The organism is Apibacter sp. wkB309, from assembly GCF_002964915.1.
Classification (GTDB): domain Bacteria; phylum Bacteroidota; class Bacteroidia; order Flavobacteriales; family Weeksellaceae; genus Apibacter.
The window spans coordinates 1-57,671 of the sequence record NZ_PSZL01000022.1 but is presented as its reverse complement, the minus strand read 5'-3'; the positions used below and the strand labels follow the sequence as shown (position 1 = coordinate 57,671).

Genomic DNA, 57,671 nt, shown 5'->3' with positions numbered 1-57,671 from the left:
ATCTAAAACTTATGATTATTCTTCCATAATTTTATTCTGCAATTCAACGGATTCTTTATGAATGGAAACTAAAAGATGTTCTAAAAAATCTTCTGATAATCCCATTCGTTCTCCATTGCGAATGGCTAGGTTTTTTAATACATTCCAACGATCGGGTTGAAAAATAGCCACATTATGTTCTTTTTTAAGATTTCCGATTTTTTTGGCTACATCCATTCTGGCAGCTAATAATCCTAACAATTGATTATCCAACTCATCTATTTCTCCTCTATATCGATTTAATTTAGCTGAAAAATCATCCGAATTATCATTCTTTTTACGCAAAGTAATATCTACCAAAATATCCTTCAAGGCTTCAGGCGTAATTTGTTGTTTGGCATCACTCCAAGCTTCATCCGGATTATTATGGACTTCAACCATTAATCCGTTATATTCTAAATTAAAAGCTTGTTGAGCAACTTCTGCAATTAAATCTCTTCTTCCTGTTATATGAGAAGGATCTCCTAAAATAGGAATATTAGGGAATCGGTCTTTAAGTTCTAAAGCTATCTGCCATTGAGGGTTATTTCTATATTTTGATTTATTGTGTGAAGAAAAACCTCTATGAATGACCCCTAAATTTTTAATTCCTTGAGCAGCCAATCTTTCCAATGCCCCGATCCATAAATCTAAATCAGGATTAACCGGATTTTTAACTAAAACGATTTTATCTGTATCTCGTAAAGATTCTGCTATTTCTTGTATGGTAAAAGGGTTTACAGTTGAACGAGCTCCGATCCAAAGGTAATCCACATCAAATTCCAAAGCTAATTTAGCATGAGAAGCATTCGCTACTTCCGTAGCTATAGGCATATTAAATTCATCTTTTACCCTTTTAAGCCAATTAAGACCTATAGCCCCTACCCCTTCAAAGCTTCCGGGTTTAGTACGAGGTTTCCAAATACCGGCACGAAACACCTGCATATAATTCCGATCCATTCGCTCAGCTATTTCCATAACTTGCTTTTCACTTTCTGCACTGCACGGCCCCGCAATTACTAAAGGCTTTTCGAATTGTTTAATCCAATTCTGGTCTAAATCTTGTAAACTCATAAATATGTTTTCTAAAAGTATGTAAATCTAAAATTTTTTTATTAAATGTCATAAAGTATTTTGCATTTTAAATGAATTTTTTATGTTTATATGGTAAGTTTTTTAATAAAAAACGGCAAAAGAGAATGAAATAAAATAATTTGCTTCTTCGTTTTTCTTCCTTACGAAACATTAGTTTTACATTATTCATGTTTGATAAGTTTACATGATTGCTAATAATTTTTCTAATTATAGTTTGCTTTTCAAAAAAATTAGAATTTGTAATTGTATTTTTGTTAACTATTTAAAAAATTATGAAAGAAATTTTAATTAGTATTTTTTTCAATATAGTTGTTTCAATCCTATTAAAACTATATAATAAGAAATCCAAAGGGGTTTCTTTAGTGATTACGTACAATTATTTATTTTCAGCAATTTTTTGCTATATACTTTTCAAACCCGATCTACCTTCTTTAAATTATTCATCGGCTCCGTGGCTCATTTATTTTCTAATGAGTATTTTAATGCCCGTAGTTTTTTTATTGATTGCTGAATCTATTAAATATACGGGAATTGCACGAACGGATATAGCGCAAAGAATGTCTTTACTATTAACAGTGAGTGCTTCTTTTTTATTTTTTAATGAGTCTATCAATTCTCTTAAAATCTTGGGTTTATTGATTGGATTTATCTCAATACTCTTTATATTTTACGCTAAAAAAGGAGATCAAACTTTTCCTTATAATAAATTGTATCTCCTTATTCTTATATTTTTCGGATTAGGGATTATTAACATCTTATATAAATTAATAGCGGTAAACCAAAATTTTTCGTTTACGACTTCCACCTTTTTTATATTCATTGGTTCTTTTATAGTTGGTTGTATTATTACTTTTGCACAAAAAATACGGTTTACTTTTAAAGAAATTTTATGGGGAATTGCTTTAGGTATTTTTAATTTCGGAAATGTATATTTTTATTTAAAAGCGCATCAAACTTTTAAAGATAATCCATCTCTTGTTTTTGCTTCGATGAATTTAGGAGTAATTGTATTGGGCAGCTTAGTTGGAATATTAGTTTTTAAGGAAAAAATGAATAAACTCAATTATTTGGGATTGGTACTTGCGCTTGCAGCCATTACAATAATTTCTTTATCCACTTAACTTAAAAATTTTTCAAAAACTCCCAGTCCAAATAAGGCAAAATCATATTTCACGGGATCATCGGCATCCAGCATTTTTAAATTTTCCATGAGAAGTGAAACCGATTTCCAATCATTTTGAGTTCTTGACAACAAGTTTAAAGATCTTGCTACATTTCCCGAATGTACATCCAGTGGACAAACCAATTGGGATGGAGAAATGGAATTCCATAATCCAAAATCAACTTTATTAGGATCGTATCGTACCATCCATCGAAGAAACATATTAATTCTCTTAGCTGATGAATTTTTGGCCGGACTGCTTATATGTTTTTGGGTTCGCTGTAAATGTTCTATTTCGAAAAATCGTTCTCTAAATCGTTCTATTACTAAGTATGTGTCTTCTTCTTTTTTTTCTGCAGAAAAAACTTTTTCAAGTCCTCCGTGATTCTTATAAATATTTTGAAGGGATTTGATAAAAAATACTAAATCGTGTGAATTAAAAGTTCTGTGTACGCTTCCTTCAATCTTTTTTAAATCTTGGAAATTATGATTTAAGATAAAATCATGGGGTGCATGGTCTAAAAAATGCATTATTTTTTCTGCATTTTTAATTATAGACTTTCTGTTTCCCCAGGCTATAATTGCTGTTAGAAAACCTGAAATTTCAATATCTTCTTTTTTACTAAATTGATGAGGAATTTGAATGGGATCTGTTTCAATAAAATTGAGTGTATTATATTGTTCTACCTTTTCATCTAAAAAGGGCTTCAATTTCAGAATTTTTTCCACGTTTATTATTTACCTTATAATGTAAATTAGCTAAAAGGAGCGATTTGAATTTCTAACCCATTTAGATCATTGGTAATTGGAATTTGACATCCTAAGCGACTATTTTCTTTAACATGAAATGCTTCTGAGAGCATAGCCTCTTCCTCATCTCCTTTTTCCGGTAAAGGAATATTGTTGCTCAAAATATAGATTTGGCATGATGCACACATCGCCATACCTCCACAAATTCCAATCGTTCCTTCAGGTACTAATTCATAAGCTCGTATTAATTCCATGATATTCATGGACATATCCGTCGGCGCTGAAACCGCATGTTTATTTCCTTCCCTATCGGTGATATTGATGGTTACTTCTGACATATAATTTGTTAAAATTATTGAATTGATTTAACAACCGGTTTTTCTGCTTCTTTTACTGTTCCGTCAAATCCTTGTACACCTCCAACGGTAGTATATTTTAAAACGTATTTTCTGTCGGGATATATTTTACTGTAAATACTTTGACACATCAAGGTGGCCTCATGAAAACCGCAAAGAATTAATTTTAATTTTCCAGGATATATATTGATATCTCCAATGGCATAAATTCCCTCAATATTGGTTTGGTAATCCAACGCATTATTTACCTTGATAGCATTTTTTTCAATTTCCAATCCCCAATCGGCAATAGGTCCTAATTTAGGAATAAGTCCAAATAAAGGAATAAAATAATCCACTTCTTTATCAAAGGTTTGCCCTTCCTTTTCAATAACTAAGGATTCTACCTTACCGTTCCCCTTGATTCCTACAATTTCGGCAGGAGTGATTAAATTTACTTTTCCTTGATTTTTTAATGATTGAACTTTCTCAACGGAATCCAAAGCGCCTCTAAATTCATTTCTACGATGTACTAATGTTACTTCTTTAGCGATATCTGCTAAAACAATGGTCCAATCCAACGCCGAATCTCCTCCTCCGGCAATTACTATTTTTTTATCCTTATATTTTTCCGGATCTTTTACAAAGTATTCAACTCCTTTTTCTTCATAATCAGCAATATTATCTATCAAAGGTTTTCTAGGTTCAAAACTCCCTAATCCGGCTGCAATCGCCACGGCTTTTGCATGATGTCGAGTACCTTTATCTGTAGTAACAATAAAAGTTCCGTCTGCTTGTTTATCAATGGTTTTAGCTGTTTCATTGAGAGTAAACCCGGGTTGAAATTGCTTGATTTGCTCACGTAAATTTTTAACTAATTCACCTGCCTGAATGGAAGGATATCCCGGAATATCAAAGATCGGTTTTTTAGGATAGAGTTCTGTTAATTGCCCTCCAATGTTTGGAAGCGCATCAATAATATGACATCTTAATTTTAATAATCCCGCTTCAAATACAGCAAAAAGTCCTGTAGGACCTGCTCCTATTATCAAAATATCTGTTTCAATCATAATTTTTTACTAAATATTTTTATATAATAACAATGTATATAAGGTTTATTTAAAATCTATTTCTTCTAAGTAAAATAAGTTATATTTTTTTTATCTTCTAAATGATAAAAACATTTTTAAATAATGCTGAAACTTACAGATAACTTATTTCCTAATAAATATTAAATTACTTTTAATTGGGGCTTATGTTCTATTTTATCTTCTAAAAACAATTTCCCTCTTAAAATACTTTTAATTAAATCCACAAATTTCTCTGCAAAAGTCGTTCTAATTTGATTGGTTGAATAAATTAATGATATTTCCCTGGAGGGTGAAGATGAAAAATATCTGATATTTTTCTTTTCTTCTTCCGATAAATTTTCAGATTCTAATAAAGGTAAAATGGTAAATCCGAACCCTTCATTAACTAAGTTAATCAGTGTAGTAAAACTTCCTCCTTCTAATTTTATATTAGAATTAATGGCTTCTCTATGCTTGCAAAGATCCAACACTACATCTCGGAAGCAATGGCCTTCTTCCAACATTAAAAGATAATTAAAGTCTAATTTATCAACATCTAAAACTGTTTCTTTATACATTTTCGCATCTTGCGAAGAAACGTAAGCTACTAATGGCTCTTTGTAAATTGGTTTTTCAATAATTTGATTGTCATGTAAAGGTGTACTTGCAATTCCAAAATCCAAATAGCCTTCTTTGATGCCTTTTAAAATGTCCTCAGTTTTCATTTCTTTAATAACCAAGTCGGATTCCGGGTATTTACTCCTGAAAGTTTTATAGAAAAGTGGCACTAAGGTGGGGGTTATTGTTGGTATAATACCAATGACAACCGTTCCGTTCATACTTTTTTTATCTTCTTCTACAATTTGTGATAATTTATTAGCTTCAGATAAAATTATTTTGGCCTGTTCTACAATTTTCTTTCCTATAGGAGTTATTTTTATAGGATTAGTTGTTCTGTCGAAAAGCTCAACTCGTAACGTTTTTTCAAGCTTTTGTATTTGCATACTCAAAGTAGGCTGACTTACGAAAGCTTTTTCTGCTGCTATCGTAAAATTTTTATATTCGGCAACAGTTAATACATATTGCAGTTGAATTAAGGTTATCATTTAAGATAATGTTTAATTATTCTTTGCAATTTAACAAGATTATTCGAAATATTCACAAATTAATGCAGGTATTGTAACCTTTTACAAGTAATTTTCGTATATATAATAAGTAAGTATAATTTGTAGGTGAGTAAACAGTTCATCTACTTTTGTTTAAGATAAAAAGAGTTACTATTAAATGAGACAATTAAAGATTACTAAGCAGGTAACGAACAGAGAAACAGCCTCTCTTGACAAGTATTTACAAGAAATTGGAAAAGTGGATCTAATTACTGCTGATGAAGAAGTTGATTTGGCACAGCGTATTAAAGCGGGTGACAGGGTGGCTTTGGAAAAATTAACTAAAGCAAACCTGAGGTTTGTTGTTTCTGTGGCTAAGCAATACCAAAATCAAGGACTTAGTTTACCTGACTTAATTAATGAAGGAAATTTAGGATTAATTAAAGCGGCTAAACGCTTTGATGAAACCCGAGGTTTCAAATTCATTTCTTATGCTGTTTGGTGGATTCGTCAATCCATACTTCAAGCATTAGCAGAACAATCCAGAATTGTACGTCTGCCCTTAAACAAAATCGGTTCTATTAATAAGATTAATAAAGCATATGCCCATCTTGAACAAGAACATGAAAGGGCACCCTCTGCTGCCGAATTAAGTGAGGTATTGGATATGAGTGAAGACGATATTAAAGAATCCATGAAAAATTCAGGTCGCCATTTATCTATGGATGCGCCTTTAGTGGAAGGGGAAGATTCTAATTTATACGACGTTTTACGTTCGGGTGAATCTCCAAGTCCTGATAAAGAATTGATGTTGGAATCTCTTCAGATTGAAATTGAAAGATCTCTTTCTACCTTAACTCAAAGAGAAGCCGATTTAATCCGTTTATATTTCGGTTTAAGCGGTCAACATCCGATGACCTTAGAAGAAATTGGTGAAACTTTTGACCTTACTCGTGAAAGGGTTAGACAAATAAAAGAAAAAGCTATTCGCCGATTAAAACATACCAGTAGAAGTAAAATTTTAAAATCTTATTTAGGAAAATAATTTTTTATTTACCTGATACTAAAGTACAAAGGCTATTTATTGTATAAATAGCCTTTATTTTTTGTATTTAAAATTTGCAGTAATAAATTAAATAACTATATTTGCAAACGCAAAGCAGAAGCGGTCCCATAGCTCAGTTGGTTAGAGCATCTGACTCATAATCAGAGGGTCCTTGGTTCGAGCCCAAGTGGGACCACTTTAAAATTAAAATCCTTACAAAATTGTAAGGATTTTTTTGTTTTATTATTTATTCATATAATTAATACTTCAATTAATTCAATTTCCTAAATACAATTACTTAAATTAGAATTTCTATAGGAAATTATACTCTACTTAATAAAAATTCATGTCTATAATTTTGATCATATGTATAATTATAAATTTACTATACCCTATTTGATTTTAATAAGATTGATGCAAACATAAAAGGTATAGTTCTTTTGAAAGTAAAATATACGTACAAAAATAATTTTTCGATAATATTAGACGTTTGAATTTAATCATTGAATTATTAAGTTAAAGATGCCGCCTCAAGTTATTGAGGCGGTCTTAAATAATTGCCTCTATAGCCTTATTCGCACTATTTCTTAAATGTACATGCTTTAGCATACTGTCAAATATATTAAGAGCTTTATTTATAAGGTATTTATCTTTATTAATTTTTGAAACAAGTTTACTATATATACCAAGAATTAATTGAACCGGTTCTTTATCATAATATCCACACTCTTGAATATTAGGAATAGTTCTAAAATCCATATTTTCCAATAATTCCATGCATTCTTTAGGATAATATTTTGAACAATTTAACAGATATTTAAGAAAATATTTAGGATCTAATCTACACAGTTTAGATTTTGAGTATTCTTTAAGAAAATCAAAAAGAGAAACAAAATGACTACATTTAAATTTCCTTAAAAAAATACATGCATATTGACCAGCTAAATCTTTATCTTCTTCATTTATTAAATCATATAGTATTGATAATGCATTTTTATTAATCGTAGCATCTTCTTGATTAATTAAAAATTTTTCAGCAACATTTATAGCACACAATTTTGCATTTTTACCATATGTAATAAATTTTTTATATAATTTTTTATCATGATCTAATCCTAATAACCAGCTTGAAACCATTATATAACATTGTTTATAAAGTTCCGGAGTATTCAATAATATATCAAAATAATAATTCATATCATCGTGATATTTATTATTAAAATATTGAGCTATATTAAGAGATGATTTTAGTATTTCTATATTATCTGTTTGAGTAATTTCTACGAATATTTTAAAAGCTCTTTCTATATCCAAATAATTCAAGTAACCTAAATTATTTAAAATTAAAATTTTTAAAGTATCATTACACAAAGGATTTTGAATAAAATTCTCAACAGTTGAAAATATTAATTCTTCAAAATTTTTATTATTATAGCAAAACATTATTGTATGTAAAGCAGAGCTTCTAATTGAATTAATAATATCATACAAAGATTTTGTTGAATCAAATTCATTTTCGCTATTTGGGTAATTAAATATTGTATTTTTTAAAAAATTAATTATATCTAAATCTATATTTTTATTTCTTATAAAATATTTTGCCTGTTGACTTAATAAAAGAACATAAGAAGCATTTTTTAGATTTAGCGATATAAATTTTTTGTAAAGAATTTTAACTTTATCAGGATTAAAATTTCCTTCAATTAAACCTAAAATACCATAAATAATATAAAATGGAGATATTTTAGCATCATCAAATAATTCATTTATAAAAGTGTAAAATTTATCCGGACACTCTTTTACTTTATATGAAAAAGCTAATGAGTGTCGAATTATATTCTCTTTATGATTTTTTAAATATGGATAGTTTTCATCATATTTTATCATACTTTTTTTCCAATTTTTCATATCCATCTTATCACAAGCCAAATGATTCACTGGATCCTCAAATCTATCTAATACATTTCTTGAAGTATGTATAGCTATACTATGATTTACCTCTCCAAATTTTCTATTAAGTTCTTGATATACTCTATAAAGTGATGCATTTTTTCTAATTCTTTCAATAGGTAAAGATTTTATAAATAGATATTTTTTCTCTCCAAATTCTCTTAAAGAATATTTTTTTACACCATTATTATCCGTCCAAATGTAGTAGTCATATGTTGATCTTATACTTAATAGAGTTTCATCAATAAATTTTGTTTGATTGATATCTAAAAATTCATAAACATTACTAATTAATTTTCTTAGTAACAATTGTAAATTATCATCACAACCCGAAAAAACATTTTTCTTACTTAATATATCTAATAATTCAATTATAATATCTTTATGCTCTCCGGGACTTGTATTTAGCCCCTTTACTATTAATTTTATTATGAGTACATTATTTGAATACTTGTGATTATTATAAAACTCAGTAATAAACTTAGTATCACAACTTTCTATAAATTCATATAAAATTTTTTTAATATTGTTTTCTCCATAAGTTAAGTTATCTATAAATATTGAACTGCTATAAAGAGGAGAAGATATGCTTTCATTATTAAAGTATGGAATTTTATTTTTTTCTGATAGTTGTTGATATAGTTTAAAAAGATATTCAAAAGTATCTTTAGGAGAATCTTTAAAAAATTTTTCAAGGGTGTCATTTAATGAGTAATTAAACTCATAGTTGTTTACATTATCTTCATAAAAATCTAATATAGGCTGTTTTAATTTATTATAAACATATTTTTTATTTACAGGGAAAATTTTTTTAAGAATTTCATAATACCAAAAATTATTTCTTTTTCTTTCAGATTCTTTTTCATATGGGATGTATTTTTCAAAATAATATAGTAGTCTAATATCATCCCAATTATCTATTTGTATTATTAAATAATATATAAAGTCTTTTTTGTTTTCAAAATCCAATTTATCAAAATAATCCAGAATTAAAAGAGGACATTCATTCATATTATCTCTAAATAATAACCAATTATAATTTATCTTATTATCTAAATAATTAAATTCATTATTAGTAATTCCATTTTCCTGAATAAAAAAATACTTTCTAGGGATATCTTCCGAGATAAAAAATTGTATCCAAGATTCAGAAAATATTGAACTCACAAATACATTTTCATATTCTTTATTTTTTAATATTATATTTGAAACAAATTCCTTTTCTGATATGCTGGGGTTTCTCAACAGACCGATTTCACTTATAATCAAGGATTTTATATGAAATCTATAATCATTAGAATTAATTATGTTTTTAACTGTCTTAAGATAAATAGTTATATTATATTCTCTTAAATACTCCAAAACCATTTTTATAACAGATCTTACATATAAACTTTGCTCATTATGTATAATATAGCTTTCTAAATTTTCTTGATTTTCTACAAACTGTCTGGCAAAACAATATTCATAAAATGTTTGATGAAAGAATTGCAAATCCTTATTACTCTCATTTAACAAGCTGTGTGAACATAAATAATTAATTTCAGAAAAATACTCATCTTCGTAGATATTTCCCACAGATATCCTCTGTTCATTGTACATTTTCTGAGATAATAAATAAATAAATTTTTTCAGATTCATATTTCTATTTGAAGAGATATACTTTTTCCACAGTTGATCATATAAATCTTTTAATGTAGAAACAGAGTTTAAATCCTTTTTAATTCCACTTTCAAATATTCTACAATAGATATCTAAATGATTAGGAGTTCTTAATAACTCTAATACTTTTGCGGAAGAGCAACTTATATTAAATTTTGAAAGAGAATTTTTAACTTCTTCTATAGAAAATAGGTTAACTGATATTTTTTTGTAAACATCCGAATTATATATACTTAATTCAGCATCATATTCTAAATCATAAGATCTTGAAGATAGAATTACTCTAACGTTTTTATTATCTTCTAAAGAAGAAATTAACCTGATATAAGTTTCAATAAATTCTCTACTGGATGATAAGGTAAGAGACATTGCATCAATTTGGTCAATTATTACAACTAGTTTTTCTGCCTTATCCTTTGTAGTTTTTATAATTCTATCAAATGTCAGTTGATTATTAAATAATTGAGTTTCAAGATCAAAAATTGATTTGCAATAAAACTTATCAGCTTTTATACCTAATACCGTATAGTTTTCGTTTTCAAGTTTTTCATAAATATCTTTGAGAATTACTGATTTACCAAGCCCTTTTTCACCTTTTAGTATTAAAACATTCTTTTTATTAATATGCAAATCAGTATTTATCCAATCATATATTAATACTGTTTCTGATCTGTGTATGTGTGTGCTAGTTTTATTTTCAATATAATATTTTACTTGACGTAAAGCATAGGATGCATTTTTTAATACAGTTCTTATATTAATTTCCGGAACACTATTTTTTTTTACAACTTCTTTATGTATTTCTTCTAATTTAATGCTATCCTTTATCTCAAAAGCAGTAGTATAAAGATTATTTTTTTTTAGAAGATAGACCAATTCATTTCCATCTTTTAATTTAATAAATTCATTGGTTAAATTATATTCATTTTCAGTTCTCCTTTTCCAGGAACACCACCATTTGTTTTGTTGTAAATCAAATGTATTAATAATACATAAAGTCCAACTTTTTGTTTTAAATTCTTTAGAATTAATTACAGTTTTAAAAGATTCTCGTATTTGTGACTTTTGAGATTCTCCCACTCCGTTGATAAAAAATTTACATTGAATTACATCTATTGGTTCAATCCCGATCTCACCAATGAATATATCAATTCCTCCATCTCCTTTGTTCACTTTAACTTTTCTAACATTTCCAGATTGAGATTCACTTCTATAAAGGCTTTCACAAATTTCCTCAAATTTACTTCTGGAACCAGCTTCACCATATTTATTAATTAAAATTAGCCACGCATCATTCATTTCATTAATTTATAATTTTTATGAGTATACAAATGACTAAATATATAAAATTAATTAGTAAAAACTTATAATTCATATATCAATAAATCTTATATATAAAATTTCAATTCTCAATTTTTTAAAATATAAGTGAGTAAACAAATCCGTTTGAATAGAGGACAACTATAAATTTTAAATAATATTTCTTTATTGGGATATTGTTACAAACAGGGCAAACTTCCGTATAAATAATAATAATATTTTAATAAGTTAGATTGAATTTATAACTCATGTAAATTATCAAAAAAATAATAAATATACTTTTATTGTTATAAGTGTAAGATCCTATAGTGCCCTTCTTGACAGTTAAAAAGCCTGTCGTACCTATCATAATAAAACACTTAAAGATATTTTACAGGAAGCTTTTAAAGAATATACCGGCTCCAAAGTAGATTTTATTTACCAACCCAATAAAACGGAAATAATCTCTTATACCATCAGTTACAATGAAAACCTTTATAAATTTATTCAAAGGCTGGCTAAATGATATGGAGAATATTTATTCTGGAAAGAATCACAACTTGTTTTTGGTCGTGGCAATCATAAAACATCTAGTTTTTTACCATTTAATCTTGTTAAGAAGCTATTAAAACAGCTGGATAAGAAACAATGATTTTAGCTTGAGCGGAATTCCAACTTTATAAGATTCGGGCATTACAAAAAATATTTACCAACGGTAGCGGCTCCAGCGAGGGAATCAATCCTTTTAAAATATTCTCCGGCAAATCTAAAAAGGAAAATACTGCACTAACATCAAAATTTTGATGGATTCTTGTATCAAAATTAATAGTTGTATACGCCTAAGGAAACTTAGAATTTACCGATTGTGAAGATGAATGTTTTTTTATAGTTGCCGTTTTTCCTCTGTTTGAAATTGGATATACCCATCGGCATATCTCGGATTTAAATTAATTCTGTCTAAGGTCCATTCCTGATAATGGCATATGTGCTTTTAATTATGCTCTTCAACCATCGATCGGGTCTTCTGTTTGTTTACATCCCATACTCGCATTCCATTTTTTTCCCATTGAACCAAGTTATACATTTCAGTGTTGTCTGCTTCATTAACAAAAAATTCTGCCGAAAATTCATTATTGGAGTAAATGATTAATTCGTTTACATTATGAAATCTACTGTACTAGTTTTTCATTTAATAATTAGGTATAAATCGGCGTCTAAATAAATCGTCCGGGTGTATAACATTATTAGATTTATAGTAAGGTTAAATTTGAATCTTTCTTTATAAGAAAAAAGTTTCAAACAAATTTGTAGAAATAGTTAGCCAACATGCAACTATAATATTTAAGCCAAATTAAAATTTTTCCCTAATTCACTTCCTTTTTCTTTTCTGTTGTCGTTTAGATCAAATGTTTATTAAAAGTTATTTAAAATTTTCAATCTTACTCTTTATTTCACTTATAAAATCGGTTGCTAAAGTACTATTAAGTACATGTTCTTCAAAAGTCATGGTTAAATTCATAATAACTTTATAAAACTTTTCATTATTTTTTATGATCGGAATATTTTTTAACTTATCTAAACTTATACTCATTGTTGAGTTCAAAAATAGGGCTTCTGTAACTAAATCTTTATCTTTTAGCGAAGTGATCATAAAACTTCCCTGAATCCGGTGTCTTTTAGCTAAATTGTGATATGACAGATAAGAAATTAAACGTCTCAAATATTTAGGTTGATTTTCTATTAATCTGGTTTCTTTAAAAAAGATGGAAGTCTTATAATCAGAAAATTTACATTTATCTATTATTTCTTGAATTTCTTCAAGAGTTTTTTTATCTGAATTTTTAACCACACAAGGCATAACCTTATTTTCTCCATTAATCTTTCTGTCTAACATAAATTTTGCATTTATGGATTCGTATTCTACCACTTTCGGAAAAAATTTGGAGCGTTTGATGGCTATATTTAGTTCCGGAAAACATCTTAATACATCTGATATTATATATATCATATAAGCAGTATAAGAAATTTTTTTTCTTGTATTGTTATTTCTATGCTCAACGAGATTAGTACCATCTACGGGTACTGTGAGATGGATGGCATTTATTTTTTTGGTATATTGTAAAAAACTATATACTCCCTTAATTTGTCGTGAAATAGGCTTTATTGGGTTCATTTTTTTATTATTTAAATGTTAGAATCTTTTAGCGATAAACTCTTTACATTCTTTATTAATAAAAAATATTTATTTGAAAATATCTTTACTCCTTTTTCAACATACGCAACTATCTCTAATGGAAATAAAGAATTCCATTTTTCACCTATTTGTGGTATTGCTCCAAATATGACCACTTTGTATAGCAATCCTTGCAAAAATTCACCTAATTTTTGAGTTTTATTCATAAGTATTATTTTTTAATAGTTTAAATTTAGTTTTATTGAATTTCGAGTGGTTAGCAGATTCTCTTATTTATTATTTATTTTTTTCTCATATCATTGTGTATTTTTTTTATTTTAAGCCATATATGAATTAACTAACGAACCTGTTTTTTGCCGTAAAAACACATTCAATCTAATCCTAGTAATAACAGGAAAATTTTTCCGTAATTATTTTTTTAAAATAAAATAGTTTCATTCACTACTGCGTTCCCTATATTTAGGATTATCTATCTTTAAAAGAATAGCACCTATTTAATTTCTATTTTTTTATAATTCTTATTGAAATCACCTATATTCTATCTGATATGAGCAAATCAATACTACATAAATGTCTTACTTAATTTTTACATTTCAAGTCGGATATACTAAATTTATGGCTGATTATATATCCTTTATATTATCATGATATGTGATGTCTTCTATTTATAAATAATAATTGTTAACGCTTTTGATTAAATTTTTAATTGAATTAATCGAATTAACCTACCGGCTAACATGCCTTTCTTTTAGAATTTAAATAATTACTTTTTGATATTAATTTCATTAAATTATATTTTATGTTAGTATAAATCAAATATATGAAAATAAATATAGAATATTTTATTTATTTTTCATTTTTTTAATATATATAAGTTATTTATACATTTTAAAATATAAAAATAGTTTTATTTACATATACTTATTTATATATAATAAATAATATAATTTAATTTTTTATTTAACAAAATTGTTTTTTTTATAATTAATTTATAAAAAAACAATTATTATGTATAAAATATAATACTTCTCTATAAAATAAAAAAAATATATATCAATAATATATAAATAAATACATTAAATAAAATTATATAAATTTTAACTTGTATATTTTTTATTAATTTTAAAATAAAATTATAAAATTTATATGTATTATTGCGTAATAAATATTTTAATTTTAAAATGATTTATATGAATGTTCATAAATTAATCCCTATGGATTAAATGTGTATTTAGTCAGTAAACTTATTTTATCTAACATGATAAAATTGTATTATCTTATTTATAGTTATAGATTTTTTTAATAAAACCAATTTCTAAAATTAAGCATACATTATATACTGCCTAGTAAGGAGTAATTATTTATACCAACCGGATACGATTAAAATAATTACGATAAATATTATTGAATAAATATAATTTAATATATAAAAATGAAAATGAAAAATAAAATTATCTTAGCTTTTTTATGTTTATTACTTAATAGTATTAATTTATCTGCCCAATCGTTATCAAATTCTAAAAAAGATATCTACAAAACAGGATTCCGTGAAATAAATATAAATGATTATTTAAGACCGCTTCAAATTGCTTTGGTATATCCAACCTCGGCAAAACATCCCATTGCAAGAATTGGAGATAATGAATATATCATCGGTGAAAATGTAATTTATGATGCGAAAATATCCGATAAGAGCTTTCCTTTGGTTATTTTTTCTCATGGACTGAATGGGTCTTGGGATAATCATATTTGGTTAGCTGCAGCTTTAAGTAAAAGGGGATTTATTGTGGCAATGCCTAATCATCCCGGAACTACCTTGCAAGATATGGATCCGCAACTTGCTCGAGATATGTTAGCCCGTCCGGAAGATATTCGTCGTACAATCAGTTATTTATTGGAAACTAAACAATTTTCAGATCATATAGATGCTAATAATATCTCTATTATCGGGCATTCTTATGGAGGATGGACTGCAGTGGAAGCTATTGGCGGTAAATCTTCTGCTAAAGTTTTCAAAAAAGAATGCCGTAAATATCCCATCATGTTAGCTTGTGACGTTTTTAATGAGCAAATGAAAGGTTTGGATGAAAGATCAGATTTTCTAAAATTAGATAAAGACATGAAAGATCCCCGTATCAAAAGAGCAGTAATCTTAGATATAGGATTTGGCCGCATGTTTATTCCATCCAGCTTATCGGAAATAAAAATTCCGGTTTTAGTCTATTCCGCCGGACCATTTGTAGAAAGAATACCGGCAGAACTAGAAACCGGTTATTTAACTAAATATCTACCGGAAAAGACTTCCAAACACATAGTTTTAAATAATGCTACCCATTACAGCTTTATGGCTATCTGCAGAAAAAATGCAATAGAACTATTTAAAAAAGACAGACCGGATCAAGTTCCTACTTGTGAATTTGACACGAATGAGCGTGCAAATATTCATACTCAATTGATTAAGCAAATAAGCAGTTTCTTAGTAAATAATTAGAAGCTTTTAAAAATTTCATAAATGGCAAGGCTGTTAAAACTATTTAATAGCCTTGCCATTTTTTATATATACCATTTCAATAAGATTAGTAAAAAATTACCGATAATTATATATAAGTTACTTAATCTTTAAAAAACATGACTTAACTTTTATTGCTGTTATGATATCCACAAAACCCTTTTCCTTATTTCGTTTTTAATCTCTACTAAAAAAGTGTAAAATTTTATCCCTGAATTTTAAAATAATAATCTTATTTTTGCAGGCAATACAAAGACAACAACACAACACTAAAAAGTTTTATTATGTTTGAAAAGATTCTTATTGCAGAGAATTTCTCTAACGATAATTTTGCTGTTAAAAAGATAGTTGAAGAACTAAATATTCCTCATATTGACCAAGCAAATTATTGTGACGATGCCATTTCTAAAATTCGAAAGTCTTTTTCTAATAATTTACCTTATGGACTATTAATTACAGACTTAACATTTGCCCCTAATCAAGAACATGTCATTACATGCGGGGAAGAACTTATTAAAGTAGCCAAAGAGGAATTTCCCGATCTTAAAATTATTGTTTTTTCCATTGAAGACAGACAGCCTATTATTAATTCTTTTTTTGAAAAATATAATATAGATGCTTTTATAACGAAAAGCGCAGAAAGTGCAAAAGAATTAAAGAAAGCTATAGAAGATGTATATGAAAATAAAATATACCTGTACTCCAACAAATCTCAAAAAGGCGGATTATTTGAGTTCACAAACAACGACCTGGAATTAGTACGCCTATTATCGGTTGGTATGAATGTGCCTGAAATTTCAGTCAAATTCAAGACAGAAAAGGTATATCCCAACAGTGAAAGTTATTTAAATAAAAGATTGGTATCGATTCGACAACATGCCGGAGCTGCAACTACTTTACATTTACTTACTTTATTTTCAGATTGGAACTTAATATAAATCATACGGTGAAATTTATTAAAAAATATTTTACAATCTAATTGATTTATTTTCAATTATATATGAAAGTTTAATGCATATATTCATGAAATCCATCAATTAAACAGTAAATATCCGATCCCTATATCCTTTCGGTATATAAATGATTGTTGAAACAGTTAGCACCTCATAAATATGCCTTTATTTTATTAAGGATATATCATTGATATTATCTAAATATCAATCAAATTGCTATTTTATCGCTTCTTTTTAAGCATAATTCATAATAAATTTGCATTTATGAAGCGAAAAGATAATTTATCTTTATGGTTTGCAGGAGACATCAAAGCCGGATTTCCTTCGGCAGCAGATGATTTTCACTTGGAACGAATTAATTTGAACGACGAATTAATAAGAGATCCCGAAACCACTTTCTTGGCACGTGTAAATGGGGACTCTATGAAAGATATGAGGATTTATAACGGAGATCTTATTATCGTGGATAAAGCATTGGAACCTAAAAACGGCAATATTGCCGTATGTTATATAGACGGGGAATTTACATTAAAAAGATTAAAGGTAGTAAAGGAAAAAGGAATAGTAAAAGAAATTATTCTCCTGCCGGAAAACAAGGAATACGAACCGATCCGGGTTACTCCTGATCAAGATTTTATTATTTGGGGAATACTTACCCATACTATTATAAAATTTTCATAGCATGTACGCTTTATTAGATTGTAATAACTTTTATGCTTCTTGCGAAAGAGTGAGTAATCCCTCTTTAACAGGTAAACCTGTTTGTGTGCTTTCAAATAACGACGGCTGCGTAATTGCCCGTTCCAATGAGGCAAAGGCCCTCGGCATCCCTATGGGAGCTCCTGCATTTAAATATGAAAAGGTATTTGAAGAAAATCAAATATTCCTCTATTCCGCCAATTTTCCCCTGTATGGTGATTTAAGTAACCGTGTAATGAATATCATCGGGCGTTATTGCAAAGAAGTTGAAATATATTCTATCGATGAAGCATTTATGAACTTTAACGGCTATATGCAATTGAATTTGCGGGAACATTGTTTAGATTTAAGAAAATATATACTTAAAGGAGTAGGCATTCCTACCAGCATAGGAATTGCTCCTACTAAAACACTTGCCAAAGTAGCTAACAGGATAGCCAAAAAATACCCTGAGCAAACCCATAATGTATATGTTATTGATTCTCCCGAAAAAATTGAAAAAGCACTCAAATGGTTGCATATTGGAGATATATGGGGAATTGGAAGAAGATTAAACAAACGATTTCAGGCAAAAGGTATTCGTAAAGCCTATGAATTGGTTAATCTTCCGGAAACATTTATACGTCAAGAAATGGGAATAGTAGGAATCCGCATGATTAATGAATTAAAAGGAATTCCTCAGCTGGATATAGATTTGCCGACTCGTAAAAAGTCTATTGCCACTACCCGCACCTTCGATTACATGACCGACAAACTAGAAGATTTAAAAGAAAGAGTAGCTACCTTTGCCGTAAAATGTTCAGAAAAATTACGCGCACAACAAAGTTGTTGTAATTATGTGACTGTATTCCTGCATACAAATTCCTATAGAGGCGATTTAATTCAACATCACCCCGCTGTTACTTTAACGCTGTCTAATCCCCACAATTCAGCTATTGAGTTAAGTAAATGCGCTCAAAAGGCATTGGAAACCATATATAAAAAGGGGTATCAATACAAAAAAGCAGGAGTTATTGTTTCCGGTATAATCCCTGAATCGGAAAGACAAATTTCTTTGTTTGATGAGGATTATTACCTGAAACACCAACCTATTATGAAGATTATGGATAAGTTGAACCATAAATACCATGAAGATAAACTGAAATTGGGTTGTCAAGATATTAAAAGGACTTGGAAGATGAAGCAGACCCGACTTTCTAAACGTTTCTCTACCGATATGAGGGAACTTATACAAGTTAAGGTATAAGGAATATCCGGCTAAATATCATCCGATGATAATTTTATAAAAAACAGAGTGAATATGCGTGAGGATTTAAAAAAGATGGTTACCGATTTACCCACCGTTCCGGGAGTATATTATATTTATACCCATGAAGAACGATTGATTTATATCGGAAAAAGCAATAATATCAAAAAAAGATTAAGCCAACATTTTACCTGTACCGACCGCAAATCGGTAAAAATACAAAACTTTGCTTCCAAAGTCAGGTATGAACCTACAGGAAGCGAATTAATTGCGCTGCTTATGGAATCTGAGGAAATAAAACACCATAAACCTATTTATAACAGAGCGCAAAGGCACAGCATTTTTTATTATGGTTTATATCCCGAAATAACTCCAGAAGGGTATATATCTTTACAATTGAAAAAAATAGATAACCGATCACAGGAAATTAATTCTTACTTGAGCTTAAAGCAAGGAAAAGAAGATTTATTCCGCATTACGGAAACTTATAAACTTTGCCAAAAAATAAACGGATTGTATAAATCCAAGGCCCAATGTTTCCAATATACGCTACACGAGTGTTTAGGCGCCTGCGTTAATGAAGAACCCGTAGATGATTATAACAAGCGTGTGCATCAATATTTAGAAAAAAATTCTTTTCCACAAGAAACCGTATTATTAAAACTTCCGGGAAGAACAAAGGATGAAAAGGGATTAGTTTTAATTGAAAACGGAATTTATAAAGGATTCGGATTCTGCCCGAAAAGATCTCGAAAAGATCCTTTAACGTTTATTATGCCTAAATCGGATAACAAAGATGCGAGAAGAATTTTAAGAAGTTATTTGAAAAAACAATAAAACAGGTTTACTACAAACCTAAAAATTTTGTTTTCAATCAATTATTATTTTCACACCGATAATGTACCGTATTTTTTACCCCTGTTAAATACAGACAATTGTTTACGTTTAATAGATCGTTTTTAGCGTTATATTATTTTACCTAATAATCATTTTATTTTAAAAAAATTTTCAAGATATCTTTTATAAATTTTTACATGAAAAATTAATAAAAAAATAAAAATCATACTAGATAAAAAAGTAAACCATAAAGGCGAAAAAACTATCAACCAAGACCACTCTATAATATTTATAACTTTTAAAATAATAAAAGTAATTGTAAAAAATCCCGGCAAAGAAGAAAGAAAAATTAATAGTTTCATTTATCTAGAAGTTAGTTTTAATTTTTCAATTATATTGTGAAAAATTTATTTAGTGCACACAAAGATACAAATTTCTAAAAAAATATACGAATTATAATAAAAATACATTTATTTTATACAAAAAGATAAAATAAAATATAATATAATATTAAGAATTCTTGATAAGTCGAATTTGATCGTATTCCATATATAAAACACACTGAGCCATTTTATTAACTTCGTCTTGATCGTGAGAAACTACTAAGGTAGTAGAACCAAAAACAGCATGTGCCTTTAAAATTTCATTTTGAAGTTTTATTCTCATCGTTGAATCTACAGAAGACAAAGGTTCATCCAGAAGTAATAGATCCGCTTTTTTAGCCAAAGTTCTTGCAAGAGCAGTTCTTTGTTTTTGTCCTCCTGAAAGTTTATCAGGTTTCTGATTTCGTAAAGCATCTAATCCATAAGACTTAATTAGAGTATCTACCCATGCTTTATCTTTTACTTTATTTTGTGCAAAAGATATATTTTCTTCCACCGTCATATTAGGAAATAAAGCATAATCTTGAAACATGAAACCTATGTTTCTTTTTTGTGGACTTAAATTTATGTTATTTAAAGAATCGTAGAAAATGCGATCTCCTACTTGAATTATTCCCCTATCGGGTTTTGTTAAACCGGCAATCATTCTAAGAAGTGTAGTTTTTCCTATTCCCGAAGGCCCGGAAATACATATTAATTGATTTTCGGGAAGTTCAGTTTGGACAGATAGAATACGACTTCCTTCCGAGGTTAAAATTCTATATTCAATATCAATATATATCATTAAGAAAATTATATAGTTTTAATTTTAAAACCTTTATTAATGCTATAAATGAGAGTAAGCAATATAAATGAAATTAAAAATAAAATAAATGAATATTGATTTGCGGTTTTATAATCTAATGCTTGTACCTGATCGTATATGGCAATAGAAGCTATACGAGTTTCACCGGGGATATTTCCCCCAACCATTAACACAATACCAAATTCTCCTATACAATGCGCAAAAGTTAATGCTACACCTGTAATAAGAGAAGGCTTTATATTAGGTAATAAAACTTTGAAAAATGTAGTTGTTTTGGATTTTCCTAAAGTATAGGCAGCTTCTCTGTAACTTACAGGAAGAGACGAAAATCCATTTTGAAGAGATTGTATCATAAAGGGCAAACCTGCTATAATACTTGCTATAATTATGCCTTCAAAAGTAAAAGCTAATCTGGTATTAAAATGTTTCTCTAAAAAAGCGCCCGGCATGTTTTGGGGACTAAAGGCCACCAATAAATAATAACCCATTACCGTGGGAGGAAGAACTAAAGGCATACAGATCAAAGCTTCTACCAGGGGTTTTATTTTGAAATGCGTATATGCCAACAGGTAGGCAACCGGCAACCCTATAAACAATAAGAAAACGGTTGATAGAGTTGCCAACTTACCTGTAAGCCAAAGAGTGTTTATAAAATCTTCGCTCAATTAATTAATCTTTTTTTGCTAAACCGTATCCGTATTTTTTCCAAATATTGTCACATTTGGAACTGATAATATAATCCAAGAAACGAGAAGCTTCACCGTTCTTTTCCCACCCGTTTATAAGTACGGCAGCCTGTGCTATCGGTGGACATATATCTTCCGGTAATACATAATAGTGCCCCTTATTTTTCATTTCAGGTGCTAAGGCCAGCGATAAAGCAATAAACCCTATTTCTGCATTCCCTGAAAATGCATATTGAGCCGTCTGATTAATGTTTTCTCCCCATACAATACGTTTACTTATTTTATCGTATAAATCCTCCTTTTTAAGTGCATTAACAGAATTTAAACCATAGGGAGCATTGTCCGGGTTAGCAATAGCTATTTTTTTAACTTCCGGTAACAAAACGGCTGACAATCCTTGCGATAAATTCAATGTAGAACTCCACATGGCTACTCTTCCGTAACAATAGTTAACTGCCGATGCAGAAGTTAATCCTCGATCTTCTAATTTGCCGGGAAATTTAGTATCTGCAGACATAAAGAGATCAAAAGGGGCTCCATTAATAATTTGTTGGGTTAGAGTTCCTGAAGATCCATAAGTAATTTGGAGATCTGCGCCCGGATAATCTTTAAGATATTGTTCTTTAATTTCTTCCAGTACATATCTTAAATTAGCAGCAGCGGCAATAGTAGCTTTACGTTCTTTTGTACAAGATATTAAGCCGAATAAAAATAGTAATATCGGCAAAAAAACTAGCTTACGTTTCATGATTATATAAAATTTTTAGTGTTGTGCTCCTTCAATTATTTTGAAAATATGCAGTATCGAAGGAAAAACTGCATCCATAGATTCTTCTGCTCCTTTGGTAGAACCCGGCATAGTAATTACTAAGGTATTTCCGATTAATCCGGCTATGCTTCTCGATAACATGGCTAAAGGCGTTCTGTTTTGCCCATAGCTTCTTATCGCTTCTGCCACTCCCGGAATTTCTCTTTCCAGTAAAGGTTGAACCGCCTCAGGGGTAACATCCCTCTTTGATAATCCGGTACCGCCGGTTACCAAAATTAAATTTACGCCTTTACGGTGATATTCTTTAATTTTGGTTTGTATATCCTCTTTTTCGTCCGGAATAATTTCATAATCGGAAACATCTACTCCTATGGTTTGAAGTTTTTCCATAATTACTTTACCAGCACGGTCTTTTTTATCACCCTTAGAAATGCTGTCAGAACAAACCAATATGGATGCAGTTAATGGTAAATCAAATGAATTGCTTTTATCTGATTTTCCTCCTCTTTTTTCCAGTAATTTAATTTGTTGGATTTCGACATTCTTATCAATGGGTTTAAGCATATCATACATCGTTAGAGCAACTACCGATGCCGCATGCATAGCTTCCACTTCAACTCCTGTCTTATAAATGGTATGTATTTCAGCATAAATATAAATCTCTAACTCTTTCATTTCATAGGTTATGGAAGTATATTCTATGGGCAACGGATGACAATCCGGGATCATGTCACTTGTTTTCTTTGCCGCAAATAAACCGGCAACTTTTGCCATTTCAAAAATATTTCCTTTGGGAACTTTGTTATCCTTAATAGTTTGAATAGTTTGTTGAGATCCCACCTTAACCACAGCTTGAGCTATGGCTTTTCGTAAAGAATTACTTTTATGCGTTATATTTACCACTTTTTTATTTATTAAAATTATTTTTCTGCTTTGGTTGAAAAGAATACCGGTTTGAAAGTAATCATGATATAAGCCCATTGTGGAAACTTGGTATCAACTCCCAATTGATCTTTTAGTATTCTTGTTCCTTTGTTTTTCATATAAGTACTCCAACCTGCTTGTAAAGATAATGTTTGAGAAACTGTATAATCTGCCAATAAATCTATTTCAGATCCTATACCTTTGTTATTTCGGTTATCCATTTTTTCAGCAGTTGAAAAAGTATGGAATCCTCCGTCAAAAGTTAATTTTGAATTAGCTTTTACAGACATTCCACCGTATAAATCAAGTAACCCTTGCTTAGGTAAGGTTGCCCAATACTCCATAGATCCATTAAAAGAATGGTTAGCTCCATAAAGTTTATTAAAGGTGTGATCTTTAGATTTTGATAACGTGGATTTGGAACCTGAATAATAATCAACCCCTACGTTAGCTGAAATGAAATCGGAGAATCTGTACTTAGTTTTCAATGCTAATAAAGATGCATCTAATTTACTGTCAGACCTGTCATATCCAAACTGGTAATATCCGGTTGCATAAAATGAAAAAGGAATGCTGCGATCATCTAATCCAAAGTTAGCTCCTACTGTATTTCTAAAGATAGAAGTTTTTACTTCTTCAGGAACATTTCCTTTTTGGAAACCTTCATTTACCCATATGGCAGAAGCTGTAAATTTTCCAATTGGTTTATACAACCAAGTATAGAATAATGATTTATAACTTTTGTCATACACAGATTCATAAAGGACATCTGCTGCATTGTTCCAACCTCCTCCGACATGTGCTTTAAATTTAGAGGTTTCGTATTTTAATTTTAAAAGGTCATGTGCATTAGGGGTATTGCTCCAGTTACCGGATGAAAAAAGACGCTTGTCGTCATATTCTAATATTTGACGTCCTAAAACTCCTGAAAATTCAGGGGTAAAGAAATATTCTGCCCAAGCTTCGTATACTCCTAAATTATTTCCGGTTTTATTTATTCCATTTGATCCGTACGTTTCCGTATCTTGTAAAGTAATTTTTACTTTATAATCTTTTTCAGAATAAGTAGCACCCAATCGTACCCTTAAGTTATTCACATAAGCAGCATCTAAAGAATCTGCCAAAGGCTTACGAAAACCACTTCTTAATTCTCCTCTGGTTCTCAGTTCTCCGTCAATTTTAATTTTCTGTGCAGTTAAGAGACTTAAACTCCCTAAACTAAAAAACAACAAATACCAAATTTTTTTGTGTTTCATAAATTTAATTTTAGTTAATAATTAATTTTTCTCTATTTAAACAATCGTTTTTCCCAATTTTCAATAGTTCCATTTTCTAAACGATTGCTAAATATTTTTTTCCAACTTAGTGCTAATGATTTTATCTTTAATAATTTGTTTAAAATTTCCTTATCTAAACAATTTTCTTTTTTATATAGAATAGTTAATAAATAGGTTAAACTATACTCGGGGTATGGCCGATCTATTAGCTCAATAGTATCTCCTTCTTTCAAACTTCCTTCTTCCAATACACGATAATACCATCCTGTTTTTAAACTTTCTTGTACTCTAAGCGACATATCACTGCATTGAAAATGATAGTTTAATTTCCAACACGGTTGTCTGGCTTGACTGACTTCTAAAACACAGCTGCCGATTTTATAAACATCTCCGATCATAACCGTTTCTTCGGTCATTCCTAATGAGGAAATATTTTCGCCGAATGCTCCTGATTTTTCTAATAAAGGAAGTTCAGGCAAACACGTTTTCCAATATTCATAATTTTCAAAGGCATACTGATGTACCGCTTTTTCTTCTCCTCCATGGTTGATCTTATCACTCTGTTCATCATTAATTAATCCCAATTTGGATACCTTTTGTGAATCAGTAACTTTTTTTTTGTTAATGGCGCTTTGATATTCTGTGTTAGCCAAGCGTTGTATTTTACCCGCATGTAAAGAGCTAATTAAAGGTTTTTTCATGGTTTTATTGTTTGTTTTCTTTCCATTGGTAGCTGTTATCGCTAAATATTTCTTTTCCCCAAATGGGAAGTTCTTTTTTTATTCTTTCAACTAATTCGTCACAAGCCAGCATAGCAGGTTTTCTATGTTTAGATGATGTAAAAACAAAAAGACAAATTCCGCCTTTTTTTACTAAACCGAGGCTATGATATACATGCATGCACAACAAATCGTATTTAGAAAATATTTCTTCCCGTAATTGGGAAAGTTTTTCAACAGCCATTTCTTGATAGGCGGTAAATTCTATTCCTTCAACTTCCTTTCCTTCAACTATATCAGCTCTAACCTGTCCTAAAAAAATACTATGTCCTCCAATATCTTTTTTATGAGTATGGCTTTGAATACTTTCAGAAATAAATTCTGCGGGTATAGCTCCCTCTAAAAATGGATATATTTTTTTCATATAATTCTCTATTTAAAAAATCGTGTCAATTCCGTTTCGAATATGCCATATAGCTTTATTGGGAAACAATTCTTTGGCTATCTCGACAGCTCGGCTGCTGCGTATTCCCGTTTTACAAACAAATACAATTGTGTCATATTTTTCAAGAATAGGTATATTATCTTCAATCTCAGACAACGGAATTTGTATATGTTCGAAACCGGAAATTTTGGGTAGTTCATTTTCGTTTCTTACATCAACCAGTATCGATTTTTCATTGGAAAGTACTTCTTCCAACCGGGTAAGATTTTCAATTTCATTTTCGGATGAAAAAATTCCACAACTACATTCATAATCGACAGCTTTAAATTCATCTTCATTTTTTGGAGTTGAATTTTTTTCCGACTCGGCAAAATTAATAATTCGAGTACTATAATACAAGATGTTAAATATCATTAATTTATGTACTAAAGGTTCTCCGATACCTGTAATTAATTTTATAACTTCTTGGGCTTGTATGGTGCCAATTATACCCGTAAGGGTGCCTAAAACCCCTGTCTCATTGCAGGTTGGAACTTCTGAAGGTTTGGGTGGATCAGGAAATAAATCTCTGTAATTGGTTTTCATTTTATCTTTTTCCACATTGAAAACAGAAACTTGACCTTCATATTGATAAATGGCTCCATATACTAAGGGAATATTTTTTAAGGTACAGATATCATTAAGAAGGTACCGTACCTGAAAATTATCTGTACAATCTACAACGATTTCATAAGAATCTATAAGTTTACATACGTTTTCTGAAGTAACCTTTTTCGTGAAGGAGGTAATTTTAATAGTTGAGTTCATTTCTTCAAGCCTTTCTTTTGCTGCTTCCGATTTAAACTTTCCTATATCGCCTTCTTTGAATAAAATTTGTCTATGCAAATTGGTCAATTCAACAGTGTCATAATCAACAATTCCCAATTGTCCAACTCCGGCTGAAGCTAAATATTGAAGCACGGGGCAACCCAATCCTCCCGCTCCCACCACCAAAACACGAGACTTACAAAGTTTATTCTGGGCTTCCACACCAAATCCGGACAAAATTATTTGTCTGTTATATCTTTTAAAATCCATCGATTGATTAAATTAAATTTTTATCCTCCGGAATATGGCGGAAGTAAAGCTATTTCTGCACCTTCCGGTATCGGGTCTGATTCTTTTGCATTTTGGTTATTAACAATAATCAAATAATTTAAAGATTTTAATTCAGGAAAATAAATTTCCAATATTTCTTTAAGTTCTGAAACAGTATTAACCTTATCATTTAGTTGATATTTTTCATTCTGAAAAGTATCGGTTAATTTCCCGAAAATTTTAATATTCATATTGTTTTAAAATTTTTTCGATTTTCTTAAATTCTTCTTGAGTATTTATATTTGAAAAGATATCTTTTTCAATTATCTCAGTTAGGTCCATTACTTTAGATTCGGATTCTATAATAAATTCCGTCAATTTTAATTGGTTATCGGCTAGTTTATCTTCTATAAATTGTAGTGCATCATAAGTATATATTCCAAACAATGGTTGAATTCTTCCGTTATAACTTGCTATGGTGGCTAAATTAGTACTGAGGTTGTCAACTAGATAATTAATTGCTTCGGAAGTAATGAAAGGCATATCACAACTTACAACAAATACATCTTTTTTTGAGTGATCTAATGCTGCATGAATTCCTCCCAATGGACCTTTATTTTTAATCTTATCTGGAACCAATTCTAAACCGAATTGTTTATATTCTTCTTTATCCGTATTAATTTTAACCGAAGGAAAACATTGGGATAAAACTTCAATACTGTATTGTATTATAGGAATTCCGTTTAGTTTTTTTAAACCTTTATCTTCTCCCATACGAGTACTTTTTCCTCCTGCAAGGATATAAGCTTCCATTGTTATAAAGTTTTGGTTTTAAATAAATTAAACTGGCCGTTTATTTTTTTATATTCTTCCACAATTTTTTTTCCTTCTTTAGTCAAGAAAGCACCGCCTCCATTTTTACCTCCCAGATTTTTAAAAACCAGTGGTGTACTGGAATATTCGTTCATTTCTCTTACCATTCCCCATGCTTTTCTATAAGGTATGCCGATTTCTCTGGCCGCCGCGGCTATAGATCCGGTCTCCTCGATACTGTTCAATAGTTCGGCCCGTCCCCTGCCTATTTTTAAGCCGTGGGTAGTTTCTAACCAAATATATCCTTCTATTTTTAAATTCTCCATACTGTAACTTTTTCCCCTTGACGGATCATTCTTTCCTCTCCCGATATTTCCACTATACAATTCGCACTACTGAATGAGTTCATTTTATAGGATTCTTGAGAGGATGTTATGCTTACCTCTCCATTTTCTAAATGCCCTTTTAAAAAATTAGTGAGTTTATTTTTTTTGTTAAAGTCGTTTATCAACTTAGCATCTTCATAAGAATTGAAAATATGATTTTCCCCTTTCAATCCTTTTATAAAGGGACGAACATATTGATAAAAACACGTTAAAACGGATGCGGGATTACCGGGTAAGGCAAATACATAATGTTGTTCTTTTTTACCAAAATACAGTGGTTTACCCGGTTTTTGCTGAATTTTATAAAAAAGTTGATGTATCTCTGCTCTTTCTAAGCTTTCTTTTACATAATCATAATCTCCTACAGAAATACCTCCTGTAAGCAATAATACATCAACTTCCGCTATTCTTGTTTGGATTTCATGAAATGTTTTTTCTTTATCATCAGAAACTTTTACTATAAATTCAACTGAAATATCCATTTCTTTTAAAGCAGATTGCAGCGTAATAGAGTTACTCTCATATATTTGTCCTTTTTTCAAAGGGGTTCCAGCCGTCACTAATTCATTCCCTGTAACGATAATACCAATTTTTGGTGAGGAAAAAACGTGTACCTTTTCAATTCCAAAACCTGCTAACATACCTATTACGCCCGGCGTGATCAATGTGTTTTCGGCTGCCACTAATTCTCTCATTTTTGTCTGAGAACCTTGGGGGCGTATATTATCTCCTTCTTGAAATTCTCCTTTTTGAATTAGTAATTTATTATTTTCAACGACAGCTTTTTCTTGCATGACTACTATATCTGCACCGATCGGAATCATTGCTCCGGTAAATATTCGAGCTGCTTCTCCTCTCTTTAATATTGGCAAATCAGTTTGTCCCGCTTGTATGACGTATTTAACCGTTATTTCATTTTTATCCACCCAATCTTGATAGCAAAAAGCGTATCCGTCCATCGCTGAATTGGTAAAATTCGGTACGTCTATGGGTGCATATATCTGTTTAGCTGTATACGAATGCAAAGAATCGCTCAAATTCTTCTCACGAATGGGACATTTAGTACGTATTTCGTTGGAAATAAGGGTTCTCGCCTCAGATACTGTTATAAATTTATTCATGTTTCAATAGGTTTTTTTTAGCATATCGAAAAGAAAAGTTAACCGCCAATTTTAATCATACTCCTGTTTTTAAGATATTCGGGATTTAATTTTATAAAATTTTCAAATTGACCTCCCATCTTTTTATGTTTGTGTTTTAGAAAGGATTGTATGAGCGGTTCAATATCTTCTCCTTTTCGTAAGGTTCCTAAAATATCAAATTCATCTTTTCCAAAGAGACAATTTTTCATTTTTCCATCAGCGGTAATTCTCATTCTATTACATCCTTGACAAAAGGGTTGACTCATGGTTGTTATGAAGGCAAAAGTTCCTTCATATCCTTTAACTTTAAATTTTTTGGTTGTATCGTGGTTGTGATCCCGGATTTTCTCATAAATAAAATGAGAATCTATTTCATCCAACATTTCGTCCATAGTAATAACTTTATTTTTTTCCCATTGATTTCCATTAAAGGGCATAAATTCTATAAAACGAACCTGTATTGGAAAATTTTTAGTTAATGAGATGAAATCTTTTATTTCGTCATCATTAACATTTTTCATTAGTACCGTGTTGAGTTTAACCTGAAAACCTCGGTTTACGAAAAGTAAAATATTATTCCAAACTTGAGAGAATGCATTACGTTTTGTGAGGAATTTAAATTTTTCTTCTTGTAAACTGTCAATGCTGATATTTACTGTATGCAATCCTATCTCTTTTAATAAATCCGCATACTTATGTAAAAGCACCCCGTTGGTTGTTAAATTCAATTCTACCGGTAAAGTAGACAACCTTTTAACTATTTCTTCAAAATCACGTCTTACCAAAGGCTCTCCTCCGGTAAGACGTATTTTATTTATTTGATATTTAGTAAACGTTTTAGCTATGTTGAAAATTTCTTCCGGACTCATTAATTTTCCGTAAGGCAAACACTGCATTTTTTCATTGGGCATGCAATAAATGCAACGGAAATTACAACTGTCTGTAAGAGAAATTCTCAAATAATTATGAATTCGATTATAACTATCAACTAGTTTATTCATATTTATTATTCGGATCTTTTTTTAGATTTTTAGGTGGTTCCGGTAAATATCTTAGTAAAAAGACAGCCGAGAAGAAAAGAAAAACCGAACCTCCAAATGTTGCCCACGCAAACGCCTGGTTATCATCTAACGCATTGTTCAATGCTCCATACATCATCCATACCTGCAAGGTTAAAATTAATATTAATATAACAATAATTGCAGACATTAATGTATTAATTTTATTTGAATTTGCTGAATTTTGAACTTCTTTGAAATTATTCATATTCTTAGGCTTTATCTTTATCTGTTACGTATACTTTTCCATCTCTTATTACAACAGACAGTTGCGGTAAGGGTCTTGGCGGCGGACCTTGCAATACTTCTCCTGTTTCGGGATTAAAAAACCCTTTATGACAAGGACAAACGATTTTATTTTGATCGTGATCATATAATACCGCACAAGATAAATGAGTACATTTTTGTTCAAAACATCTCCATTTATCTTCACCTAAATGTATAAGTATATAAGGTACTTTATGGTTTTCATTAATTACAAAGGCTTTCATCTTCCCAATAGGAACTTCTGTTGAATTACAAACAAAATATTCTTCATCCAGCCTTTTTTTAGGAAATAATAAAGATTTAGCAGCTATTGCACCGTTTCCTATAGCTAATCCACCGGATAGTAGGCATAAAAACTTTGCAAATTCTCTTCTTGAAACATGTGTTGCTTCATCCTGCTTTATAGGAAAATCTGTTTTCCAAATGGGTTTCTCTTTATCTTTTTTTGACATTTTCTTCAATATTATTAGTGAACTTTTAACTCGGTACTTCCTTTAGGCATCATAATATTTACTTTGGTAACTACTTCTTGTTTACCAAAAATAAACTTATTTACCGGTGTACTGTTCGGACGTTTTGCTTCTATTTCTTCTAAAGTTCCATAGAATAGTGCTCCACTTGGACAAACCGTTGCGCACATAGGTTTTAGCCCTGCACTGGTACGGTCGTAACACATATTACATTTCATCATTAGTTCTGCTTCCTCCATTTTTTTAGGTACTCCAAATGGACAAGCCATTACGCAGTTAGAACATCCGATACAACGGGAAGTATTCGCTGAATGTACCACACCGAAAGTATCTTTGGTTATGGCATCAGCCGGACAAACATTAGCACAAACGGGATCATCGCAATGCATACAAACCTGTACAGTGGTTTGTATGGTATGTTTACGATCAACATAATGGATATTGATCATACTGTCCTGTCCGTTAGTTTCACATTCAGCACACGCCATTTCACATGCATGACATCCAATGCACCTTTGCATGTCCACGAAAAAGCCTACATTTTTATTATATTCTGTACTTACCATATTTTCTAATTTATCCAATTGAACTTTGGAATGCTTTGGATTCTTCTTCTTTTGATAATTTTTTACCTGTATTAATTAATTTACATGCACATACTTTAAATTCGGGCATTTTGGAAACAGCATCTAAAGTTGATATTGTTAATTGATTCACCGAATGTTTTCCTCCCCAGTGATACGGTATAAATACGGTATCTTCTCTGATGGTTTCTACAACATTGGCAGGAACTATCATTTCTCCTCTTCGAGTTACTACTCGAATTAAATCACTATCTTGTATACCGTATTTTTGTGCCAGATTAGGATGTATTTCTAATAAAGGTTCAGGATATTGGTCCACCAATTTACCGATCCTTCTGGTTTGTGTACCGCTTAGATATTGAGAAACAACCCGTCCTGTAGTTAAAATAATCGGATATTCTTCATCGGTCATTTCTGAAGATAAGCGATAAGGGGCCGGATTGAAATGTGCTTTTCCATCAGGTGTTTTAAATTTATAATCTTCCCAAAGCCTAGGAGTACCCGGATGTCCTATTTCGGGACAAGGCCAAAAAACTCCCATTTCTTTTTCAATTCGATCATAAGTTATTCCATAATAATCAGCTCTACTGTTTCTGGAAGCTATTCTCAATTCATTGAAAATTTCTTCGCTGTTTTTATACGGGAAATAAGATTCTACACCTAACCTTCTGGCTAATTCCAAAATAATACTGGTATCGGTTCTGGCATCTCCCGGAGGGGTTACACATTGACGCACACGAACTACCCTTCCTTCTGCTGTGGTAACCGTACCTTCTTCTTCTTCCTGCAGGGATCCTGCTAAAACTAAATCGGCATAACGTGCGGTTTCACTTAAAAAGAAGTCTATGGCTACATAGAATTCTAATTTTTCTAAGGCAGAACGTACATAATTATTATTAGGTAAAGAAACTAAAGGATTAAAGCAAATGGATATAAGTCCTTTGATTTCTCCTCTATGGATTGCCTCAATAATCTCCCAAGCACTGTACCCTTTGTGCGGTAAATCTTTTTCATCGATTCCCCATATTTCGGATACTACTTTTCTGTCTTCAGGATTTTCTATATCTCTGTTTCCGGGAAGTTGATCACATTTGTGTCCGTGCTCTCTACCTCCTTGTCCGTTTCCTTGACCTGTTATGGTACCATAACCACAATAAGGTTTTCCAATTCTTCCGGTTGCCAACACTAAATTAATGCATCCAACTACATTATCTACCCCTTTGGAATGTTGCTCGATTCCTCTGGCATGTAATAAGAAGCTGGTTTTAGCTTTACCCCATATTTCGGCTGCTTTGCGTATTTTATCTGCTGAAACACCGGTTACCTCTTCAGCCCATTCTACCGTATGATCTTGAATTGACTGTAAGGTTTCTTCTAAACCTGAGGTGTGTTTTTCTATAAATTCATGGTCTACCCAATCGTTGTCGAATAAGATTTTAAGTATAGCTCCGTATAAAGCAGAGTCTGTACCCGGACGTAAATCTAAATGTAAGTCTGCCGTTCTAGCAAATGGGGTGACTCTTGGATCGACTACCACTAACTTTGCACCGTTATCTCTGGCTTCCCAAAGTCGATAAGTTAAAGTAGGGAACGTTTCACTCACATTTGCTCCGGCTACCATGATAACTTCTGCATGTTTCAAATCTGCCCAACTGTTGGAAGATCGGTCCATTCCGAATGCTTTTTTATTTCCTGCACCGGCACTAACCATACAAAGTCTTCCGTTATAGTCCAAATTAGCTGTTTTTAAAGCTACACGAGCAAATTTACCGATCATGTAACTCTTTTCATTGGTTAGTGAAACTCCTGAAAGCATAGCAAAGGCATTATTTCCATATTGCCCTTGAATTCTATGAATTTCTGAAATTATCTTGTCAAATGAATCATCCCAAGAAATAGGTTTAAACCCTTCGTTTTCAACCCTTTGCATCGGGTGAAGTAATCGATCCGGATGATTATCTTGTAGATAACGCTGAACTCCTTTTGGACAAAGTCTTCCTTCATTAAAAGGAAACTCTTTCCAAGGTTCGAATCCGATTACTTTATTATCTTTTACTTTTAGCTGAATACCACATTGCATTCCGCAAAAACAACAATGTGTTTTTACAAGTTTATCCGGATCTGAAATTCCTTTGAAACCTTCTTTTGGTGTATAATTTTTATGAGGTCCAAATTGCTCTATAATTTTATCTCCATCTACAGGTAATTTAGCCATATAATTAATTTTATTTTATCTATATAATTATTATAGTTTCTATTTTTTTATCCGAAGAAACTACCGGATTCTTTTCTAGTTTTGAAGTGAGCGATTGCAAGGGCAGATCGTTTTCCTTCCGGGCTATAGTCTAAATGACTGCTACCGTCTTCTAAGGTAAAGTCAAATCCCAATTCTTTGGTAACAGTTTTAAGGTCATTAACGTGCATTTTGGTAGCAAATTCCTCTTTGGTGTGAGGACACACCGCCATACCTTGTCTTATGCCTTCTGTTTTATATATATTGGCACCTAGTTGCGCCGGACGTTGGAATATGTGGAAAAATTTTCCAAACGGCATCCATACTAAAAACAATATCACAGTAACCGCGTGAGAAACTGACATGAATTGATTGGTTTTTCCGTCCAAATAGGTATAGTCGAAAACAATTCCGATTCCTGTTAATGATATTGCTATCAACAAAAGTAGCGGTAACCAATCTCCGTCAAATGTTTGTGTAGCTATTAAGCCTCCGTTGGTAAGCCTTCTTTTCATCATCATGATTGAACCGATGATAACTAAAATAGAACACCAAACCAAGGCATGAAAAACTAAAAAAGCAAAGAAAGATCCTAATTGAAAATCCATTACTTTAAAACCAAACATATGAGCTTCATAGGTGGTCATTGAACCTGATTCTAAGGTAAAATGTATCCAACCGAAAGTTAGCGGAAAGGTTATACAAAATGCGATTAAACAACCGGTGGCTAACATAAAATGTCCTATCCATCGAGTTCGACCTCTCGGGTATATAAATTTTTGAAAAAGTATATTTTGACAAAATAATTTAAGTCCTCTTATTGCATAAGCGATAAAATGCTTACTGAAAAAAAACTGCCAAGAACGTCTCCAATACATTTTAGTTGGCGGACGTTGCAGCCAAATGGAATACCGATAGGTTACTCCAAATACACAAAAGACAGCTCCAAATAAATAGGCTATTAATGCGGCGTCAAAATTTTGAAGATTGCGCGAACCTATAAAAACTAAGGCAATAATTAAGAGTGTAGCAATAGTTGCTTTTAACAATGCCGGTTTATTAAGTGTACTAAATGATTTAAACATAATTTTTATGATTTATTTAGCTTGGTCTTTCAGCTCCTTTTCTTTGATAGTAATACCAATTTATAGCAGTTGCTAAAAGTGAAAATATAAGTATTCCCCAGAAAAAAGAATTTACACTTTTCAATCCTGAAGCTTTAGATGATTGCAATTCAGCTCCAATAATCATTGAAAATATAAACGGTCCGTAGGCTGCGATAGCAGCTGTCCATCCTATTACTCCAGCAGAATGTACCGGGTTATCTTTGAAAATGATAGGAAATTGTCTGAAAGTTCCCGCATTTCCCATTCCTGAGAAAAAGAATATGGTTAACATCATAGCTAAGAATAAAGGAAATTGATCTATGGAAGTTGGTGCAACTAATCCCATAGTAATCATAACTGCAATACAACCGGCAAATCCTAAACCTGTAATTGTTGTTAATACGGCTCCTCCTACTTTATCTGCAACGAATCCAAAAGCTACTCTACTAGCAGAACCGATTAATGGACCATAAAATGCATATTTTAACGGGTCCGGAGCTCCCGGAAAGTCTCCATATAATGATTTTATCATTAACGGAAATGCTGCTGCAAGTCCGGAGAAAGTACCGAATGTCATAAAATACGTAATTGTACAAAACCAAGTATGTTTGATTTTGAAAATGCCTAATTGTTCTTTAAATGATGATTTTAAAGGGATGCTTCGTAAGCCAAACCAACAAACTAAAGTCATTATTATTAGTATCGGTGCATAAATTAAAGCCGGGCTTTGTAGATAAATCGGTTTGGTCGTTACTTCATGAGTAATAGGATCGGTAGTTTTTAAAATTTCCGGAGCTCCTACAATGGCTACTCCCAGTAAAGCCGGAGTTAAAAATTGTACAATACTTACTCCAAAATTACCAATACCTGCTTGTACTCCTAAAGCTGTTCCTTTTAAACGAGCCGGAAAAAACATATTGGTTGAAGGCATAAAAGATGAAAAGTCTCCACCTCCGAATCCCATGGTAAAAGCCAATACAGCAAATACCCAAAATGGAGTTTCAGGATTCATTACTGCTAAAGCTATACCGATTACCGGTATTAATTTTATTAAGGTAGAAAATGTAACCGTATGTCTTGTCCCGTAAATTGGGATTAAGAAAGTATGGACAATACGCAAAGTTCCGGCTGCTAATCCGGGAAGTGAAGCTAACCAGAATAGCTCTTTTTCGGTAAAGTTAAAACCTATACCCGGAAGTTTAGTTACAATACCACTCATTAAATACCATACGATAAATGATAATGTTAGGGATATTGTAGTTATTGTTAATGTTCTCCAAGCTATTTTCTTACCTGTAGATTCCCAAAAATTATTGTCTTCAGGCTTCCATTCTTTTAGCCATGTACCCATATTTGAATTTATTTTAAGTTATAATTTGATTCTTTTATTTTTTTTCTATATCATTATAAATTTCAGGCATTTTCTCACGAGTCATTTTTAATATTACTCTGTGCATACAAATTAGACAGGTTAATGAAATAATAAATATTAATATCCAAGAACTGGTCCACAATCCTGTATAATTAAGAAAATATCCAAAAATAATTGGTCCGATAAATCCTCCCAATCCACCAATAAGGCCTACCATGCCTCCTACAACCCCAACTTCATTAGGAAAATATTCAGGTATATGTTTGTAAACTGCTGCTTTTCCTATTCCCCAAGAAATTCCTATACATATTACCAATACTAAATAAACCCACATATTTGCATCAAAACTGATTTCAGTAATTCCTTTAGCTAATAAATCTTTTTTATTAACCTGCTGGTTTTCTTTTACAACAATTTCTTGCCAAGATTCTTTAGTTGGAAATATATCTTTTTTCTTATCTGCTCTATCTTCTTTTTCATTAATTAAATATTCTTTAGTATCAACAGTTACGCTATTTGCCGTAACTTTAGTTACTATTCCTTTTTTGGATGCAGAAACTCCTTGTCCATCCGTATAAATATCCATTTTAGGGAACATTAATAAGAAACTTAATGCGACAGAAGAACCTAATACCCAATACATAACTTTCCTTGCTCCAAATTTATCTGAAAGATATCCTCCAAAGGCTCTTATTACTCCTGAAGGAAGACTAAAGTAAGAAGCAAACATTCCAGCTACTACTAGAGACGTTCCATAAACGTTCATGAAATTGGGAACCAACCATTGAGAATAAGCTACGAAAAAACCGAATACTAATAAATAATACAAACCGAAACGCCATACTCTCCCTTTTTTTAATGGAGATAACATTTGATTCAAATTTCTAGCATTTCCGGCCGGTTTTTTATTTTTTGCAAATAGTAGAAATAAAATTCCTATAACCAACAACACTGTTGCATAAGTTATCGGAAGCATTTTCCATCCGTTATCGGGATCATTCTTTGAAAAATAGTTTAAAAGAGTCGGTGCAAAAAAAGTGGTTAAAGCAGCTCCGGCATTTCCCATTCCAAAAATTCCCAGGGCTCTTCCTTGCCATTCTTTAGGATACCAAACAGAGGTATACCCTACTCCTATAGCAAAGCTTGTTCCTACAAATCCAAACAAAAAGCTTAATAAAGCAAATACCCAAAAGGATTTGGCCATAGGCAGTAAAAATAAAGGAATGGAACAAAACAAAAGTAAACCTGCAAATACATATTTACCGCCGAATTTATCCGTTAAAATTCCGATAGGTAGTCGTAAAAGTGACCCTGTTAAAACAGGAATTCCCAATAACCATCCCGTTTCTACCACTGAAAAATCAAATATGCCTTTATCTACTAAGTAAGTTACTAAAACACCATTGAGTGTCCAACAGGCAAAGCAAACGGTAAAGGCTAATGTATTTAAAAAAAGTATTTTGTGAGATTGAAGTAATTTAGTGCTCATTTAATAAAGTAGTTTAATAATAGTTAATAGTTGTATAATAGTTAATTGTTAGACTTCTAAGGTTGAATCCAAAACATATTTTTTAAAATCGTCTTTAATTTTATAAAATTTATGATGTAAAGGACAAGGGTTTTCTGAAGAACAATCTTTTAAACCTAAAAGGCATCGATTTATAGATTTTTCTCCATCAACTGCTATAACTATATCAGAAATCTTGATTTCCCCCAGTTCTCTGCTTAAAGTGAACCCGCCATTTTTACCTTTCATTGAAAACAATAAACCTGCTTTAACCAATTGCTGCAAAATTTTAGCAGTAAATGGCCCGGGAGTGCCTAATGCTTCACTTACCTCTTTGACTTGACGCAAATTATCTACTGTACTGTTAGCACTTAGATATATCATAATTTTAATTGCGTATTCACTTGTTTTTGAAAACATTATTTTCTAATGCAGAAATTAAACATAGTTTTATTTCTACAAATATACAAATTAAAAAATTATAATAAGACTTTTATATCCTATTATCTTCAATATTTAAAAAGATTATAAATAACTGATTCATTTTCAATTTCTTAACTCAATATACCATTTAATTTTATTATGTTTTTTTAAGATATAGGTATTAATGTTTTATATTTATTTTACAATTTATATATCAAAATTTACCTTAATTTAATTTATTATTCTGTAAATCAAGCATTTTTTATCCCATATAAATATTGATAATTTTCTATATAATAAAAGATATTTTTGTCCTTTATTATTTTTTTTATACCTTTGGCACAATTTAAATATCTAGAAATTGTTTTCGAAGAGCTGTGAATATGCTATTAGAGCGACGATATTTGTTGGTGCGCAATCTTTCAAAGGAAATAAACCGGGTTTGAAAGATATTTCCGCAGAAATTAATTCTCCGGAGGCGTTTACCGCTAAAATCTTACAAACTTTAGTTAGGCATCATATAATTACTTCCCATAAAGGACCTTCGGGTGGGTTTAGTATTCCTATTGATTCTTTATCGGAAATTAAAGTATACGACATTGTATCGGCTATTGATGGAGATTCAATTTTTACGGGATGTGCATTGGGATTACCCAAATGCTCGGAGAATCACCCCTGCCCTGCTCATCATAAATTTAAGGCTATTCGGAATCAATTACAAGATACTCTACAATCAATCAGTATTGAAGATATGATTACGGATGTAATTTCCGGTTTAACTTTTTTAAAAATAACAAATTAAATATAATATGGAACATAATTGGAACGCAACTATTGGAGAAATTGTAGCAGAAAATTATCAAACAGCTTCCGTTTTCTCAAAATACGGTATCGATTTTTGTTGTAAAGGAGACAGAACCATCGAACAAGCTTGTGATAAAAAATCAATTGATATCAAAGAATTGACCGATCAACTCAATGAAGCAATAGCTGTTCGTGAGGAAAACATTGATTTTAAATCTTGGCCGCCGGATTTATTGGCAGATTATATTGAAAAAATCCATCATCAATATATTCGTGAAAAAAGCCCCTCATTGTTAAAGTTTTTAAATAAAGTACAGAAAGTTCATGGTTTTAGGCATCCCGAATTAGTAGAAGTTTATCAATTATTTGAAGCTTCTGTAAACGATTTAGAAGCACATATACAAAAGGAGGAAAGAATTTTGTTTCCTTTTATCCGTCAATTGAATGAAGCTAAAAATAAAAATTTACCCTTTGTAACTCCTCATTTTGGTACTGTACAAAATCCTATTGAGATGATGAAGCACGATCATGACATTGAAGGTGAACGATTTAAAAGAATTTGCGAATTAACTCAAAATTATACTCCACCTATGGAAGCTTGCAATACGTATCGTGTATCTTTTGCTATGTTGGATGAATTTGAGCAAAATTTACACAAACATATTCATTTGGAAAATAATATTTTGTTTCCAAAAGCTATACAATTGGAATCTTCTATGAACTAAGATCACAAACGATGATTAAAAAGTGGATATTTGTAAACTTTTTAAATGTATTTGTTGCCGGAGTTCTAGGATTTTTACTTAGGATATTTCAATACTATGAGGTACGTTTTCCGTATGGTAATTTTTTACATACTCATTCTCATATTGCTATGCTGGGAGGATTGTATCAAATATATTATGTATTAATCTATTTGTATTTTATCCCTCAAAATAAAAAAAATTCATCCTCCTATTCTGCCTTATTTTGGATTACTCAAATAACTATTTTGGGAATGTTATTGAGCTTTCCGATTCAAGGTTATGGACTGTTTTCTATTTTGTTTTCAGTTATACATATTTTATGTTCTTATTATTTCTGCTTTATAACTTTTAAGAATCTTATTCAAGAGAATGACTTGAGTTCTATTTTTCTTAAATCTGCATTAACTTGTATACTCATATCTTCTTTTGGAATTTGGGGACTAGGGATTACAATGGGAACATTAGGTAAGAACTCTATAATGTATTCTATTTGTATACAATTTTATCTACATTTCCAAATCAACGGTTGGTTTTTATTGGGCTCTTTGGCTTTATTATTACGATTGGTATCTAGTAAAACTTTAGGTATTCCGCCTAAAATTGCCAGGTATTTTTATATTTTGATTTCAGGAGGTATACTTTTAACATTTGGTTTACCTCTTAGCTGGTATTTTCATTCGATTTATATTTATTTTGTATACTCTTTAGGGATTCTTAGTAACATTGCCGCTTTAGTATTATATTTAAAGTATATACATCCTTTTATTGTAAAAATTTGTAAAATAAAGTATTATATCCTTTCTCTTTTATACGGTTGTTTTGTATTTTCCTTTATTGCAAAAAATGTTCTCCAACTGTTTCTTTTGGTACCGGAAATGGCTCAATTATCTCATGAGATTAAAAATTTACGTATAGGATTTATACATTTGGAAGTTCTTGGAATGTATACAACTTTAGCTGTTACTTTACTTATGATACGAATTCAATGGATTAACTGTAGAAATAATTTAATGCAGATCGGTACTTTCTTTTTCTTACTTTTCTTTTTTATTTCGGAAGGTTTATTATTTATACAAGGTTTTTATATTTATTTAGATAAAGGTTCAATTCCTTATTATTTTTGTGTTTTGTCTTGGACCAGCTTGTTATTTCCTTTAGGTTTTGGATTATATTTGATTTATTTATATCAAGCTAATCTTTCTTTAAAAAGCAATAGCCATATCCAGTAAAATCGAATAATAAAAATTAAAAAAGGGTAAAAAAAGGCAGAACTAGCTTAGTATAGTAGCAACTAGTTTTCTGTTTCCTCCTTTATTTCTAAATTCACATAAATATAGGCCCTGCCAAGTTCCTAAATTAAGTTTTCCATTGGTTATAGGTATCGATACACTCGTTCCTGAAAGTATGGATTTAGCATGGGAAGGCATATCATCTTCCCCTTCATAAATATGGGTATAGTAAGGTTCTCCTTCTTTAACTAGATGATTAAAAATATTCTCTAAATCGAATCTGACCTCGGGATCGGCATTTTCATTGATGGCTAAGCCTGCAGATGTATGTTTTATAAAAAGATGGAGTATTCCGATCGGAGGAAGGGGTGGTAATTTATTGATGATTTCATCCGTGATTAAATGAAAACCTCTGGCTCGTTCTTTTAAAACAATTTCTATTTGAGATACCATCGGATTTATTGATTAAAAATTAACCGGTGTAATGTTCAATATATTTTTCATATTTGTCGAATATAATCTTAAACCATTCAGTATAATTAGAGGGATGCAAATCAATATCTTTTTTTAAATCTGTTAAGTTTATCCACTTTATGGACTCTACTTCCAAGGGATTGATAACTATTTCTCCATCGTATTGGCCTATGAAAACATAATCATATTCATGTTCAATAAGGCCATCCCCTACCTCTGCTTTATAAATAAAATCGAACTTTTTGTGCAATTCACAATCAAACCCTAATTCTTCTTTAAGTCTTCGATGCGCTCCATCTATATAACTTTCACCAATTCTAGGATGGCTGCAACAAGTATTGGTCCATTTCAAAGAGGAATGATATTTTATTTTTGCTCTTTGTTGAATTAATAGTTCCTTTTTTTTATTGAAAATAAATATTGAAAATGCTCGATGCAATTTACCTTTTATATGGGCTTCTTGCTTTTCCATTTCACCTACTATCTCATCTTTCTCATTCACTAAAACTACGTATTCTGTCATCTTTTCAAAAATTCTTCTATCTGTAACGAAATCCTTGCGGATTTATAAAGTTTTCTATATTATATCCTAAACCTACCATTAATCCATCTCCTCCTTTTTTGAAAACGTCTGTAATTCCAAAATTATATCCAAAAGTAAAATTTAACCTGCCTAATTCTGCTTGTAAAAATGGCGTCACGGAAAGACCGCCGCTAACTTGAGAATCTTTTGCTGTCCTATAACTAACTCCTAAAGCAAAAGCATTGAAATCATCTTTATATTTGGCTTTTAAATTTAAATCCATCATTCTTTCGGAATTTGTATTTAAGCTCATCATAAATGAGGGCTCTAAAAAAAAGGATTCCATCATTTTCCAATTATAGCCTAAATTCAAATAATACCAAGAAGGTGAGGGTTCAATGGAATTTACCACCGGTTTGTTTTTTCCTAAAGGTATGTCTTGTACAGAAACTCCTGCAAAGAAACCTTCATAGGCTACAGACATCCCTAAATTCAGGTAAGGCAAAAATACGGATTTATCACCATATAATAGAGGATCATTTGCATCTTCCGGTCTCAATTTGGAATATTCAAATGATTGTGAAAAAAAACTGAACGAGGTTCCGAATGAAAACTGACTTTCCGATCTGTTCTCTTCATCCGTTAAAGGAATATGATAGGCTCCTGAAATATTAGCTCCTGTTAGTGTAATCGGACCGTTTTCGTCCCTAAAAAAGTAAGCCCCTAATCCTACCCTGTCAAAAGCATTGAAATGAGTACTGATGGTTTGGGTATTCGGACTTTCATTAAAATTGCTAAATTGTTGATGATACGTAGCTTTTAATACAATATCATCGGTAGATCCTGTATATGACGGATTAATCAACACTTTATCCGACAAAAGATATTGTTGATCAAAAGGAATACTCTGTTGTCCATATAATTTCACTTTAGTTAGAAAAAAAAATAGTATTAAAAATAAAAAAAGTCGAAATGATCTCATTAGCAATTATTAAATTAGAATCTAAATAAACGTTTATATATTGTACAAACTTACTAAAAAAAGAAATATTTTAAGTATTACTAATGTTTTAATTTTTTTTTCATCAATTTTTATTATTTATTCATTTAATATAATATTTTCTAATGCTTTATTCACTTTTTTTGGTAGTTCCAATACTAAAAGGTGAGATCCTTTTTCTATGATTTCAAGATTTGTTTTTTTTGTAGTCGCATAACCGGTATATATCTTCTTAAATGGAAAAATAATATCTTTGGTTCCATGAATTTGATATATTTTTTCACATTCTTTTTCCGGTAACCAATTTACAATTTGATCAATAGACCATTTAAAATACTTTGAATTTAAATCTACCATAAATTCGTCTAACTTGATTTGATTTCTTTTTTGTTTTTTGGATGGTATCGTATTAAAATAGACGGATCTCATAAATGCATAAGAAAGCATTTTCTTTCCTGTAAAAAATTTCATGGGAAACCATTTTGCAAATTTAATTTTCTTTAAAATTTTAAATAATCCGGGAATTTGGGTTTTATCTTTCATACTTGCTATTAGTATGGTTTTTTCGGGTTTCATAAACTTATTCATTTCTTGAACAATGACACCGCCAAAAGAATAGCCTACTAATATATAAGGTTCGGATTGATCTATTTTTTCTGACATCTTTCGGGCATAAGTAGATAAACTATCATTTTTTTCAGGAAGATGCCATTCAATATATATTTTTTCAAATCCTTCAGGTAGCTTAATGAACTTGAAGCATTGACATTTTGCACCTAATCCCGGAATGAAATATACCTTCATAGTTTTATTTATTTTGTAGTTAAGTAATTACTGTTATAATACAAATGTATTTTTTATTACGCTAAGCATTAGCTTAAATATTGATACATGTTATAATTAACCTATATATTTGCAAATATTTTCATACGAAATGATTTCAAAGATAAAGTTACACAGAAATTTAATAATAGGTTTACATAAAGCCTTAGAAGAAAGTTTTTTCGAGCCGAATAAATATGCAGACAAGGTGTTGGAAAGAACCTTGAAATTCAATAAAAAATGGGGCAGCAAAGACCGTGGCTTTGTTTCTGAGTCATTTTATGAGATTATACGCTGGAAAAACCAATTGGAATTTTTTGCAAATAAGAAGCTATCTCCCGAATCTATAGATAGTATAATCGCCACCTACTTACTCCGTAATAAAATTGATCTTCAACCTTTTCCTGAATTCGAAAAAGTATATATAAAAAAGATTAAGGATCGTTTTAAACTTCCCTTTCCCACTCTTGCCATAAAATATTCTATTCCTGAATGGATGCAAAGAGTGTTGGAATCAGAGTTGGGCGATTCATGGAGCCAAGAAATAAAAGCTTTAAATGTTCCGGCACAAACCATCTTAAGAGCTAATACTCTTAAAATCACAGCTGAAGAACTTAAAGACGTTTTGAGTGAAGAAAATATTACTGTTGATTTTATCAGGGGATACAAAAATGCTCTTATAATGGAAGAGAAGAAAAATATTTTCAAAACACAAGCTTTTAAAGACGGTTTATTTGAAATTCAAGATGCATCTTCTCAAAGAGTGGGAGAATTTGTTGACGTAAAACCCGGGATGAGAGTTATCGATTCATGTGCAGGGGCCGGTGGTAAAACATTACAACTTGCTGCTTTAATGGAAAACAAAGGCCAAATTATTGCCATGGATATTCATGAATGGAAGTTGCAAACGTTAAAACAAAGAGCTCGCAGAAATGGTGTTCACAATATACAAACTAAAGTTATTGAAGATTCTAAAACATTAAAAAGACTTGAAAATAGCGCAGATAGAGTACTAATTGACGCTCCTTGTTCCGGTTTGGGTGTGTTAAGACGTAATCCGGATGCTAAATGGAAACTAAATGAAGAGTTTATAAGCCGTGTTAGAGAGGAACAAAGACAAATCTTGCAAAACCATTCCAAACTTGTTAGAAAAGACGGAATCTTAGTTTATGCAACTTGTTCTATTTTACCCTCTGAAAATTCTTTACAAGTGGAAAACTTTTTGAAAGAAAACTCCAATTATCAGTTGATTGAAGAGAAAAAATTGATGCCATCTGTTTGTGGTTTTGATGGGTTTTATATGGCTAAAATCGTTCGAACTAACTAGTCTGTTTGCATTTGATTTTTAAGATATTGACGGTTTGAATGACCTGATTCTTTAAATTTTCATAATCCGAATCATTATTTATATGAAAGGTGGATAATTTTACAATTTTACTCTGAGGCCATTGATGTTGAATACGTTCTTTAACTTCAGTTTCGGATAAATGATCTCTGGATAGTATTCTTTGCATCCGTAGATGATCGGGAGAAGTAACAGCTATCGTAAAATCGCAATCCTTGTAAGAACCACTTTCAAATAAAATGGCTGCTTCTTTGATTCCAAATAGGGCATTCTGTTTACTTTTCCATAACTGAAAGTCGTGTTGCAAAGCAGTATGAACTAAAAGATTCTGTTTTTTAAGAAGCTCTTTATCGGTAAAGATTTTTTTTGCTATATATTTACGGTTTAAAGTGTCTCCTTCATAAGCCTCTTGCCCTAAAAGTGAAATTATATTCCTTTTGAGCTCATCGTTTTCAACCATTAGTTCCTTTGCTCTTATATCGGAATTAAACACCGGAAAACCAAAATCTTCAAATAATTTGGCTACCGTGGATTTTCCTACCCCCATTCCTCCTGTTAATCCAACTATTTTCATTAAAAATTTATATAATATAGTATACCATGGCGTAATGGGATGCGCTTCCTCCTAAAACAAATAAATGCCATATAAAATGAGCATAAGGCATCTTATCCCTTGCATAAAAAATAGTTCCCAGAGTGTACAAAACTCCCCCCAGAACTAAAAAAAGCAAAGCCTGAGAAGTCATAGAATTTGCGATATTCTTTATGTCGAATACCAAAAGCCAACCCATAACCAAATAAAGAAGTAAAGATAACTTATCAACCTTACCGGTCAAAAAAATTTTCATGATAATACCTAAAGCTGCTATAGTCCAAACGATAGTAAAAAGCGTCCATCCCGAACTTTTTTCCAATGTGATCAGGCAAATCGGCGTATACGTTCCTGCAATCAGTAAAAATATGCTCATGTGATCTAAAACGCGAGCTTTTCTCTTCCAATTTTCATTCACAAAAAAATGATAGATGGTTGAAGAGGTATATAAGATGATGAGCGAAAGACCAAACGTCCAAATGCTTAAGGTACTGTATATATTACTATTCTTATTTTTTACTAATAGAAATATAAGTCCTACAACCCCCAATACAATTCCCATCCCATGCGATAGAGTATTTAAAATTTCTTGTTTATCTCTGGCTATTTGAGTCATTACCTTTAACTTTTAACAAAGTTACTAAATATATTTATCTGAAATTTAATTTTGTAATATTTAACACTTCTTATTCATAAAAGCTTTATTCATACATACCGGCTATTACATTTATTATGAGTAATTTTGCAGTCACTAAAAACTTTATTGTCATATGTCATCAAAAGAAAAAAAAGTTTTGATTATATATTCTACTACCGATGGTCAAACCATTAAAATTTCCAAGTTCATTGCTGCTGTTTTAAGGGCTACGGTAACTATAGTATCAATTAATGATCCAATTCCATCACTTTCTAACTTTGATGGTGTAATTATCGGGGCTAGTATTCGGTATGGATACCATAGAAATAAAGTAAAAAAATATATAAATACTCATTTTCAAGAACTAAGTTCGATACCGAATGCTTTTTTCTCAATAAGCTTAATATCGAGAAATAAAGAAAGAAGATTGGTTGAAAACAATCCATACGCAAAAAAATTTTTAAATAAAATTAAATGGAAGCCAAACCATATAGGTTTATTTGGTGGCTTATTAAATTACCCTGCCTATTCAACTTTCGACAGGCTCATGATTCAATTTATTATGACAATGACTAAAGGTCCAACTGATTCTTCAACCGTAATAGAATATACAGATTGGAAACAGGTTAAAACTTTTGCCAACGAGTTTAATTCTCAAATTGATGCCATTTGAGCACTATAATTTATAAAATATAACTTATTTTTGTAAGTGAAAAAACCTTGAAAATATATTTTTAAGTAATGGCAAAAGTAAAAATCGGATTGGTGCAATCCAGCTGTTCCAATAATATTGAGAATAACATAGAGAAAGCAATTGAAGGAATTAAAAAAGCAGCTTCTCAAGGTGCTCAAATAGTTTGTCTTCAAGAATTATTTACATCCCTGTATTTTTGTGATGTTGAAAATTACGATAATTTTAAAATAGCTGAAACTATTCCCGGCCCAACTACGGACCGATTGGGAAAAATTGCAGCTGAATTAAATGTAGTTATTGTTGCTTCTCTTTTTGAAAAAAGAGCCAAAGGATTATACCATAATACTACTGCAATTATTGATGCCGATGGTCAATATTTAGGAAAATATCGCAAAATGCATATTCCTGATGATCCTGCATATTATGAAAAATTTTATTTTACTCCGGGAGACTTAGGGTACAAGGTTTTTCAAACCAAATATGCTAAAATTGGAGTATTAATTTGTTGGGATCAATGGTATCCCGAAGCTTCTCGTATTACGGCTTTATTGGGTGCTGAAATTCTATTTTATCCTACAGCTATTGGTTGGGCTTCTACTCAAGATGAAGACACAAACATCGAACAATATAATGCATGGCAAACCATTCAGAGAAGTCATGCAATTGCCAACGGAGTGCATACAGTAAGTGTTAATCGTGTGGGATATGAACAAGACGGCGCGATGAAATTTTGGGGTGGATCTTTTGTTTCTAATCCATTCGGCACTATTTTACAACAAGCTTCTCATGAAAATGAAGAGGTTATGGTTGTGGAAATTGAAACCGAACAATCTGACAGTTACCGAGTACATTGGCCTTTTTTAAGAGATCGTCGTATTGACTCTTATTCTCCTATTACCAAACGTTTTATTGATGAAGATTAATTTATAGAGTAAATCATCTAAATTTTGGAAATAACAAAAATACCTTTAGGGGACAATCTGGTAAATTTTATTCTCTTAGGATCTTTACTATTATTGATTATTTCGAGATTTTTATTAATTCCTAAAGATGAACCCATTTTCCGTTTTAGGTCTATACCTACCGAAAATGAGAATTTTACTCTGTATGTTGCTATATGTAGTTTTGTTTATACAGTAATTTTGGCTTTAACTCTTCTTCCTTTTTTTACGGTAGTAATTCCTTTTTATAATACGGAAGCTTTAAAACTAATCTCATTATTTGTAATTTTAACTATATATCAAGTATCTTCTTATACGTTAGGAAACGGCTTTCTTTTGATATTAGGAAAAAACAAAGAATATCAGATTAATTATAATAATCGATTTATCTTTTTGTTTATCAAATTGTTTATTACAATACTACTTTGTTTTACAATATATTATACAGATATTTCGGTTCAATATGCTCCTTACCTTGTAGTGGGAACGCTATCATTTTTACTGGTTACAGAATGGATTTGGCTGATGTTCTTCATTAAAAATCAAATAAAACTTCCTGGTTATTATGAATTTTTGTACCTTTGCGCTTTCGAAATCTTACCGGCACTATATGTTTTAAAATTAGTGTTTTTAGGAGATAAATTTTAATTTATTATGAAAATAAAATCCGTTTTAATCTCTCTATCAAAGCCCGCTGGCGATAGTTCACCATATTTTGACATTGAAAAAAAGCATAAAATAAAAATTGATTTTTGTCCTTTTATCCATGTGCAAGGCGCTGATGCAAAAGATGTTAGATTACAAAAAATCGATTTTTCTAATTTTACCGCAATCATATTTACCAGCCGTAATGCGATCGATCATTTTTTTAGACTGGCCGATGAAATGCGTTTTACGGTACCTGATTCCATGAAATATGTTTGTCAATCTGAGGCTATTGCTTTATATCTTCAAAGATATATTGTATACCGAAAAAGAAAAATCTATTTTGGAGAGAAAGAGGCGGAAGATATGATTCCTCTTTTGAAGAAGAACCCTAATGAAAAATATCTTTTACCAACTTCTGATGTGCTTAACCAGGATATCCCTGATGCATTAGACAAATCAGGAGTAGATTATACCCGAGCTATACTTTTCCGTACAGTAAGTAGCGATGTGGCTTCACAAATTAAAGATATTAAAGAATACGATGCTTTAGTATTTTTTAGTCCTTCCGGTATCAAATCCTTATTTGATAATTATAAAGATTTTAAACAAGATTCCATAAGTATCGGTATATTTGGTCATTCCACCAAACAAGCTGCTGAAGAAGCAGGATTAACTGTTAACTTCTTTGCACCAACCAAAGAAAGTCCATCAATGGCAAAAGCTTTGGATGATTTTTTACAATAAATTTATAAAATATATAAAGCTCAAATTTAAAATTAAATTTGAGCTTTTTTTTACTTTATTTTAGTTCTTACTTGCATATTAACTTTGCGTTACTTATTCCCTATTTAAATACTTGTAAGGCAGACTTACCTCTTTAGCTTCCGATATCAATAAAACTTATTCATTGATAATACACATTTTTTAAATTTCTACTTTTTATAACTGAATTTAATCAACATTATACTATTTATCAGGTATTATGTCATAACCATTTGCTTAAAAAGCATTTATTAATTTAAGTTAAATTAATTAAAATGATTCAACATTTCCTTGAGTTATAATATCTTTGCAATGATTTTACTATGTCAGGACTTTATATTCATATTCCTTTTTGTGTAAAAAAATGTAATTATTGTAATTTTCATTTTTCAACTCAATTCAACTATAAATCACAATTGATACAAGCTATAGGTAAAGAATTGATTTTAAGAAAAAATGAATTGATTAGCCCCATTAAGACCATTTATTTTGGTGGTGGAACTCCTTCAATCCTTAATTATAAAGAACTTGAATACTTATTTACTATAATTAAGGAACATTACGATATGTCTGAAACAAAGGAAATTACTTTTGAGGCAAATCCGGATGATTTATCTGTAGAATATCTTCAATTCCTCAAAAATCAAACTCCTGTAAATCGACTAAGTGTTGGGATTCAATCTTTTATTGATGAGGATATCAAATTTATGAATCGAAACCACAATGCAGATGAAGCAATTCAATCTGTTCGATCCGCTCAAGATATTGGTTTTGAAAATATTACAATTGATTTGATTTATGGGGGACAAACTACTACTCATGAAAGATGGATGTATACTCTTGAAAAAGCTATCTCTTTAGGAATTCCTCATATTTCATCCTATGCGCTTACTGTTGAACCAAAAACCGCTTTTGAAGCTCAAATCAGAAAAAATAAACTTCCACCTATTGATGAGGAAAAACAAGCAACACAATTTGAAATGCTTAGAAATAAATTAATTGAGCATAAGTATATCCAATATGAATTTTCAAATTTTGGTAAAGAAACATTTTTTTCTCAACATAATACTTCCTATTGGAAAAATAAACCTTATTTGGGAATAGGCCCTTCCGCCCACTCCTATAATGGAAAAGATAAAAGAAGCTGGAATGTTTCCCATAATATAAAATACCTCAAAGCAATCGAAAAGAATATACTCAATTATGAGGAAGAAGTAATTAGTGAAAAAGATCGTTTTAATGAAAAAATCATGTTGGGACTACGTACCGTTTGGGGAATCAATATTGATGAATTGGAGAAAGAATTTTCATCTTCTTTGATGAAACACTTTTATAAAGAACTAAAGAAACTGGAAGCAACTAAAAAAGTAAGAATATCCAATCAAATAGTAACTATTCATCCGGAATCTTTATTTTTTACGGATGGAATTATTGCCCAATTTTTTTTCATTGATTAATAACTTATAAACACTTATTTTTGCACCAATGAAAGAAGAAGATCGACCTATTGGTATTTTTGACTCCGGAATGGGAGGACTTACTATTGCGAAGGAAATAAAACGTTTGTTACCTCATGAAAGTCTAATTTATTACGGAGATTCAAAGCATTTGCCTTATGGAGATAAATCTAAAGAAGTTATAACCGAATATTCGATAAAAATAACTAAGTTTTTACTCGAAAATAATTGCAAAGCTATTGTTATTGCCTGTAATACTGCTACTGCCAACGCTTTAAAAGAAGTGATTGCATTGGCAAATGAAAAAAATGTGCCGGTATATGATGTTATTTCACCCGTAGCTGAAAAAGTAGCCTTCACTTTTAATCAAAATGTAGGTGTGTTAGCTACCAAATCTACCATATCTTCTCATATATATAAAAAAAGCATTCAAAAACTAAATCCACATATAAATGTTCATGAACTAGCTGCTCCCCTGCTGGTTCCGGTAATTGAAGAAGGTTTTAATAATCATGAAATATCTTCTATAGTTCTTAAAACGTATTTAACTAATAAAAAGCTACAAAATATAGATTCTTTAATTTTAGGGTGTACTCATTATCCTATCATTATTAATGAAGTTAAAAATTTCTATTTAAATAAAATACAGGTTATTGATTCTCCGCTGATCGTTGCCAATTACATTAAACAAGACCTTGAAAATAAAAAATTGACTTCACAATCTAAAAATCCTTTGTATGAATTTTATGTTTCCGATTTAACGCCTACTTTTTCTAAATTGGCAAAGAAATTTTTTGGAAGCTGCATTCATCTTAAAATTGTTGATATTTTTAATATTATTAGAAATTAATTTATCAACAAAAAAGGATTTTATTAATTTATATAAATAAAAGTTCCTTTGTAACCCTAAAATAAATATCTATTAAAAAATTCTAAAAAAAATTCGTAAATTGCATTGTTATTTCAGTTTTTACTATGTTTTCATTGAGTAATATATAATTTATGGATTTAATTCGACTACATATTAGAGGTATTTCATACAGCCAAACTCAATCCGGAGCTTATGCTCTTATTTTAGAAGAAGATTTTGGTAAAAGGAAAATTCCTGTAATTATAGGAAACTTTGAAGCACAATCCATTGCTTTAGCATTACAGAAAGATTTTCCTCCTCCCCGACCAATTACTCATGATTTATTTGCTAACTTTGCAAAAAGTTTACATTTTGTTGTAAAAGCTGTTTTTATATATAAATTGAAAGACGGAGTATTTTACTCCAATATTTTATTTCAAAACATAGATACCGATGAGGAAATTGAAATAGATTCTCGCACTTCTGATGCCATTGCCTTAGCCGTGCGTTTTGAAGCTCCCGTGTATGCCAATAAAGAAATTTTAGAAAAAGCAGGGGTATATATGGAAATGAATGAAGAAGAATTATCCAATGAATCAACTTTTGAAAAGGCGTTAGATACCATTGAAAATCAATTAAATATCAATGATATTGAAGATTCATTCGCCCATTTAACCGATTTCGAGATTAATGATTTAATTTCTAAAGCTATAGAAAATGAAGATTATGAGACTGCAGCGAAATTAAGAGATGAACTCGTTAAACGAAAATAAACTATCTCGCAACGTGTTTAAATTTATCATTATTTTATAATATTTTAACATCCTTTAATTGATTATTATTTATAAATTTAAGTTTCAAACTTTAAATTTATTATCTTCCTTATTTAAGTAAATAAAACATTACTTAATTTAATGTAACATTTTTTTTGAAACCTAGGTTTCAAATGATAATTAATGCCTTAACATATTTGTTTTTATACAGTAAAAAACCTTTTTTAGTAAAAAGAGTACTATCAATATATATTTTATTACATTTATATTTTTAATATATGAAATTTCAAGTAGTTTCTCAATTTAAGCCTACAGGCGATCAGCCTCAGGCTATTGAATCACTTTCCAAAGGAATATTAAAAAATGAAAAGTATCAAACTCTATTAGGAGTAACCGGTTCGGGTAAAACTTTCACTATTGCCAATGTGGTTGAAGAAATTCAACGTCCGACTATCATCCTGGCACATAATAAAACGTTGGCTGCCCAACTTTATATGGAATTTAAAGAATTCTTTCCAAATAATGCAGTAGAATATTTTGTTTCATATTACGATTATTATCAGCCAGAAGCATTTATGCCTACTACCAATACGTATATAGAGAAAGATTTATCCATTAATGAAAATCTTGAAAAATTACGTTTAAGCGCTACTTCTGCCCTGCTTTCCGGCAGACGAGATGTATTGGTGGTTTCTTCTGTTTCTTGTTTATATGGTATTGGAAATCCGGTAGAATTTAAAAGTAGCATGGTTTCATTAAAAGTGGGTCAAGCTATTTCAAAAACAAAATTACTGCAATCTTTAGTAAATGCCTTATATTCACGCTCAGAAATCAATTTTGGAAGAGGAAATTTTAGAGTCAAAGGGGATGTAATTGATGTTTTTCCTGCTTATTCAGATACAGGAATACGAATTCAATTTTTCGGAAATGAGATTGAACGTATTGAAAATGTTGATTATGTTTCTAATAATGTAATTGATTCTATTGAAAGTATCAATATATATCCGGCTAACCTATTTGTGACATCTCCGGAAACATTAAATAATGCTATACGAAACATACAAATCGATTTAGGTAAGCAGGTCGACTATTATAATGAAGTAGGTAAAAATCTGGAAGCTCACCGTTTAAAAGAACGAACTGAATTTGATCTGGAAATGATTAAAGAGTTAGGATATTGTTCGGGAATAGAAAATTATTCTCGATACCTCGATGGTCGTCTACCCGGAACTCGGCCTTTCTGTTTATTAGACTATTTTCCTGAAGATTATTTAATGGTAATTGATGAAAGTCACGTTACTTTACCTCAGGTTCATGCCATGTACGGAGGAGACCGAAGCAGAAAAGAAACTTTGGTAGAACATGGTTTCAGACTTCCTGCCGCACTAGACAACCGTCCTTTAAAATTTGAGGAATTTGAAATGATGCAGAATCAGGTCATTTATGTTAGCGCTACTCCAGCTGATTATGAATTGCAGAAAAGTGAAGGAATATACATTGAACAAATTATTCGTCCGACCGGATTACTGGAGCCTGTAATTGAAGTGAGACCTTCTTTAAATCAAATTGATGATCTGATGGCTGAAATTCAAAAAAGAATTGAAGAGGATGAAAGGGTATTAGTTACTACATTAACTAAACGTATGGCGGAGGAATTAACTAAATATCTTACAAAATTTGGGATAAGAACTCGATTTATTCATTCAGATATTGATACGTTGGAACGTGTTGAAATTATGCAGGATTTACGTATTGGTAAATTCGATGTTTTAGTTGGTGTTAATTTATTACGTGAAGGATTAGATCTTCCCGAAGTTTCTTTAGTAGCTGTACTTGACGCCGATAAAGAAGGGTTTTTACGTTCGCATCGTTCTCTAACGCAAACTGCAGGTAGAGCCGCTCGTAATATTCACGGTAAGGTTATTATGTATGCGGATAAAATGACGGATAGTATGAAAAAAACGATCGATGAAACTGCCAGAAGAAGGGAAATTCAAAATCAATATAATTTAGAACATCATATTACTCCTCAACCATTAAATAAAAAAATAACTAACATTTCTATTAATAACTTGGATAATGAAGTGAAATCGTATGCTCCAAGACATGAAATTAAAAAAGTGGCAGAGGATGAACCTCAATATAAATCAGAAGATTTAGAAAAAATTATTTCTAAAAAACAAAAAGAAATGGAAAAAGCGGCTAAAAATTTAGATTTCTTAACGGCTGCTCAATATAGAGACGAAATACAAGCTTTAAAGGATAAAATGAATTTATCTAATTAAATAGTATTTTTTAGCACTTACATCTATTTTATTAGAAAATAGCAACTTAAAAAAATATATATTATTATTAAACGGGATTAGATTGATTATTGGATTAATTAAAAATTTTCATTGAATATTACTAACCAAAATTTTTTTCCTTGATAAAAATTAGGGATAGAGTTAACATTAACAATACATACTATGGCTATAAACTGAAAAAGTTTTTTTAATATGTGATGGATGATTGAAAATCTTTTATTTTGAAACTTTTCTAATTTGAAATCATTGAACTTTTTCTATTTTATTTGTTACGAAATATTATGATTTCATTTAGAATTCATAATTCCGGATTTTTATATAAATATCATAAAACCCCGTTATAAAGCGGGGTTTTCATATTTTAAAATTTATATTAGTTAATAGTTATTTCCCCTCTAGACATTTAGCTATCTTTTCTTCTCGATTTCCATCCTCATCCATTGAACACTTATATTTCATCTTTATAGAAGCTAATGTTGTTTTCTCATAAGAATCACCATTTTTAATATAGTACACTTTTTTTTGAGCATGATCGTCTCCGGGTAATTTATCAGTCATATCAATCGTTTGAACTTTTACTAAAGCATATAATTTATTTGGAACAATTTCTTTGCTTAATTGAACTTCATTTTCAATTAAAATAGGTCTATATGTAGCAATTTTAGTTTCTCTACCAAACATTTTTGATCTGGTTTCAAATTCTATTTTATCTATATTTTCCACATTTATTTTTTCACTTTTTACACCTTTAGCTTTTGTAGGTGTAAAAGATATCTCCTTCATGTATTTTTTATTTTTTTTACCGAAGCCTACTCCATTTATACCTAATCTAGACCGCTGATCATTAATATAAGCTTTACCTTCTTTTAATTCTCCATTTTTTAAATAAACTTTTGCCGGAAGAGCTAATTTGTTAAATTGTCCATATGAAAACATACTAAATGTTATCATTAATGATAATAAAATTTTTTTCATAATGTTATTATTTGTTTATATAAATTTTAGATTAAATAAATTTTAGTAGATATCTTGAAAATGTTTTATAGTAGCAATATTTTTTTAAGATTTTAATTTATATAGTTTAACTCCATATAAAGATCAATTCACAATTCAATCAATTTTTAAAATAGCCGACAAATATATAATTTTTATAGATAAATTTTATATTGATTAAAATTATTCAATTAAAATATTTATAAAAGTAATGTTCAATCCTTTGATTAGCAGTCCACTGTTATGATCATAACTTAGATTTATACTTAATTTTCGTTACTTAAATTAAGATTTAGAGAGTAATAAAAAAATCAAGCTAATTACATAGCGGACATAGGTGTATTTATTTGAAAATTATATTTAAAAATTAATATATAAATTTTTCAGCTCCTAAATTTTCAACTAAATTAACATTATATTGATCATTTTTACACACTATTTCCGAATTAGAATTATTATCTAATTTTATAACAAACTCACATTCTTTTTCCATATCTTTCTTTTATACATTTTTAATTTATTATCATCTTTATCTCCTACTAATATTAGGGTGATAATAATACTGCATTTTCTCATAGTTCACATTGCCGATTCCTATCCCTGCTCTTAAGGCTGTATTCTGAGAACAACAGAAACCTTCCCCGTTTACGTAATCATCATTGTCTTTTCCGTTATACGGTACTTCAAAGTACGCATAGTTCCCTTTTAAGTCTTCAATGCTTCTTTGGTACTTCGCTTTCCAGTTGATCGTTACTCCGGGTACGCTTGATCCTGCATACTCTATTCTTCTCGGATCTGCGCCAAAGCTTTCTATATCTCCCAGCTTACTTACTATTCGTTGGCTTCCTGCGTAGTAATGTTTGGTATATTTTCCATTAGGACTTACTACTAAGTAAGGATTAATATAGGCCGTGAATCCTTGTGTTTCGGTGTTGCCGCCTGAGAATAAGGAATTGATATACACTTGTTCGCTTTCGCCGCTTGTTTTGATTACTCGTTCTCCTGAAGCATCGTATACATAGTTACTTACATACCCATTATCATCTATGGACATTAATCGGTTTTCTTCATCCCAGCGTAATTTCCTTTCTTGCGTTTGGCTGGTTTTTCTTAAATCCTTCTTCTCTAATTCTACATTTACATAGGTTAGATTTCCGTTTAAATCATAGTGATAATTCTTGTGCTCTTGGCGTTTTTCTTCTTCTTTACTTTCTTCTTCTCTGTAATTGATGTCTTGAACGGTTTTTATTTGATTCTTTTTCGTTGAATCGTAGGTATACGTTAAGTCATAACCTGCTTTTAATCCGCCTTCAATCATTATGCCTTGTTGACTTACTTGTTGGTTTTTGCTTACGATATTATGTAAGTTATCGTAGCCCATTTGCAAGCTGTATGCGGCCGTTTTGTTATCCGCTCCTGTGTAACTTCCTTGTGCTTGTACTAAGCGGTAAAGTCCGTCGTAGGCATAGTCATGCTGCATTTGTCCCCCCATAGTCTTTTGGTTGTCCTGAGGTAGTGGGGCTTGATTGGATATGCTTAATACATTGCTAACAGCATCATAGGTATATTTGTTACTAATGATCTGAGTTTTTACTCCTGTTCCTTGCGTTTTCGGTGATACCCAAACTTGTAAATCAGTAAGTCTTCTTCTTTCCGAATCATACGTATAAGTGGTTTCTGAGCCGTTGCAATATTTTAG

General features: G+C 30.7%; 57 protein-coding genes, 1 tRNA gene and 1 pseudogene. 21 read left to right on the top strand and 38 right to left on the bottom strand.

Features of this window, described 5'->3' with window-relative positions; all coding sequences use genetic code 11:
* Positions 1 to 15: 15 nt before the first annotated feature.
* Positions 16 to 1,092, bottom strand: coding sequence for a bifunctional 3-deoxy-7-phosphoheptulonate synthase/chorismate mutase type II (locus C4S75_RS06090; RefSeq protein ID WP_105297417.1), 1,077 nt, complete (start codon positions 1,090 to 1,092; stop codon positions 16 to 18).
* A gap of 293 nt (positions 1,093 to 1,385) precedes the next feature.
* On the opposite strand from C4S75_RS06090, the gene C4S75_RS06085 reads away from it, so the two are divergent.
* A complete protein-coding gene (locus tag C4S75_RS06085; RefSeq protein ID WP_105297416.1) occupies positions 1,386 to 2,234 on the top strand; it encodes a DMT family transporter in 849 nt (282 codons plus the stop codon).
* On the opposite strand, the gene C4S75_RS06080 is transcribed toward C4S75_RS06085, so the two are convergent.
* The 4 genes from C4S75_RS06080 to C4S75_RS06065 all read right to left on the bottom strand — a co-directional run bounded on the left by C4S75_RS06080 (position 2,231) and on the right by C4S75_RS06065 (position 5,536).
* Entirely contained in the window at positions 2,231 to 3,004 is a 774-nt protein-coding gene (locus C4S75_RS06080) for a TIGR02757 family protein (protein ID WP_255410596.1), read from the bottom strand. The two genes, C4S75_RS06085 and C4S75_RS06080, sit on opposite strands and share 4 nt — an antisense overlap.
* 26 nt (positions 3,005 to 3,030) lie before the next feature.
* Positions 3,031 to 3,363 carry a 2Fe-2S iron-sulfur cluster-binding protein gene (locus C4S75_RS06075; protein WP_105297415.1) on the bottom strand — a complete coding sequence of 111 codons (333 nt, stop codon included), beginning with the start codon at positions 3,361 to 3,363 and terminating at the stop codon, positions 3,031 to 3,033.
* Between the two features lie 14 nt (positions 3,364 to 3,377).
* Complete coding sequence (locus tag C4S75_RS06070; RefSeq protein WP_105297414.1) at positions 3,378 to 4,430, bottom strand: NAD(P)/FAD-dependent oxidoreductase; 1,053 nt, start codon at positions 4,428 to 4,430, stop codon at positions 3,378 to 3,380.
* Between the two features lie 161 nt (positions 4,431 to 4,591).
* Positions 4,592 to 5,536, bottom strand: a complete 945-nt coding sequence (locus C4S75_RS06065; protein WP_255410595.1) for a LysR substrate-binding domain-containing protein — start codon at positions 5,534 to 5,536, stop codon at positions 4,592 to 4,594.
* Between the two features lie 178 nt (positions 5,537 to 5,714).
* Here C4S75_RS06065 and C4S75_RS06060 point away from each other — a divergent pair, with 178 nt between their 5' ends.
* Together C4S75_RS06060 and C4S75_RS06055 are read left to right on the top strand one after the other, a co-directional pair.
* Entirely contained in the window at positions 5,715 to 6,581 is an 867-nt protein-coding gene (locus C4S75_RS06060) for an RNA polymerase sigma factor RpoD/SigA (RefSeq protein WP_055425808.1), read from the top strand.
* Positions 6,582 to 6,703: 122 nt separating this feature from the next.
* Positions 6,704 to 6,777, top strand: a tRNA-Ile gene (locus C4S75_RS06055).
* Between the two features lie 353 nt (positions 6,778 to 7,130).
* Here the strand turns inward: C4S75_RS06055 and C4S75_RS06050 are convergent.
* Positions 7,131 to 11,492 carry an ATP-binding protein gene (locus C4S75_RS06050; RefSeq protein ID WP_105297413.1) on the bottom strand — a complete coding sequence of 1,454 codons (4,362 nt, stop codon included), beginning with the start codon at positions 11,490 to 11,492 and terminating at the stop codon, positions 7,131 to 7,133.
* 364 nt (positions 11,493 to 11,856) lie between these two features.
* Between C4S75_RS06050 and C4S75_RS10230 the strand changes: the two are divergent.
* A pseudogene (locus C4S75_RS10230) lies at positions 11,857 to 12,018 on the top strand (hypothetical protein); the annotation flags it as partial.
* Positions 12,019 to 12,912: 894 nt separating this feature from the next.
* Here C4S75_RS10230 and C4S75_RS06040 read toward each other — a convergent pair.
* Both C4S75_RS06040 and C4S75_RS06035 read right to left on the bottom strand, forming a co-directional pair.
* On the bottom strand, positions 12,913 to 13,665 hold the full coding sequence (locus C4S75_RS06040; protein ID WP_105297412.1) for a 2-oxo acid dehydrogenase subunit E2: 753 nt from the start codon (positions 13,663 to 13,665) through the stop codon (positions 12,913 to 12,915).
* Between the two features lie 11 nt (positions 13,666 to 13,676).
* Positions 13,677 to 13,892, bottom strand: a complete 216-nt coding sequence (locus C4S75_RS06035) for a hypothetical protein (RefSeq protein ID WP_105297411.1) — start codon at positions 13,890 to 13,892, stop codon at positions 13,677 to 13,679.
* 1,232 nt (positions 13,893 to 15,124) lie between these two features.
* On the opposite strand from C4S75_RS06035, the gene C4S75_RS06030 reads away from it, so the two are divergent.
* The 5 genes from C4S75_RS06030 to C4S75_RS06010 all read left to right on the top strand — a co-directional run bounded on the left by C4S75_RS06030 (position 15,125) and on the right by C4S75_RS06010 (position 19,930).
* The gene (locus C4S75_RS06030) at positions 15,125 to 16,177 is read left to right on the top strand and encodes an alpha/beta fold hydrolase (RefSeq protein ID WP_105297410.1); all 1,053 of its coding nucleotides are present in this window, start codon (positions 15,125 to 15,127) and stop codon (positions 16,175 to 16,177) included.
* Positions 16,178 to 16,479: 302 nt separating this feature from the next.
* Complete coding sequence (locus tag C4S75_RS06025; protein ID WP_105297409.1) at positions 16,480 to 17,133, top strand: response regulator; 654 nt, start codon at positions 16,480 to 16,482, stop codon at positions 17,131 to 17,133.
* Between the two features lie 279 nt (positions 17,134 to 17,412).
* On the top strand, positions 17,413 to 17,829 hold the full coding sequence (locus C4S75_RS06020; RefSeq protein WP_105297408.1) for a LexA family transcriptional regulator: 417 nt from the start codon (positions 17,413 to 17,415) through the stop codon (positions 17,827 to 17,829).
* A gap of 1 nt (position 17,830) precedes the next feature.
* Positions 17,831 to 19,093: a Y-family DNA polymerase gene (locus tag C4S75_RS06015; protein ID WP_105297407.1), complete on the top strand. Its 1,263-nt coding sequence runs from the start codon at positions 17,831 to 17,833 to the stop codon at positions 19,091 to 19,093.
* Between the two features lie 54 nt (positions 19,094 to 19,147).
* Positions 19,148 to 19,930, top strand: a complete 783-nt coding sequence (locus C4S75_RS06010; protein ID WP_105297406.1) for a GIY-YIG nuclease family protein — start codon at positions 19,148 to 19,150, stop codon at positions 19,928 to 19,930.
* Between the two features lie 510 nt (positions 19,931 to 20,440).
* Here C4S75_RS06010 and C4S75_RS06000 read toward each other — a convergent pair.
* Genes C4S75_RS06000 through C4S75_RS05900 form a run of 21 tightly spaced genes read right to left on the bottom strand, consistent with a single transcriptional unit; the run spans position 20,441 to position 38,373 of the window.
* Entirely contained in the window at positions 20,441 to 21,097 is a 657-nt protein-coding gene (locus tag C4S75_RS06000; RefSeq protein WP_105297404.1) for an ATP-binding cassette domain-containing protein, read from the bottom strand.
* Between the two features lie 8 nt (positions 21,098 to 21,105).
* A complete protein-coding gene (gene modB, locus C4S75_RS05995; RefSeq protein WP_105297403.1) occupies positions 21,106 to 21,783 on the bottom strand; it encodes a molybdate ABC transporter permease subunit in 678 nt (225 codons plus the stop codon).
* A gap of 4 nt (positions 21,784 to 21,787) precedes the next feature.
* Positions 21,788 to 22,552, bottom strand: coding sequence for a molybdate ABC transporter substrate-binding protein (gene modA / locus C4S75_RS05990; protein ID WP_105297402.1), 765 nt, complete (start codon positions 22,550 to 22,552; stop codon positions 21,788 to 21,790).
* Positions 22,553 to 22,567: 15 nt separating this feature from the next.
* Positions 22,568 to 23,476 (bottom strand): bifunctional molybdenum cofactor biosynthesis protein MoaC/MoaB, encoded by a 909-nt coding sequence (gene moaCB / locus C4S75_RS05985; RefSeq protein ID WP_105298130.1) that lies wholly within the window; start codon positions 23,474 to 23,476, stop codon positions 22,568 to 22,570.
* 17 nt (positions 23,477 to 23,493) lie between these two features.
* A complete protein-coding gene (locus C4S75_RS05980) occupies positions 23,494 to 24,753 on the bottom strand; it encodes an alginate export family protein (RefSeq protein WP_105297401.1) in 1,260 nt (419 codons plus the stop codon).
* Positions 24,754 to 24,785: 32 nt separating this feature from the next.
* Positions 24,786 to 25,475 (bottom strand): MOSC domain-containing protein, encoded by a 690-nt coding sequence (locus C4S75_RS05975; RefSeq protein ID WP_105297400.1) that lies wholly within the window; start codon positions 25,473 to 25,475, stop codon positions 24,786 to 24,788.
* A gap of 4 nt (positions 25,476 to 25,479) precedes the next feature.
* Positions 25,480 to 25,917, bottom strand: a complete 438-nt coding sequence (locus tag C4S75_RS05970) for a molybdenum cofactor biosynthesis protein MoaE (protein WP_105297399.1) — start codon at positions 25,915 to 25,917, stop codon at positions 25,480 to 25,482.
* Between the two features lie 12 nt (positions 25,918 to 25,929).
* Positions 25,930 to 27,015 (bottom strand): HesA/MoeB/ThiF family protein, encoded by a 1,086-nt coding sequence (moeB, locus tag C4S75_RS05965; protein ID WP_105297398.1) that lies wholly within the window; start codon positions 27,013 to 27,015, stop codon positions 25,930 to 25,932.
* A gap of 20 nt (positions 27,016 to 27,035) precedes the next feature.
* Entirely contained in the window at positions 27,036 to 27,266 is a 231-nt protein-coding gene (locus C4S75_RS05960; protein ID WP_105297397.1) for a MoaD/ThiS family protein, read from the bottom strand.
* On the bottom strand, positions 27,256 to 27,828 hold the full coding sequence (locus C4S75_RS05955; RefSeq protein WP_105297396.1) for a molybdenum cofactor guanylyltransferase: 573 nt from the start codon (positions 27,826 to 27,828) through the stop codon (positions 27,256 to 27,258). Before C4S75_RS05955 ends, C4S75_RS05960 begins: the two co-directional genes overlap by 11 nt.
* Before the next feature lie 2 nt (positions 27,829 to 27,830).
* Complete coding sequence (locus C4S75_RS05950) at positions 27,831 to 28,154, bottom strand: winged helix-turn-helix domain-containing protein (RefSeq protein WP_105297395.1); 324 nt, start codon at positions 28,152 to 28,154, stop codon at positions 27,831 to 27,833.
* Positions 28,142 to 29,335: a molybdopterin molybdotransferase MoeA gene (locus tag C4S75_RS05945; protein ID WP_105297394.1), complete on the bottom strand. Its 1,194-nt coding sequence runs from the start codon at positions 29,333 to 29,335 to the stop codon at positions 28,142 to 28,144. The genes C4S75_RS05950 and C4S75_RS05945 overlap by 13 nt, the downstream gene beginning before the upstream one ends.
* Before the next feature lie 38 nt (positions 29,336 to 29,373).
* Positions 29,374 to 30,357, bottom strand: coding sequence for a GTP 3',8-cyclase MoaA (moaA, locus tag C4S75_RS05940; protein ID WP_105297393.1), 984 nt, complete (start codon positions 30,355 to 30,357; stop codon positions 29,374 to 29,376).
* Positions 30,350 to 30,622, bottom strand: a complete 273-nt coding sequence (locus tag C4S75_RS05935) for a hypothetical protein (RefSeq protein ID WP_105297392.1) — start codon at positions 30,620 to 30,622, stop codon at positions 30,350 to 30,352. Before C4S75_RS05935 ends, moaA begins: the two co-directional genes overlap by 8 nt.
* 4 nt (positions 30,623 to 30,626) lie before the next feature.
* Positions 30,627 to 31,133: a Rieske (2Fe-2S) protein gene (locus tag C4S75_RS05930; protein WP_105297391.1), complete on the bottom strand. Its 507-nt coding sequence runs from the start codon at positions 31,131 to 31,133 to the stop codon at positions 30,627 to 30,629.
* A gap of 14 nt (positions 31,134 to 31,147) precedes the next feature.
* Entirely contained in the window at positions 31,148 to 31,717 is a 570-nt protein-coding gene (locus tag C4S75_RS05925; RefSeq protein ID WP_105297390.1) for a 4Fe-4S dicluster domain-containing protein, read from the bottom strand.
* A gap of 10 nt (positions 31,718 to 31,727) precedes the next feature.
* Positions 31,728 to 33,950, bottom strand: coding sequence for a molybdopterin oxidoreductase family protein (locus C4S75_RS05920; protein ID WP_105297389.1), 2,223 nt, complete (start codon positions 33,948 to 33,950; stop codon positions 31,728 to 31,730).
* A gap of 47 nt (positions 33,951 to 33,997) precedes the next feature.
* Positions 33,998 to 35,053 carry an MFS transporter gene (locus C4S75_RS05915; RefSeq protein WP_105297388.1) on the bottom strand — a complete coding sequence of 352 codons (1,056 nt, stop codon included), beginning with the start codon at positions 35,051 to 35,053 and terminating at the stop codon, positions 33,998 to 34,000.
* A 16-nt stretch (positions 35,054 to 35,069) separates the two neighbouring features.
* Positions 35,070 to 36,425 carry an MFS transporter gene (locus C4S75_RS05910; RefSeq protein WP_105297387.1) on the bottom strand — a complete coding sequence of 452 codons (1,356 nt, stop codon included), beginning with the start codon at positions 36,423 to 36,425 and terminating at the stop codon, positions 35,070 to 35,072.
* Positions 36,426 to 36,459: 34 nt separating this feature from the next.
* Complete coding sequence (locus C4S75_RS05905) at positions 36,460 to 37,935, bottom strand: nitrate/nitrite transporter (RefSeq protein ID WP_105297386.1); 1,476 nt, start codon at positions 37,933 to 37,935, stop codon at positions 36,460 to 36,462.
* A 48-nt stretch (positions 37,936 to 37,983) separates the two neighbouring features.
* Positions 37,984 to 38,373 (bottom strand): Rrf2 family transcriptional regulator, encoded by a 390-nt coding sequence (locus tag C4S75_RS05900; protein ID WP_105297385.1) that lies wholly within the window; start codon positions 38,371 to 38,373, stop codon positions 37,984 to 37,986.
* Between the two features lie 364 nt (positions 38,374 to 38,737).
* Here C4S75_RS05900 and C4S75_RS05895 point away from each other — a divergent pair, with 364 nt between their 5' ends.
* Genes C4S75_RS05895 through C4S75_RS05885 form a run of 3 tightly spaced genes read left to right on the top strand, consistent with a single transcriptional unit; the run spans position 38,738 to position 41,155 of the window.
* On the top strand, positions 38,738 to 39,178 hold the full coding sequence (locus C4S75_RS05895; protein WP_105297384.1) for an Rrf2 family transcriptional regulator: 441 nt from the start codon (positions 38,738 to 38,740) through the stop codon (positions 39,176 to 39,178).
* A gap of 7 nt (positions 39,179 to 39,185) precedes the next feature.
* On the top strand, positions 39,186 to 39,905 hold the full coding sequence (ric, locus tag C4S75_RS05890) for an iron-sulfur cluster repair di-iron protein (protein ID WP_105297383.1): 720 nt from the start codon (positions 39,186 to 39,188) through the stop codon (positions 39,903 to 39,905).
* 11 nt (positions 39,906 to 39,916) lie between these two features.
* Entirely contained in the window at positions 39,917 to 41,155 is a 1,239-nt protein-coding gene (locus C4S75_RS05885; RefSeq protein WP_105297382.1) for a hypothetical protein, read from the top strand.
* A 42-nt stretch (positions 41,156 to 41,197) separates the two neighbouring features.
* Here C4S75_RS05885 and C4S75_RS05880 read toward each other — a convergent pair whose 3' ends face one another.
* The 4 genes from C4S75_RS05880 to C4S75_RS05865 all read right to left on the bottom strand — a co-directional run bounded on the left by C4S75_RS05880 (position 41,198) and on the right by C4S75_RS05865 (position 43,956).
* Positions 41,198 to 41,608 (bottom strand): secondary thiamine-phosphate synthase enzyme YjbQ, encoded by a 411-nt coding sequence (locus C4S75_RS05880; RefSeq protein WP_105297381.1) that lies wholly within the window; start codon positions 41,606 to 41,608, stop codon positions 41,198 to 41,200.
* Positions 41,609 to 41,627: 19 nt separating this feature from the next.
* A complete protein-coding gene (idi, locus tag C4S75_RS05875; protein ID WP_105297380.1) occupies positions 41,628 to 42,152 on the bottom strand; it encodes an isopentenyl-diphosphate Delta-isomerase in 525 nt (174 codons plus the stop codon).
* Positions 42,153 to 42,168: 16 nt separating this feature from the next.
* Entirely contained in the window at positions 42,169 to 43,134 is a 966-nt protein-coding gene (locus tag C4S75_RS05870; protein ID WP_105297379.1) for a PorP/SprF family type IX secretion system membrane protein, read from the bottom strand.
* Between the two features lie 117 nt (positions 43,135 to 43,251).
* The gene (locus C4S75_RS05865) at positions 43,252 to 43,956 is read right to left on the bottom strand and encodes an alpha/beta hydrolase (protein ID WP_105297378.1); all 705 of its coding nucleotides are present in this window, start codon (positions 43,954 to 43,956) and stop codon (positions 43,252 to 43,254) included.
* Positions 43,957 to 44,086: 130 nt separating this feature from the next.
* On the opposite strand from C4S75_RS05865, the gene C4S75_RS05860 reads away from it, so the two are divergent.
* Positions 44,087 to 45,301: an RsmB/NOP family class I SAM-dependent RNA methyltransferase gene (locus C4S75_RS05860; protein ID WP_105297377.1), complete on the top strand. Its 1,215-nt coding sequence runs from the start codon at positions 44,087 to 44,089 to the stop codon at positions 45,299 to 45,301.
* Here C4S75_RS05860 and coaE read toward each other — a convergent pair.
* Positions 45,294 to 45,893 (bottom strand): dephospho-CoA kinase, encoded by a 600-nt coding sequence (coaE, locus tag C4S75_RS05855; RefSeq protein ID WP_105297376.1) that lies wholly within the window; start codon positions 45,891 to 45,893, stop codon positions 45,294 to 45,296. The genes C4S75_RS05860 and coaE overlap by 8 nt on opposite strands.
* A gap of 7 nt (positions 45,894 to 45,900) precedes the next feature.
* Positions 45,901 to 46,527, bottom strand: coding sequence for a hemolysin III family protein (locus C4S75_RS05850; protein ID WP_105297375.1), 627 nt, complete (start codon positions 46,525 to 46,527; stop codon positions 45,901 to 45,903).
* A gap of 154 nt (positions 46,528 to 46,681) precedes the next feature.
* Between C4S75_RS05850 and hemG the strand changes: the two genes are divergently transcribed.
* From hemG to uvrB, 8 genes are all read left to right on the top strand, one after another.
* Positions 46,682 to 47,221 (top strand): menaquinone-dependent protoporphyrinogen IX dehydrogenase, encoded by a 540-nt coding sequence (gene hemG, locus C4S75_RS05845; protein ID WP_105297374.1) that lies wholly within the window; start codon positions 46,682 to 46,684, stop codon positions 47,219 to 47,221.
* A gap of 68 nt (positions 47,222 to 47,289) precedes the next feature.
* Entirely contained in the window at positions 47,290 to 48,165 is an 876-nt protein-coding gene (locus C4S75_RS05840) for a carbon-nitrogen hydrolase (protein WP_105297373.1), read from the top strand.
* A gap of 24 nt (positions 48,166 to 48,189) precedes the next feature.
* On the top strand, positions 48,190 to 48,831 hold the full coding sequence (locus tag C4S75_RS05835; RefSeq protein ID WP_158254223.1) for a DUF4271 domain-containing protein: 642 nt from the start codon (positions 48,190 to 48,192) through the stop codon (positions 48,829 to 48,831).
* Positions 48,832 to 48,837: 6 nt separating this feature from the next.
* Positions 48,838 to 49,575 carry a uroporphyrinogen-III synthase gene (locus C4S75_RS05830; protein ID WP_105297371.1) on the top strand — a complete coding sequence of 246 codons (738 nt, stop codon included), beginning with the start codon at positions 48,838 to 48,840 and terminating at the stop codon, positions 49,573 to 49,575.
* A gap of 341 nt (positions 49,576 to 49,916) precedes the next feature.
* Entirely contained in the window at positions 49,917 to 51,050 is a 1,134-nt protein-coding gene (gene hemW, locus C4S75_RS05825; RefSeq protein ID WP_105297370.1) for a radical SAM family heme chaperone HemW, read from the top strand.
* 28 nt (positions 51,051 to 51,078) lie between these two features.
* On the top strand, positions 51,079 to 51,900 hold the full coding sequence (murI, locus tag C4S75_RS05820) for a glutamate racemase (protein ID WP_105297369.1): 822 nt from the start codon (positions 51,079 to 51,081) through the stop codon (positions 51,898 to 51,900).
* Between the two features lie 152 nt (positions 51,901 to 52,052).
* Positions 52,053 to 52,673, top strand: a complete 621-nt coding sequence (locus tag C4S75_RS05815) for a bifunctional nuclease family protein (protein ID WP_105297368.1) — start codon at positions 52,053 to 52,055, stop codon at positions 52,671 to 52,673.
* A gap of 278 nt (positions 52,674 to 52,951) precedes the next feature.
* Entirely contained in the window at positions 52,952 to 54,958 is a 2,007-nt protein-coding gene (uvrB, locus tag C4S75_RS05810) for an excinuclease ABC subunit UvrB (protein WP_105297367.1), read from the top strand.
* Positions 54,959 to 55,363: 405 nt separating this feature from the next.
* Here the strand turns inward: uvrB and C4S75_RS05805 are convergent, their stop codons facing one another.
* The 3 genes from C4S75_RS05805 to C4S75_RS10115 form a co-directional block, all read right to left on the bottom strand.
* Positions 55,364 to 55,954, bottom strand: a complete 591-nt coding sequence (locus C4S75_RS05805) for a hypothetical protein (RefSeq protein WP_105297366.1) — start codon at positions 55,952 to 55,954, stop codon at positions 55,364 to 55,366.
* 385 nt (positions 55,955 to 56,339) lie between these two features.
* On the bottom strand, positions 56,340 to 56,465 hold the full coding sequence (locus C4S75_RS10190; RefSeq protein WP_255410594.1) for a hypothetical protein: 126 nt from the start codon (positions 56,463 to 56,465) through the stop codon (positions 56,340 to 56,342).
* Positions 56,466 to 56,501: 36 nt separating this feature from the next.
* Positions 56,502 to 57,671: hypothetical protein (locus C4S75_RS10115; protein ID WP_221404065.1), on the bottom strand; the 1,170-nt coding region annotated here is incomplete at its 5' end.

Bases quoted from the DNA above. Each gene is read 5' to 3' on its own strand.
- C4S75_RS06090 (WP_105297417.1), bottom strand. From the start codon at position 1,092: ATGAGTTTACAAGATTTAGACCAGAATTGGATTAAACAATTCGAAAAG.
- C4S75_RS06085 (WP_105297416.1), top strand. From the start codon at position 1,386: ATGAAAGAAATTTTAATTAGTATTTTTTTCAATATAGTTGTTTCAATC.
- C4S75_RS06075 (WP_105297415.1), bottom strand. From the start codon at position 3,363: ATGTCAGAAGTAACCATCAATATCACCGATAGGGAAGGAAATAAACAT.
- C4S75_RS06070 (WP_105297414.1), bottom strand. From the start codon at position 4,430: ATGATTGAAACAGATATTTTGATAATAGGAGCAGGTCCTACAGGACTT.
- C4S75_RS06065 (WP_255410595.1), bottom strand. From the start codon at position 5,536: ATGATAACCTTAATTCAACTGCAATATGTATTAACTGTTGCCGAATAT.
- C4S75_RS06060 (WP_055425808.1), top strand. From the start codon at position 5,715: ATGAGACAATTAAAGATTACTAAGCAGGTAACGAACAGAGAAACAGCC.
- C4S75_RS06050 (WP_105297413.1), bottom strand. From the start codon at position 11,492: ATGAATGATGCGTGGCTAATTTTAATTAATAAATATGGTGAAGCTGGT.
- C4S75_RS06040 (WP_105297412.1), bottom strand. From the start codon at position 13,665: ATGAACCCAATAAAGCCTATTTCACGACAAATTAAGGGAGTATATAGT.
- C4S75_RS06035 (WP_105297411.1), bottom strand. From the start codon at position 13,892: ATGAATAAAACTCAAAAATTAGGTGAATTTTTGCAAGGATTGCTATAC.
- C4S75_RS06030 (WP_105297410.1), top strand. From the start codon at position 15,125: ATGAAAAATAAAATTATCTTAGCTTTTTTATGTTTATTACTTAATAGT.
- C4S75_RS06025 (WP_105297409.1), top strand. From the start codon at position 16,480: ATGTTTGAAAAGATTCTTATTGCAGAGAATTTCTCTAACGATAATTTT.
- C4S75_RS06020 (WP_105297408.1), top strand. From the start codon at position 17,413: ATGAAGCGAAAAGATAATTTATCTTTATGGTTTGCAGGAGACATCAAA.
- C4S75_RS06015 (WP_105297407.1), top strand. From the start codon at position 17,831: ATGTACGCTTTATTAGATTGTAATAACTTTTATGCTTCTTGCGAAAGA.
- C4S75_RS06010 (WP_105297406.1), top strand. From the start codon at position 19,148: ATGCGTGAGGATTTAAAAAAGATGGTTACCGATTTACCCACCGTTCCG.
- C4S75_RS06000 (WP_105297404.1), bottom strand. From the start codon at position 21,097: ATGATATATATTGATATTGAATATAGAATTTTAACCTCGGAAGGAAGT.
- modA (WP_105297402.1), bottom strand. From the start codon at position 22,552: ATGAAACGTAAGCTAGTTTTTTTGCCGATATTACTATTTTTATTCGGC.
- C4S75_RS05980 (WP_105297401.1), bottom strand. From the start codon at position 24,753: ATGAAACACAAAAAAATTTGGTATTTGTTGTTTTTTAGTTTAGGGAGT.
- C4S75_RS05975 (WP_105297400.1), bottom strand. From the start codon at position 25,475: ATGAAAAAACCTTTAATTAGCTCTTTACATGCGGGTAAAATACAACGC.
- C4S75_RS05970 (WP_105297399.1), bottom strand. From the start codon at position 25,917: ATGAAAAAAATATATCCATTTTTAGAGGGAGCTATACCCGCAGAATTT.
- moeB (WP_105297398.1), bottom strand. From the start codon at position 27,015: ATGGATTTTAAAAGATATAACAGACAAATAATTTTGTCCGGATTTGGT.
- C4S75_RS05960 (WP_105297397.1), bottom strand. From the start codon at position 27,266: ATGAATATTAAAATTTTCGGGAAATTAACCGATACTTTTCAGAATGAA.
- C4S75_RS05955 (WP_105297396.1), bottom strand. From the start codon at position 27,828: ATGGAAGCTTATATCCTTGCAGGAGGAAAAAGTACTCGTATGGGAGAA.
- C4S75_RS05950 (WP_105297395.1), bottom strand. From the start codon at position 28,154: ATGGAGAATTTAAAAATAGAAGGATATATTTGGTTAGAAACTACCCAC.
- C4S75_RS05945 (WP_105297394.1), bottom strand. From the start codon at position 29,335: ATGAATAAATTTATAACAGTATCTGAGGCGAGAACCCTTATTTCCAAC.
- moaA (WP_105297393.1), bottom strand. From the start codon at position 30,357: ATGAATAAACTAGTTGATAGTTATAATCGAATTCATAATTATTTGAGA.
- C4S75_RS05935 (WP_105297392.1), bottom strand. From the start codon at position 30,622: ATGAATAATTTCAAAGAAGTTCAAAATTCAGCAAATTCAAATAAAATT.
- C4S75_RS05930 (WP_105297391.1), bottom strand. From the start codon at position 31,133: ATGTCAAAAAAAGATAAAGAGAAACCCATTTGGAAAACAGATTTTCCT.
- C4S75_RS05925 (WP_105297390.1), bottom strand. From the start codon at position 31,717: ATGGTAAGTACAGAATATAATAAAAATGTAGGCTTTTTCGTGGACATG.
- C4S75_RS05920 (WP_105297389.1), bottom strand. From the start codon at position 33,950: ATGGCTAAATTACCTGTAGATGGAGATAAAATTATAGAGCAATTTGGA.
- C4S75_RS05915 (WP_105297388.1), bottom strand. From the start codon at position 35,053: ATGTTTAAATCATTTAGTACACTTAATAAACCGGCATTGTTAAAAGCA.
- C4S75_RS05910 (WP_105297387.1), bottom strand. From the start codon at position 36,425: ATGGGTACATGGCTAAAAGAATGGAAGCCTGAAGACAATAATTTTTGG.
- C4S75_RS05905 (WP_105297386.1), bottom strand. From the start codon at position 37,935: ATGAGCACTAAATTACTTCAATCTCACAAAATACTTTTTTTAAATACA.
- C4S75_RS05900 (WP_105297385.1), bottom strand. From the start codon at position 38,373: ATGTTTTCAAAAACAAGTGAATACGCAATTAAAATTATGATATATCTA.
- ric (WP_105297383.1), top strand. From the start codon at position 39,186: ATGGAACATAATTGGAACGCAACTATTGGAGAAATTGTAGCAGAAAAT.
- C4S75_RS05885 (WP_105297382.1), top strand. From the start codon at position 39,917: ATGATTAAAAAGTGGATATTTGTAAACTTTTTAAATGTATTTGTTGCC.
- C4S75_RS05880 (WP_105297381.1), bottom strand. From the start codon at position 41,608: ATGGTATCTCAAATAGAAATTGTTTTAAAAGAACGAGCCAGAGGTTTT.
- idi (WP_105297380.1), bottom strand. From the start codon at position 42,152: ATGACAGAATACGTAGTTTTAGTGAATGAGAAAGATGAGATAGTAGGT.
- C4S75_RS05870 (WP_105297379.1), bottom strand. From the start codon at position 43,134: ATGAGATCATTTCGACTTTTTTTATTTTTAATACTATTTTTTTTTCTA.
- C4S75_RS05865 (WP_105297378.1), bottom strand. From the start codon at position 43,956: ATGAAGGTATATTTCATTCCGGGATTAGGTGCAAAATGTCAATGCTTC.
- C4S75_RS05860 (WP_105297377.1), top strand. From the start codon at position 44,087: ATGATTTCAAAGATAAAGTTACACAGAAATTTAATAATAGGTTTACAT.
- coaE (WP_105297376.1), bottom strand. From the start codon at position 45,893: ATGAAAATAGTTGGATTAACAGGAGGAATGGGGGTAGGAAAATCCACG.
- C4S75_RS05850 (WP_105297375.1), bottom strand. From the start codon at position 46,527: ATGACTCAAATAGCCAGAGATAAACAAGAAATTTTAAATACTCTATCG.
- hemG (WP_105297374.1), top strand. From the start codon at position 46,682: ATGTCATCAAAAGAAAAAAAAGTTTTGATTATATATTCTACTACCGAT.
- C4S75_RS05840 (WP_105297373.1), top strand. From the start codon at position 47,290: ATGGCAAAAGTAAAAATCGGATTGGTGCAATCCAGCTGTTCCAATAAT.
- C4S75_RS05830 (WP_105297371.1), top strand. From the start codon at position 48,838: ATGAAAATAAAATCCGTTTTAATCTCTCTATCAAAGCCCGCTGGCGAT.
- hemW (WP_105297370.1), top strand. From the start codon at position 49,917: ATGTCAGGACTTTATATTCATATTCCTTTTTGTGTAAAAAAATGTAAT.
- murI (WP_105297369.1), top strand. From the start codon at position 51,079: ATGAAAGAAGAAGATCGACCTATTGGTATTTTTGACTCCGGAATGGGA.
- C4S75_RS05815 (WP_105297368.1), top strand. From the start codon at position 52,053: ATGGATTTAATTCGACTACATATTAGAGGTATTTCATACAGCCAAACT.
- uvrB (WP_105297367.1), top strand. From the start codon at position 52,952: ATGAAATTTCAAGTAGTTTCTCAATTTAAGCCTACAGGCGATCAGCCT.
- C4S75_RS05805 (WP_105297366.1), bottom strand. From the start codon at position 55,954: ATGAAAAAAATTTTATTATCATTAATGATAACATTTAGTATGTTTTCA.
- C4S75_RS10190 (WP_255410594.1), bottom strand. From the start codon at position 56,465: ATGGAAAAAGAATGTGAGTTTGTTATAAAATTAGATAATAATTCTAAT.